This window comes from Neorhizobium sp. R1-B (genome assembly GCF_004368875.1).
GTDB lineage: Bacteria > Pseudomonadota > Alphaproteobacteria > Rhizobiales > Rhizobiaceae > Neorhizobium > Neorhizobium huautlense.
The window spans coordinates 1-56,100 of record NZ_SOEM01000006.1 but is presented as its reverse complement, the minus strand read 5'-3'; the positions used below and the strand labels follow the sequence as shown (position 1 = coordinate 56,100).

General features: G+C 60.3%; 55 protein-coding genes, 1 tRNA gene, 3 pseudogenes and 1 riboswitch (1 of these 60 only partly in view). Of the genes and pseudogenes, 30 read left to right on the top strand and 29 right to left on the bottom strand.

Annotation, left to right across the window (positions count from 1 at the left end; translation table 11 throughout):
- The 6 genes from EDE05_RS10825 to EDE05_RS10800 all read right to left on the bottom strand — a co-directional run.
- Nucleotides 1-903, bottom strand: partial view of a carbamate kinase gene (locus EDE05_RS10825; protein WP_134100974.1) — the 5' portion only. 6 nt of this gene lie to the left of the window's left edge; only the first 903 of its 909 coding nucleotides appear in the window; its start codon is at nt 901-903; the stop codon falls past the left edge of the window.
- 1 nt (nt 904) lies between these two features.
- Nucleotides 905-1,906, bottom strand: coding sequence for an ornithine carbamoyltransferase (argF, locus tag EDE05_RS10820; RefSeq protein WP_134100971.1), 1,002 nt, complete (start codon nt 1,904-1,906; stop codon nt 905-907).
- 13 nt (nt 1,907-1,919) lie between these two features.
- Nucleotides 1,920-3,134: an arginine deiminase gene (locus EDE05_RS10815; protein WP_134100968.1), complete on the bottom strand. Its 1,215-nt coding sequence runs from the start codon at nt 3,132-3,134 to the stop codon at nt 1,920-1,922.
- Nucleotides 3,135-3,147: 13 nt separating this feature from the next.
- Nucleotides 3,148-4,632 (bottom strand): arginine-ornithine antiporter, encoded by a 1,485-nt coding sequence (gene arcD / locus EDE05_RS10810; RefSeq protein WP_134100965.1) that lies wholly within the window; start codon nt 4,630-4,632, stop codon nt 3,148-3,150.
- A gap of 635 nt (nt 4,633-5,267) precedes the next feature.
- Nucleotides 5,268-5,879 (bottom strand): cyclodeaminase/cyclohydrolase family protein, encoded by a 612-nt coding sequence (locus EDE05_RS10805; protein ID WP_166675444.1) that lies wholly within the window; start codon nt 5,877-5,879, stop codon nt 5,268-5,270.
- A gap of 253 nt (nt 5,880-6,132) precedes the next feature.
- Nucleotides 6,133-6,381, bottom strand: coding sequence for a DUF982 domain-containing protein (locus EDE05_RS10800; protein WP_105370845.1), 249 nt, complete (start codon nt 6,379-6,381; stop codon nt 6,133-6,135).
- Between the two features lie 192 nt (nt 6,382-6,573).
- Between EDE05_RS10800 and EDE05_RS10795 the strand changes: the two genes are divergently transcribed.
- On the top strand, nt 6,574-6,813 hold the full coding sequence (locus tag EDE05_RS10795) for a hypothetical protein (RefSeq protein WP_105370844.1): 240 nt from the start codon (nt 6,574-6,576) through the stop codon (nt 6,811-6,813).
- Between the two features lie 223 nt (nt 6,814-7,036).
- Here the strand turns inward: EDE05_RS10795 and EDE05_RS10790 are convergent, their stop codons facing one another.
- Nucleotides 7,037-7,915, bottom strand: coding sequence for an NAD(P)-binding domain-containing protein (locus tag EDE05_RS10790; RefSeq protein WP_134100958.1), 879 nt, complete (start codon nt 7,913-7,915; stop codon nt 7,037-7,039).
- A 141-nt stretch (nt 7,916-8,056) separates the two neighbouring features.
- Between EDE05_RS10790 and EDE05_RS10785 the strand changes: the two genes are divergently transcribed.
- Complete coding sequence (locus EDE05_RS10785; RefSeq protein WP_134100954.1) at nt 8,057-8,959, top strand: LysR substrate-binding domain-containing protein; 903 nt, start codon at nt 8,057-8,059, stop codon at nt 8,957-8,959.
- Nucleotides 8,960-9,255: 296 nt separating this feature from the next.
- Here the strand turns inward: EDE05_RS10785 and EDE05_RS10780 are convergent, their stop codons facing one another.
- A complete protein-coding gene (locus tag EDE05_RS10780) occupies nt 9,256-9,987 on the bottom strand; it encodes a prolyl oligopeptidase family serine peptidase (RefSeq protein ID WP_105370842.1) in 732 nt (243 codons plus the stop codon).
- A gap of 438 nt (nt 9,988-10,425) precedes the next feature.
- On the bottom strand, nt 10,426-11,241 hold the full coding sequence (locus EDE05_RS10775) for an SDR family NAD(P)-dependent oxidoreductase (protein ID WP_134100951.1): 816 nt from the start codon (nt 11,239-11,241) through the stop codon (nt 10,426-10,428).
- Between the two features lie 101 nt (nt 11,242-11,342).
- Between EDE05_RS10775 and EDE05_RS10770 the strand changes: the two genes are divergently transcribed.
- Nucleotides 11,343-12,236 carry a LysR family transcriptional regulator gene (locus tag EDE05_RS10770; protein WP_134100948.1) on the top strand — a complete coding sequence of 298 codons (894 nt, stop codon included), beginning with the start codon at nt 11,343-11,345 and terminating at the stop codon, nt 12,234-12,236.
- Nucleotides 12,237-12,395: 159 nt separating this feature from the next.
- On the opposite strand, the gene EDE05_RS10765 is transcribed toward EDE05_RS10770, so the two are convergent.
- Complete coding sequence (locus tag EDE05_RS10765) at nt 12,396-12,752, bottom strand: helix-turn-helix domain-containing protein (RefSeq protein WP_134100946.1); 357 nt, start codon at nt 12,750-12,752, stop codon at nt 12,396-12,398.
- Nucleotides 12,753-12,871: 119 nt separating this feature from the next.
- Between EDE05_RS10765 and EDE05_RS10760 the strand changes: the two genes are divergently transcribed.
- Nucleotides 12,872-13,309, top strand: coding sequence for a nuclear transport factor 2 family protein (locus EDE05_RS10760; RefSeq protein WP_134100943.1), 438 nt, complete (start codon nt 12,872-12,874; stop codon nt 13,307-13,309).
- A 361-nt stretch (nt 13,310-13,670) separates the two neighbouring features.
- Here the strand turns inward: EDE05_RS10760 and EDE05_RS10750 are convergent, their stop codons facing one another.
- Nucleotides 13,671-14,396, bottom strand: coding sequence for a GntR family transcriptional regulator (locus EDE05_RS10750; protein WP_134100940.1), 726 nt, complete (start codon nt 14,394-14,396; stop codon nt 13,671-13,673).
- A 266-nt stretch (nt 14,397-14,662) separates the two neighbouring features.
- Between EDE05_RS10750 and EDE05_RS10745 the strand changes: the two genes are divergently transcribed.
- From EDE05_RS10745 to EDE05_RS10700, 10 genes are all read left to right on the top strand, one after another.
- On the top strand, nt 14,663-15,895 hold the full coding sequence (locus EDE05_RS10745) for a branched-chain amino acid ABC transporter substrate-binding protein (RefSeq protein ID WP_134100937.1): 1,233 nt from the start codon (nt 14,663-14,665) through the stop codon (nt 15,893-15,895).
- A gap of 71 nt (nt 15,896-15,966) precedes the next feature.
- Nucleotides 15,967-16,908, top strand: coding sequence for a branched-chain amino acid ABC transporter permease (locus tag EDE05_RS10740; protein ID WP_105370836.1), 942 nt, complete (start codon nt 15,967-15,969; stop codon nt 16,906-16,908).
- Nucleotides 16,909-16,913: 5 nt separating this feature from the next.
- On the top strand, nt 16,914-18,197 hold the full coding sequence (locus EDE05_RS10735) for a branched-chain amino acid ABC transporter permease (protein ID WP_134100933.1): 1,284 nt from the start codon (nt 16,914-16,916) through the stop codon (nt 18,195-18,197).
- Complete coding sequence (locus tag EDE05_RS10730; protein WP_134100930.1) at nt 18,194-18,961, top strand: ABC transporter ATP-binding protein; 768 nt, start codon at nt 18,194-18,196, stop codon at nt 18,959-18,961. Before EDE05_RS10735 ends, EDE05_RS10730 begins: the two co-directional genes overlap by 4 nt.
- Complete coding sequence (locus EDE05_RS10725) at nt 18,958-19,668, top strand: ABC transporter ATP-binding protein (RefSeq protein ID WP_105370833.1); 711 nt, start codon at nt 18,958-18,960, stop codon at nt 19,666-19,668. The genes EDE05_RS10730 and EDE05_RS10725 overlap by 4 nt, the downstream gene beginning before the upstream one ends.
- Before the next feature lie 36 nt (nt 19,669-19,704).
- Entirely contained in the window at nt 19,705-20,493 is a 789-nt protein-coding gene (locus tag EDE05_RS10720; protein WP_112800789.1) for an SDR family oxidoreductase, read from the top strand.
- Between the two features lie 20 nt (nt 20,494-20,513).
- Complete coding sequence (locus EDE05_RS10715; RefSeq protein ID WP_105370831.1) at nt 20,514-21,449, top strand: 3-keto-5-aminohexanoate cleavage protein; 936 nt, start codon at nt 20,514-20,516, stop codon at nt 21,447-21,449.
- A gap of 30 nt (nt 21,450-21,479) precedes the next feature.
- On the top strand, nt 21,480-21,788 hold the full coding sequence (locus EDE05_RS10710; RefSeq protein WP_134100927.1) for a hypothetical protein: 309 nt from the start codon (nt 21,480-21,482) through the stop codon (nt 21,786-21,788).
- Nucleotides 21,789-21,832: 44 nt separating this feature from the next.
- Nucleotides 21,833-22,774, top strand: a complete 942-nt coding sequence (locus EDE05_RS10705; RefSeq protein WP_208325206.1) for a 3-hydroxyacyl-CoA dehydrogenase NAD-binding domain-containing protein — start codon at nt 21,833-21,835, stop codon at nt 22,772-22,774.
- Complete coding sequence (locus tag EDE05_RS10700; RefSeq protein WP_245519889.1) at nt 22,771-23,601, top strand: cation:proton antiporter; 831 nt, start codon at nt 22,771-22,773, stop codon at nt 23,599-23,601. The genes EDE05_RS10705 and EDE05_RS10700 overlap by 4 nt, the downstream gene beginning before the upstream one ends.
- Nucleotides 23,602-23,904: 303 nt before the next feature.
- Here the strand turns inward: EDE05_RS10700 and EDE05_RS10695 are convergent, their stop codons facing one another.
- The 3 genes from EDE05_RS10695 to arr all read right to left on the bottom strand — a co-directional run bounded on the left by EDE05_RS10695 (nt 23,905) and on the right by arr (nt 25,571).
- Nucleotides 23,905-24,108: a dehydrogenase gene (locus EDE05_RS10695; RefSeq protein ID WP_105370829.1), complete on the bottom strand. Its 204-nt coding sequence runs from the start codon at nt 24,106-24,108 to the stop codon at nt 23,905-23,907.
- Nucleotides 24,081-24,431 (bottom strand): hypothetical protein, encoded by a 351-nt coding sequence (locus EDE05_RS10690; protein WP_134100919.1) that lies wholly within the window; start codon nt 24,429-24,431, stop codon nt 24,081-24,083. The genes EDE05_RS10695 and EDE05_RS10690 overlap by 28 nt, the downstream gene beginning before the upstream one ends.
- Before the next feature lie 717 nt (nt 24,432-25,148).
- Nucleotides 25,149-25,571 (bottom strand): NAD(+)--rifampin ADP-ribosyltransferase, encoded by a 423-nt coding sequence (arr, locus tag EDE05_RS10685; protein WP_134100916.1) that lies wholly within the window; start codon nt 25,569-25,571, stop codon nt 25,149-25,151.
- A gap of 235 nt (nt 25,572-25,806) precedes the next feature.
- On the opposite strand from arr, the gene EDE05_RS10680 reads away from it, so the two are divergent.
- From EDE05_RS10680 to EDE05_RS10670, 3 genes are all read left to right on the top strand, one after another.
- Nucleotides 25,807-26,712: a site-specific integrase gene (locus tag EDE05_RS10680; protein ID WP_134100913.1), complete on the top strand. Its 906-nt coding sequence runs from the start codon at nt 25,807-25,809 to the stop codon at nt 26,710-26,712.
- Between the two features lie 3 nt (nt 26,713-26,715).
- Nucleotides 26,716-27,909, top strand: coding sequence for an IS91 family transposase (locus EDE05_RS10675; protein WP_134100910.1), 1,194 nt, complete (start codon nt 26,716-26,718; stop codon nt 27,907-27,909).
- Between the two features lie 558 nt (nt 27,910-28,467).
- Nucleotides 28,468-28,968, top strand: a complete 501-nt coding sequence (locus EDE05_RS10670) for an SRPBCC family protein (RefSeq protein ID WP_134100905.1) — start codon at nt 28,468-28,470, stop codon at nt 28,966-28,968.
- A gap of 238 nt (nt 28,969-29,206) precedes the next feature.
- Here the strand turns inward: EDE05_RS10670 and EDE05_RS10665 are convergent.
- A pseudogene (locus EDE05_RS10665) lies at nt 29,207-29,820 on the bottom strand (class I SAM-dependent methyltransferase).
- Between the two features lie 363 nt (nt 29,821-30,183).
- Here EDE05_RS10665 and EDE05_RS10660 point away from each other — a divergent pair.
- From EDE05_RS10660 to prpB, 6 genes are all read left to right on the top strand, one after another.
- The gene (locus EDE05_RS10660) at nt 30,184-30,855 is read left to right on the top strand and encodes a response regulator (RefSeq protein ID WP_134100901.1); all 672 of its coding nucleotides are present in this window, start codon (nt 30,184-30,186) and stop codon (nt 30,853-30,855) included.
- On the top strand, nt 30,852-32,273 hold the full coding sequence (locus tag EDE05_RS10655; protein ID WP_132411548.1) for a sensor histidine kinase: 1,422 nt from the start codon (nt 30,852-30,854) through the stop codon (nt 32,271-32,273). Before EDE05_RS10660 ends, EDE05_RS10655 begins: the two co-directional genes overlap by 4 nt.
- A gap of 61 nt (nt 32,274-32,334) precedes the next feature.
- Complete coding sequence (locus EDE05_RS10650) at nt 32,335-33,330, top strand: tripartite tricarboxylate transporter substrate-binding protein (protein WP_134100897.1); 996 nt, start codon at nt 32,335-32,337, stop codon at nt 33,328-33,330.
- 11 nt (nt 33,331-33,341) lie between these two features.
- Complete coding sequence (locus tag EDE05_RS10645; RefSeq protein ID WP_134100894.1) at nt 33,342-33,779, top strand: tripartite tricarboxylate transporter TctB family protein; 438 nt, start codon at nt 33,342-33,344, stop codon at nt 33,777-33,779.
- A complete protein-coding gene (locus EDE05_RS10640; RefSeq protein WP_134100891.1) occupies nt 33,779-35,308 on the top strand; it encodes a tripartite tricarboxylate transporter permease in 1,530 nt (509 codons plus the stop codon). Before EDE05_RS10645 ends, EDE05_RS10640 begins: the two co-directional genes overlap by 1 nt.
- Nucleotides 35,309-35,313: 5 nt before the next feature.
- Nucleotides 35,314-36,237 carry a methylisocitrate lyase gene (gene prpB / locus EDE05_RS10635; protein ID WP_105370817.1) on the top strand — a complete coding sequence of 308 codons (924 nt, stop codon included), beginning with the start codon at nt 35,314-35,316 and terminating at the stop codon, nt 36,235-36,237.
- Between the two features lie 375 nt (nt 36,238-36,612).
- Here the strand turns inward: prpB and EDE05_RS10630 are convergent, their stop codons facing one another.
- Complete coding sequence (locus tag EDE05_RS10630; RefSeq protein ID WP_105370816.1) at nt 36,613-37,845, bottom strand: multidrug effflux MFS transporter; 1,233 nt, start codon at nt 37,843-37,845, stop codon at nt 36,613-36,615.
- Between the two features lie 141 nt (nt 37,846-37,986).
- Nucleotides 37,987-38,102, bottom strand: a riboswitch (TPP riboswitch).
- 327 nt (nt 38,103-38,429) lie between these two features.
- Nucleotides 38,430-39,101, bottom strand: a complete 672-nt coding sequence (locus tag EDE05_RS10625) for a TetR/AcrR family transcriptional regulator (protein WP_134101216.1) — start codon at nt 39,099-39,101, stop codon at nt 38,430-38,432.
- Nucleotides 39,102-39,320: 219 nt separating this feature from the next.
- Here EDE05_RS10625 and EDE05_RS10620 point away from each other — a divergent pair, with 219 nt between their 5' ends.
- From EDE05_RS10620 to EDE05_RS10610, 3 genes are all read left to right on the top strand, one after another.
- Entirely contained in the window at nt 39,321-40,214 is an 894-nt protein-coding gene (locus EDE05_RS10620) for an NAD(P)/FAD-dependent oxidoreductase (protein ID WP_166675451.1), read from the top strand.
- Nucleotides 40,215-40,235: 21 nt separating this feature from the next.
- Nucleotides 40,236-40,709, top strand: a complete 474-nt coding sequence (locus EDE05_RS10615) for an isoprenylcysteine carboxylmethyltransferase family protein (protein WP_134100884.1) — start codon at nt 40,236-40,238, stop codon at nt 40,707-40,709.
- Nucleotides 40,710-40,866: 157 nt separating this feature from the next.
- Nucleotides 40,867-41,499 (top strand): tyrosine-type recombinase/integrase, encoded by a 633-nt coding sequence (locus EDE05_RS10610; protein WP_134100880.1) that lies wholly within the window; start codon nt 40,867-40,869, stop codon nt 41,497-41,499.
- A gap of 471 nt (nt 41,500-41,970) precedes the next feature.
- Here EDE05_RS10610 and EDE05_RS10605 read toward each other — a convergent pair.
- A pseudogene (locus tag EDE05_RS10605) lies at nt 41,971-42,307 on the bottom strand (transposase); the annotation flags it as partial.
- Nucleotides 42,308-42,453: 146 nt separating this feature from the next.
- On the opposite strand from EDE05_RS10605, the pseudogene EDE05_RS27045 reads away from it, so the two are divergent.
- Nucleotides 42,454-42,549: pseudogene (locus EDE05_RS27045) on the top strand (AAA family ATPase); the annotation flags it as partial.
- Between the two features lie 292 nt (nt 42,550-42,841).
- On the opposite strand, the gene EDE05_RS10595 reads toward EDE05_RS27045, so the two are convergent.
- From EDE05_RS10595 to EDE05_RS10550, 10 genes are all read right to left on the bottom strand, one after another.
- On the bottom strand, nt 42,842-44,035 hold the full coding sequence (locus EDE05_RS10595) for a tyrosine-type recombinase/integrase (RefSeq protein WP_134100876.1): 1,194 nt from the start codon (nt 44,033-44,035) through the stop codon (nt 42,842-42,844).
- A gap of 12 nt (nt 44,036-44,047) precedes the next feature.
- Nucleotides 44,048-44,425, bottom strand: coding sequence for a type II toxin-antitoxin system VapC family toxin (locus EDE05_RS10590; protein ID WP_112800754.1), 378 nt, complete (start codon nt 44,423-44,425; stop codon nt 44,048-44,050).
- Nucleotides 44,422-44,715, bottom strand: coding sequence for a type II toxin-antitoxin system prevent-host-death family antitoxin (locus tag EDE05_RS10585; RefSeq protein WP_134100873.1), 294 nt, complete (start codon nt 44,713-44,715; stop codon nt 44,422-44,424). The genes EDE05_RS10590 and EDE05_RS10585 overlap by 4 nt, the downstream gene beginning before the upstream one ends.
- Nucleotides 44,716-44,898: 183 nt before the next feature.
- Nucleotides 44,899-46,164 carry a peptidase T gene (gene pepT / locus EDE05_RS10580; RefSeq protein WP_134100869.1) on the bottom strand — a complete coding sequence of 422 codons (1,266 nt, stop codon included), beginning with the start codon at nt 46,162-46,164 and terminating at the stop codon, nt 44,899-44,901.
- 126 nt (nt 46,165-46,290) lie between these two features.
- Entirely contained in the window at nt 46,291-47,526 is a 1,236-nt protein-coding gene (locus tag EDE05_RS10575) for a CapA family protein (RefSeq protein ID WP_134101213.1), read from the bottom strand.
- A gap of 167 nt (nt 47,527-47,693) precedes the next feature.
- Nucleotides 47,694-49,370: an ABC transporter ATP-binding protein gene (locus EDE05_RS10570; RefSeq protein ID WP_134100866.1), complete on the bottom strand. Its 1,677-nt coding sequence runs from the start codon at nt 49,368-49,370 to the stop codon at nt 47,694-47,696.
- The gene (locus EDE05_RS10565; protein WP_134100862.1) at nt 49,367-50,242 is read right to left on the bottom strand and encodes an ABC transporter permease; all 876 of its coding nucleotides are present in this window, start codon (nt 50,240-50,242) and stop codon (nt 49,367-49,369) included. The genes EDE05_RS10570 and EDE05_RS10565 overlap by 4 nt, the downstream gene beginning before the upstream one ends.
- A gap of 5 nt (nt 50,243-50,247) precedes the next feature.
- Nucleotides 50,248-51,231 carry an ABC transporter permease gene (locus EDE05_RS10560; protein ID WP_134100859.1) on the bottom strand — a complete coding sequence of 328 codons (984 nt, stop codon included), beginning with the start codon at nt 51,229-51,231 and terminating at the stop codon, nt 50,248-50,250.
- A gap of 5 nt (nt 51,232-51,236) precedes the next feature.
- Nucleotides 51,237-52,850 (bottom strand): ABC transporter substrate-binding protein, encoded by a 1,614-nt coding sequence (locus EDE05_RS10555; protein WP_134100856.1) that lies wholly within the window; start codon nt 52,848-52,850, stop codon nt 51,237-51,239.
- Between the two features lie 211 nt (nt 52,851-53,061).
- The gene (locus EDE05_RS10550; RefSeq protein ID WP_134100853.1) at nt 53,062-53,538 is read right to left on the bottom strand and encodes a hypothetical protein; all 477 of its coding nucleotides are present in this window, start codon (nt 53,536-53,538) and stop codon (nt 53,062-53,064) included.
- Nucleotides 53,539-53,675: 137 nt separating this feature from the next.
- Here EDE05_RS10550 and EDE05_RS10545 point away from each other — a divergent pair, with 137 nt between their 5' ends.
- Nucleotides 53,676-53,894 (top strand): helix-turn-helix transcriptional regulator, encoded by a 219-nt coding sequence (locus EDE05_RS10545; protein ID WP_134101210.1) that lies wholly within the window; start codon nt 53,676-53,678, stop codon nt 53,892-53,894.
- Nucleotides 53,895-54,305: 411 nt separating this feature from the next.
- Nucleotides 54,306-55,235, top strand: coding sequence for a hypothetical protein (locus EDE05_RS10540; protein WP_134100851.1), 930 nt, complete (start codon nt 54,306-54,308; stop codon nt 55,233-55,235).
- Here EDE05_RS10540 and EDE05_RS10535 read toward each other — a convergent pair.
- Nucleotides 55,210-55,542 (bottom strand): hypothetical protein, encoded by a 333-nt coding sequence (locus EDE05_RS10535; protein ID WP_134101207.1) that lies wholly within the window; start codon nt 55,540-55,542, stop codon nt 55,210-55,212. The two genes, EDE05_RS10540 and EDE05_RS10535, sit on opposite strands and share 26 nt — an antisense overlap.
- A 357-nt stretch (nt 55,543-55,899) precedes the next feature.
- Between EDE05_RS10535 and EDE05_RS10525 the strand changes: the two genes are divergently transcribed.
- A tRNA-OTHER gene (locus EDE05_RS10525) sits at nt 55,900-55,989 on the top strand.
- Nucleotides 55,990-56,100: the final 111 nt, after the last annotated feature.

Below are 56,100 nucleotides of genomic sequence, written 5' to 3'. Positions count from 1 at the left end.
CTCCACGGAAAAGATCGTTCCCTTCGCACCCGCCACGATCGCCGCGGCGTCTTCGAGGCGGCCGATCGCGGCCCGTCGGGCACCGTCTCTCGAAAAACGGGCCGCCGCGGCAATCTTCGGCCGCATCGATCCTGCCGGGAACTGACTTTCATCCACCGCGGACAAATCAATCTTGGAGAGCGGACGTGCAGCCGGCTTGCCGAAATCCGCATAAACGGCGTCCACGTCCGTCAGCAGAAGGAGCATGTCGGCGCCGAGTTGTTCGGCAAGAAGGGCACTTGCCGCGTCCTTGTCGATGACGGCTTCGGCGCCCTGAAGGCTGCCGTCGCGTCCTTCGACGACAGGGATTCCGCCGCCACCGGTGCAGATCACCGTCACGCCTTGCCGGACAAGGAGCGAGATGACGTCCGCCTCCAGGATGGCCTGCGGTGCCGGTGAAGCGACAACGCGCCGCCACTTCTCGCCATCGGGGGCGACCTTCCAGCCCCGCTCGGCGGCCAGTTTCCGAGCAGTCTCGGCGGCATAGACCGGACCGATGAATTTCGTGGGCCGCTGGAAGGCGGGGTCGTCCGCATTCACCTTGACGAGCGTTAGCAGCGTGCCGAAACGATGGTCTTTCAAGATGCCGGCAAGCTCCTGTTCGATCATATAGCCGATCATGCCCTCGGTCTCGGCGCCGAGGACGTCGAGTGGAAGGCCGGCCCCATCGGGGCCGGCTGTTTCAAGGGCAAGAAGCCCGACCTGCGGGCCGTTCCCATGTGTGATGACCAGCGAATGACCCGCCTTGATCAATTCCGCGAGGGCGACCGCGGCACGTTTGACATTGGCGCGCTGGTTTTCCGCAGTCAGCACTTCGCCGCGGCGCAGGAGAGCATTGCCCCCGAGGGCAGCAACGATCAGCATCTCAGCCTCCGATCGTGGCGACGAGCAGCGCCTTGATGGAATGCATGCGGTTTTCGGCCTGGTCGAAGACGATGGAGGCTTTCGATTCAAAGACCTCGTCCGTGACCTCCATGCAGTCTATGCCGTATTTCTCGGCGATTTGCCTGCCGACCTCCGTGCTGGCGTCGTGGAATGCCGGAAGGCAATGCATGAACTTGCTGTAAGGATTTTCCGTGGCTTTCATCACCTCCCGCGTCACTCGGAAGGGCAGGAGGAGGTCGATGCGTTCCTTCCAGGCGCTCTCGTCTTCTCCCATGGAAAGCCAGACGTCGGCATAGACGAAGTCGGCGCCCTTCACTCCGGTTGCGATGTCCGATGTGAGTTGGAATTTGCCGCCGGTCCTGGCGGCTTCGGCATTGACATGCTCGATGAACTCCCGGTCCGGCCAAAGCTTTTTCGGCGAGACGAGCCGGAAATCGAGCCCCACCTTCGCCGCACCGACGGCGAGCGACAGGGCGACATTGTCCTGGCCGTCCCCGACGAAAGCGAGCGCCGTGTCGGACAGGTGCTTGTGAGTGAATTCGCGCATCGTCATGAAGTCCGCAAGGACCTGGGTCGGATGCGATATGTCGGTGAGGCCGTTATAGACTGGGACGCCGGAATACCGTGCCAGTTCCTCGACCGCCGCCTGCTTAAAACCGCGAAACTCGATCGCGTCATACATCCGGCCAAGTACGCGCGCGGTGTCCTTGACGGATTCCTTGTGACCAATATGGCTGCCCGAAGGGCCGAGATAGGTGACATGGGCACCTTGATCATAGGCCGCCACCTCGAAGCCGCTGCGGGTGCGGGTGGAGTCCTTTTCGAAGATCAGCGCGATATTCTTGCGCGTGAGGCGAGGGATCTCGTTGCCGGCCAGCTTTGCGGCCTTTAGCTCTGCCGCCATGCGCAGTAGGAAACGAATTTCGTCGGGCGAGAGATCGTCAAGTGACAGGACGCTCCTGCCGTGAAGATTGGTGGGCATGAGTGTGTCTTTCCTAAGCGGCTTCGCGAACGAGAGGGCATGTCATGCAATGCCCGCCGCCGCGGCCGCGGCTGAGTTCGGCACCTTCGACGGTGATCACTTCGACGCCCTGGCGGCGCAGAAGCGTGTTGGTATAGACGTTGCGGTCATAGGCGATGACGGTACCGGGCTCGACGGCAACGACGTTGTTGCCGTCATCCCACTGTTCGCGCTCCGCCTCGTAGCGGTCGCCGCCGGTCTGGACGATACGCAGGGCCTTGAGCCCCATTGCCTTGGCGACGACCTCGGTGAACGGTTCATTCTCCTCCCGGATATCGATGGTGTCTTCTGCATTACCCGGGCGTAGCGAAAAGCTGCGCAGGCGGTTGACGACCGGCGGATACATGGTCACCAGATCCCGGTCGCAGAAGGTGAAGACCGTATCGAGATGCATGAAGCTGCGGTCTCGCGGCATGAGGGCGGCAACGACACCTGTGGCCAGTCCGGAGGCAAACAGCCGCCTCGCAAGCGCACTCACGGCTTGCGGCGTGGTTCTCTCGCCCATGCCGATCAGCACGACGCCGTTGCCGACTGGCATGACGTCGCCGCCTTCAAGGCTCGGCGCCTCTTCGCCGTCCGATGAGAAGATGGAGAAATCGCCGCCCTTGAAGCGCGGGTGGAAGCGATAGATGGCCTCAACATTGGCCGCCTCCGGGCGCCGCGCTTGCCAGTACATCGAATTGACCGACACGCTGCCGTAGATCCAGCAGGAGCTGTCGCGGGTAAAAAGCTGGTTGGGCAACGGTGGCAGGACGAAATCCTCCGGCGCCAGCGTCCGTCCGCTCAGGCCGCGCGGCTCGAACGGCAATTCCGCCCGGGCGATGCCGCCGACGAGATAGGTGGAGAGTTGTTCCGACGGCATTTCATTGAGCCAGGCCTGCAGGTCGACGACCATGTCCTCGCCTATACCAGGCGGCGCGACCCGCCGGCCGAGCAGCCATTGCCTGGCATCGGCGTTGTCCATCGTCTCGGCAAGCAGGTCGCCGAGGGAGTGAACCACGACGCCCCGCTCTCTCAGCGTATCGACGAAAGCGTCGTGTTCCTGCCGCGCTCGCTTGACCCACAGGACATCGTCGAACAGCAGCGACCTGCAATTGTCCGGCGTGAGCCGGCGCAGGCTGAGATCGGGCCGGTGGACCATCACCTCGCGGAGTCGGCCCACTTCCGAATGAACGCCTAAAGTCATCATCGTCTCATCTCCTTCAGAAGGGGCTGACCGCACCGGTCCACATTTCGTAAGCGGCAAGCAGCCCGACCGCGACGAGAGCGATGGCAAGAAAGGCTTCCAGGAGGCTGAAGACCCGCTGGCCGTTCTGGCGGCGGGCGGCGGCATAGAAGATCAGGCCGGGCGCATAGAGCACGGCGCACATGAAGAGGTAGGCTGGGCCTGCGGCATACACGAGCCAGAGGCCATAAACGGTGGCGACGAGGCCGGCGACCATCGGACCAATGCGGCTTTCCCCGGGCTTGTAGGCTTCGCCGGTCATTGCGAGCTTTGCCGCATAGGCCCCCGAGAAGATGTAGGGCACGAGGATCGCAGCCGAAGCGATCGAGAACAGCGCCTGATAGGTGCTCTGGGCGAACAGGGTGACCAACAGGAAGGCCTGGACCAGAAGGTTGGTGATCAGCAGTGACATCGAAGGAACGCCGCGATTGCTTTCCCTTGCGAAGAAGGAGGGCATCGTTCCGTCCTTGGCCGCCGCGAGCGGGATCTCCGCCGCGAGCAGCGTCCAGCTGAGGAATGCGCCTACCACCGACACGACCAGCGCAATATTGATCAGGATAGCACCCCAGGGGCCGACGAGCGCTTCAAGGACGCCCGCCATCGACGGGTTCTTGAGGGCCGCAAGTTCCGGCTGGTTGAGGACGCCGAGCGACAGCAGCGATACGAGCGCATAGAGGGCCAGGCAGGTGAGGAAGCCGGTGATCGTCGCAACCGCAATATCCTTGCGCCGTTCGGCGCGAGCCGAGAAGACGCTGGCGCCCTCGATGCCGATGAAGACCCACAGCGTGACGAGCATGGTGCTCTTCACCTGCGCGGTGATCGAGCCGAGGCTTGCATTGCCGAGGCCTGTGAAATCCGCCGAGAACACGTCGATCTTAAAGGCGACAACCGCCACCCCGATGAACAGGACGATCGGCGCGATCTTGGCGATGGTGACGACGAAATTGATGATGGCGGCCTCGCGGATACCGGCCATGATCAGCGCGTGCACGATCCACAGCATGATCGAGGCGCCGATGATGGCCGGCCAGGTATTTCCTTCACCGAAGGATGGAAAAAAGTAGGAGAGCGCACTGAAGACCACGACCGCATAGGAAACATTGCCTATCCATGCACTCAGCCAGTAGCCCCAGGCGCTGTTAAAGCCGACGAACGGACCGAAGCCGGCCTTTGCATAGGCGTAGGGACCTGCATCCAGTTCGGGCTTGCGGAGTGCAAGCGACTGATAAACGAAGACGAGGGCCAGCATGCCCATGGCGGTGATGGCCCAGCCGATCATGACCGCCAGCGGACCCGCCCCCGCTGCCATATTCTGCGGAAGGCTGAAGACCCCCGAGCCGATCATCGAGCCGATGACCAGGGCGGTCAGCGATCCGGCCCGGAGCTTGCGTGTCGTCGTGTTCGTCTTCTTGACGGCACCGGGACCGATCGGTCCCGCAACGTTGATGTCAGTGGAAGCCATGGCTTCATCTCCCTGAGTTTGAAACTGAGGGGAGGAAACCACTTCGCCGAGGTCTCTCCATTGATCGCCGTCAAGTTGCAAGCTTGCAATCGGCAGATTTGCGTATTTAGTGAGCTCTAAGGTTCACTTGTGTTCGCGGATAAACTCTCCATCTCCACAGCCGCTGAAACAATCGCGGGCGCCGATTGTTACACTTGTCTCCGGTCGACAGACCATGACAACAAAGAGGAAGCGGAAAATGCTCGTCAAAATGCTCGCAGCTACTGTTCTTTCCCTGGGCTTAGCCACGGCAGCAGTCGCTCAATCAGGCGGCTCAGGCTCTGGCACCGATTCAGGTTCTGGATCGTCCGGATCCGGAACCAACAGAGGAGCTGCCGTGGGCTCTGGAGCCGGTGGCACCGGAACATCACTCGACGCCAACAACCCTACGACAGGCAGCGTGGGTGGGAATGCGAACAATACCGGATCCACCAACGCTCCTTGCAAGACCACACCGACACAGCAAGGCTCGGCAGGTACAGCGGCGTCGAACTCCGGCAGCGCGGCAACCCCACAGCCAGCATGCTGAGTGATTTTGGGCTGGGACGCGCTTACGTCCCAGCCTCCCCCTGAATGAATTCGGAAAAGAAGCAATTTCAATAACGAAAATCCAGGTCCGCGGCCACCTTCTCAAGCTGCTCCAGGGCTGCCCCTCGGCGCCGGTAAAGGTCGGCACGCTCGCCAAATGTGCGGCGACGCATTGCAACTTGGTGACGCAGGTTGATCTCCGCGGCCATCATCGCTCCGCAGAAAGCCGCGCTCAGGACGCTCGCGCCTGAATGGAGGTCGCTTGCCACTTTGCGATCTATAGAGCCTGCCACATCCCGGAAAAGCTCAAGCCCCTTCACGATAAGATGCGCCGCGGCAAGCGGTTCTTCGGTCGCCTGCGCCTGAGCTTCGTGCAGACCGCTATCATCGGCGGCTTCATGATCGGATGGCTCCTCGGAAAGCACGTCCAAATATCGCCGAAAGTGGCGCCGATCACGATCTGCGGATACCGTAAGCTGTTCTGAAAGTTCGTCCAATCGCCGCCGGGCGTCGGAAAAGCGGTTCCCACCGTCGTCCGACACCGCAATTGCCATCTTCCCCATCGCGAGACCAAGGAGCGCGGCCAGGATCGACGCAGTGCTTCCTGGTATATCAGGGGCTCGCCGACCAATGGATGCGACGATGTCTTTGAATCGCTCGTCTACAAGGGCAGATGTCAATTTCAATACTCTTTGAACCAACCGCAAACGGATCGAACTAACCAATGCTGTCGAAGTTCCGCCAACCTCACTTCCAGATGACGCACGCGTCTCATTGTTCGGGGCTTCGACAGGGAAGGCTTGTTGGGCCGCTGGGGTCAGGTGTCGGTTGCAAGGCAGGGTTCATGCTATCCGGTCGGCGATAATGTTGAAAGGCAGCAATACGCCACCCAGCCCGGCCAAACCTGCGCTTATGTAGAGGAAGGGCTAAGCGCTAATCAATCACCACCAGCCCCGCTTCCTCTGCGGCCGCGACGAATGCGTCTCTTGCGTCCTCCGGCTCTGCTTTTCCATCGAGCACCAGCATGAAAGTGCGGAGAGCCTGATGAAAATGCTCCCCGTCGTCGACGGGCCAGTCTTCAAGGAGGCAATTTGCGGCGTCTCGGGTGCAGAAGATCAGATCGTGGTCTCCTGCACCATGAAGCTCGACAGAAACGGGAATGGCCCAGTCGACATCAAACATGCAGCCTCTACCTCCAGAGGAAAAGAGACGCGAGGGCAGGAGATTTGGGATCTCTGAAGGGGGGGACGGGAGACCGCCCTCGCGACCTCACTCTAATGCACTGGATGGCGAATCGTTCCACGAGGGGATCGAAGCGTCGGGGGAGGAACCCCCACCGCCGATGATAGTTATCTTCCGAAAGGAGACCGAGATATGGCTATGCATTATACGGACATTCGCGGTACGCTTGTAAGCTTCCTTGCCGAAATCGGCTTGGTAGGGCCGAACGTCGAAGCCACCGCTACGGACCCGGTCCCGCCGCTTTCGACCGAACAGGAACTACTGGTCGAATGCTGGCAATCGGGCCAGATCGAACCTGCGGTTTGGTGGCAGCACCTTGACGATGATCCGGTGCTCGCGGCAAATTTCCAGAAGCCGCAGGTAACACATTAGGGCGCCCGGCCATCGAGCGCTCGCGCTGGGTGCTGCTCGGCCCAAGGATAGTGAATTAACTCACGTGCCCCGTAAGTCCGGCGTTCCCGCGGTGGTCGATCGAAAAGTTCGTGCCGGATCTTCATATCGACGTCTGCGTCCCTATCCGGCGTCATTTCTGCACGCGGGGCTTACGGATCGCATCGTGACTTGCCGCGGCTTGCGGCGCCATCCGATTCTGGGTTCAGGTACCTGCGCCGCTTCTGCGCCGGATCAGCTCAAACACGCCCGAAATGTCTTCGTCTCCATGTCCTGCACTGTCGCGTTTTCGAAACAGGTCCAGCAGGGGGGCAAGCAGACTGGTGGCGACACCCTGCTCACGGGTGGCTGTGAGTATATTTTCCAGCGAGGTGGCCTGCATGGCGAGGTTCGACACCACATTAAGGCCGTGCCCGCCGCTATCGATCTTCTCTGCGTATCCTGGGAGTTCACCCATCATTGCGGTCATCCAGGGGCCAAGCAACTTGAGAAACTCCCTCGCGTGAATGCCCTCGGAATCGACAAGGGCAGTAGCGTGAAAGAAGCCGGCGAACAGACCATACATGCCGCTGAGAAGAGCGAGGTCGTGTAGCGACGCCAGTCCAGCATCGGCACCGAGATAGGCAGCGGCGCCGAGCGCCTTAAGCGTACCGATATGTGCGTCGAAAGTCGGCTTCGAGCCGCTGTAGAGGATCAGGGCATGTTCGCCTCCGATCATCGGAGGCGTCGCCATGATGCCGCCGTCGAGATAGGAGGCTGTAAGGCTTGCGAGCCGCTCGGCGGTGGCGCGCGCTTGGGCGGGCGTGCCATTGGTCAAATTGACCACCGCACGCCCGGCGAGCGCCGAGGCCGCACCATCGAGCACAGAGCTCGCGGCGGCATAGTCCAATACGCAAATCACAGTGAGATCGCTTGAAGCAATGGCGTCTGCTGCGCTGGTGACTTCACGCGCTCCTTGAGCAACTAGGAAGCCAGCCTTGCCAGCTGTCCGATTCCAAAGGGTGACCGAATGCCCTTGTTGGAGAAGGCGAGCGGCCAGCGCCTGCCCCATCGCCCCTAGGCCGAGAACCGAAATATTGGTCATGGATCTATTCTTCCCTCGATGTCCCAACACGACGCCCCCTTTGGGGGAGCGGGTTGCTGAAAAGATGCAATATTGGACGAAAGCGGGGTAGTCGGCTATTCGTAGATCCATCGTCTTCGAAACAGAACGATGGATGGATTAGTGCTCAATCTCAACGACCTTCTCATTTTCGTTCGAGTGGTGGATCACGGCGGTTTTGCTGCAGCTGGTCGCGCGCTGCGCCTTCCCAAATCCACGCTGAGCAAGCGGCTCGCTGAATTGGAGCGGGAGATCGGGGTCCGTCTGATTCAACGAACCTCGAGGAGCTTCGCCGTGACGGAGATCGGCCGAGATTTGTATCGACATGCCGCCGCCATGCTGATCGAGGCCGAGGCCGCGGAGCATGTCATTAAGGGCCGCCTGGCCGAACCAAGCGGAACTGTCCGGATCACAGCATCCTTGCCCATTGCCCAATTCCGTTTGTCGGCGCTGCTTCCACCCCTCGCCGCGCGCTATCCGAAAATGCGCATCACGCTCGACGTTTCCGACAGATTCGTGGACATCGTGCAGGAGGGTTTTGACATCGCGATCCGCAACCACTTCGCCCCTCTGTCCGATGCCGATCTCGTACAACGTCGGATATATGACGACCCAGTCTGGCTGGTCGCCTCGCCCGACTATATCCGGGAGAAAGGTGCGTTTTCTCGCCCCGGGGAGGCGAGAGAATTCGATGGGTTGATGGCATCGCCCTCGGAATCGGTATGGACGCTTCGCAATGACCAAGGCTCGGTCACCAAAGTCACGCCTTTCCCTCGCTACGCGGCTAACGAGACAATCTCGCTACTTGAAGCAGCCAAGGCTGGTCTTGGAGTAGCTTGCCTTGCGAGCAGTTTCTGTGCACCACTCATTGAATCTGGCGCACTTGTTCGCATTTTTCCCGAATGGACAGCAGGTGGTGTGGCGACAACGCTGCTCGTTCCGCACCGCCGCGGGCAACTGCCTTCAGTTCGGATAGTCGCTGACTATTTGATCGCAAAACTCTCTCGCCGAGCTCATGACGCCTAGTCCGCGATCCCGGATTCGGGAGGGTGCTCGTGGTGGCCGTTCGAACCGCGTTCTGCAGGGAGACGGGCGAAGAAACAGGCACCATGCTGGACCCCGTTTGGACGACCGAACACAAAGTCTCCCTTTCCGGCAGGCCCTTCAAAGACAAATATGCAGAAAATCCTAGAGACCCTGCACGAGTTGAGGTCGTGGAGAAACTAAATAACGCATTGGCCGCTATCGATTGAGATGGGATGTCTGCTTGTGGCGCAAGCATACGCCCTTGCATTCCCCGCACGAATAAAGGCTTGAAGGCCTTACTGGGGCGTGGCCTGAAGGCGCTGTTTCAGAAGCCAATCCCAAAGCTCGGAATCATTCAAGGCGGCCCATTCGACGCTTGAGTGGTCCACGCCCTCCAGAACGCTCAAGCGAGCATTGCGCTTCAGACCGACGAGCCGCTCGTACAGCACGATCGAATCCGACAAAGGGATGACTTCATCGTTCGTGCCGTGGAACACCCAAAATGCCGTCTTCTCATTTGTCCTGCTCAGATAGTGGCGATTACCGCCACCAGCGATCGGAACGACAGCGGCGAACTTTTCCGGAAACTGTTCTGCCATTGCCCAGGTGCCGAAACCGCCGCGGCTGAATCCCATGACATAGACCCGCGTGCGATCGACCCGATATTTTGACATAACCTCGTTGAGCGCCACCTCCACTTTCTCGATCGGAAAAAGCAGTTCTTCACTGGGGTTCTGTGGCGAAAACACCAGGAAGGGGAATGTCTTTCCGCCCTCGATCAATTTCGGAAGGCCACTCGATTTGACTTTCTCGATATCGGTCCCGCCCTGGTCGCCGCCGTGTAGCCACACAACCAGCGGATAGGAGTTGCTGGATGACGCATAGTCGTCCGGCGTGTACATCAGATAGTTGAGATCAGTCTCCAGGCTGGCGTTCGATCTGGCTTTTATCTGCTCGGCCTGCGCCAGGCCCGCACCGCACATTCCGACTACAGCCGCGAAAGCCACTGCCATAATGTTCCGCCGCATCCGATGACCTCCTTACGATTTTGGACCTGCAATCCCATCAGATGGATCCGAAGGACCAGAACTCAAGTCTTCCCGTCCGGGATGTAGTCCGGCTCGGGAAAATGTTAGCGCGCCAAAACCGTTGCATTCTCGAAATGCAGCGCGCGACGTGGAGACTGTCACATTGATATGGAAACGAGGCGGCGAGGCTTGAACGGCGCTGCTTCCCTAATCGGCAGGTTTAGGTGAGGGCCTGTTCAAGCTTATTCACTACTGCACGATCAAGGGGTCCGTCCGCGGTCGGCCCTCAATGGCCGTCAGAAAGGTCGCCGTCGCGCCTCCTTGAAGCAGACATCGCAAGGCAGCGCCAATGTCGCTAGGGCGCCAGAAGCTGGAATATTCTTCGTACAGCCGCCGGAGCCGAGCAAACCCATCCTCGCCGGCGCCGCGTTTGGGCTGTCAGCCGCGATCGGCGGACTGAGCGAGCTCCTCTCGCAACTTGTCCACCTTCTCACTGGCCCACTGCTGGGCATCCTCGCCAAAGATGAGGCGCGCCGGTGCCTTGTCTTGTGAAGCGAGCTCCACAATTCGTGCGGCAAGCAGCTTCGGGTCGTTCGGCTGGTTGCCGTTTGCCCCGTCCACGAACGATCGATACCGGGCGACTGCCTCGGCATAGTCTGGAATGAGGATGCTGCCGAAGCTCGCGGACTTGCCGTCCATGAAGTCGGTTCGCAGCATCCCCGGCTCGACCAGGAGCGAGCGGACACCAAACGGGGCAAGCTCCTGCGCAAAGCCCTCCATCCAGCCCTCGACCGCGAATTTCGACGCGGAGTATACCGACCCTCCAGCGTTGGAGACCAGTCCGCTAACCGATGAGATTGTGACGATGAGGCCTGAGCGACGCTTGCGCATGTGGGGGACGACCGCGCGCGCGACGTTCATCGTGCCGAACAGGTTTACCTCGAACTGACGCCGCACAGCGGCTTCCGTGAAGGTCTCGAAGAAACCCAGTTCGGCATATCCGGCATTGTTGACCAGCACGTCGATTTTACCAAACCGCTTTACAGTTTCCGCAGCGACCGACTTCGCTGCCTCGGCGTCGGTGATATCGAGCGCGACGGGGTGCAGGCGATCCTGGTAAACCTCAAAGCCATCGCGCACTGCATCAGCGGACCGCGCCGTTGCCACCACCGTTTCGCCCGCATCGAGTGCCGCACGCATGATCTCGCGTCCCAGTCCCCGGCTTGCGCCCGTCACCAACCAAACCCTAGCCATAGCCGTTCCTCTCTTCCTTGAGCGTCATCAGCTATGTAGGGTTGGTAATATATCGTGATAACTCGCTAATAAGTAATGGACCCCAGTAGCAGGGATTATCAATGCGGCCGGATCAGCTCAGCGACCTTGCAGTCTTCGCGGCTATTGCCTCGGAGCGCAGCTTCACGCGCGCCGCAAGGCGGCTCGGCGTCACGCAGTCAGCGTTGAGCCAGACCATGAAGCGGCTGGAGGGCCAACTGGGTTTTCGCCTCCTCTCTCGCACGACACGCAGCGTCGCCCCGACTGCTGCCGGTGAGCGCCTGCTCGCAACCCTGTCGCCGGCACTGGCCGGGTTGGACGACGAGATCGAGGCGCTGTCCCAGGCACGGGGAGCGGCGATCGGCACCATCCGGATAACGACGGGCAAACATGCCGCCGACACGGTGCTGTGGCCGATGCTCCCGTCCTTCATGCGCCACCACCCCGGCATCGAAGTTGAGGTACGCGTGGAGAGCGGGATGACAGACATCGTTGCTGGCCGCTACGACGCGGGTATCCGACTCGGCGAGCGTTTGGAGAAGGACATGATCGCGCTGGCGATCGGGCCACCCCTTCGCGTCGCGGTGGTGGCTGCTCCCGGCTACCTGAGCGACCATCCGGCGCCTATCGAGCCTTCCGACCTTACGGCGCATCGTTGCATAGCCTACGGCGACGCTCATGGCGAGCTGTCTCCCTGGCTATTCGAGCGCGATGGTCGCGCGGTGACGGTCGTGCCGGGTCGGGGGCCGGTGTTTAACGACGGCGACCTGCTTGTCGCCGCCGCCGTTGAGGGTTTCGGTGTCCTCTACATTCTGGAGGATCTGGTCGCGACGCCAATTGTCGACGGTCGTCTCATCCGCCTTCTGGAGCCGTGGTGCGAGCCCTTTCCAGGTTACCATCTCTATTACCCCGACCGGCGGGGCACAGCGGCCTTTGAACTGTTCAAGGAGACGCTTCGAGGATGGAAAGAAAAATAGACGGTGGCTGGCCGTTGGGAGTAGTTCCTCAGAATTCGACCGCCGTCGGTAGGACCAGTTGTTGCCAATCCGGCTCGTACTCGAAGGTCTGACGTCGCTGCGCAGACAGCAGTTCTCGCCAGAGCGTCGCGAAAGCTTCCTAGCCTCCCCATCCGCGCTTCACACGGATGCTGCCTTCGACGACTGCTGCAGCGTGTCCGCTACCTCAGCTCGGTTCCGATTTCCCCATTCGCAGAGCGGAACCAGCGCCTCAACGAGCGTTTCCCCGAACGGCGTCAGCGCGTAATCGACCACCGGAGGCACCTGGTGGTGATCGTGGCGTACCAGAACGGTCATTGCGACCAACTCCCGTAATTGCTGGATCAGCACTTTTTCGCTGATGCCTCCGACCCGCCTTCTGATCTCGGAAAATCGAGTAGGGCCATCCTGGAGATGGTAAAGGATCAAAGGCTTCCACTTGCCGCCGATAACCGCCAGCGAAACGTCAAGGCCACATTGGGTGCTCGGTCCGTCCATCAAAAACCTCGCGCTTACCTTTTGGTATGTTCTACCCATCGAGCAAGTGGGTGTCTACATGTCTTCCGTCGCCCGCCGCCAGAGGTCGGGATAGCCGGAAACATTACGAGGAGCTGTCAATGAGAGACGATATCCAAATGATCAAAGAGCTATACGCTGCAGCAGAGGGAGACGGACTGGATGTCGGCAAGTTCGTCTCCTTCTTCTCCGGGGATGCCTATGTGCGGGATATCCCGACCAACATGGAGTTCCGCGGCAAGGATATCGCCATGGTCGCCGGCGGCATGGCTCAGGCCTTTCCAGATATTCACCGAGAGCTCTTCAACATCTACGCGATGGAAAATGTGATCGTGGTCGAGCTTGCCATTCGCGGCACGCACAAAGGAGCATTGGTGACGCCAAATGGCCCAATCGCTCCCACCGAGAGAACCATCGATGTTCCTTGCTGCGATGTCTTTCACCTGCGGGATGGAAAGGTCGTCTCCTTTCACTGCTACAACGCAGCCTCCATCCTGCAGCGCCAGTTGGGTCTTGCGGGTAGCGACACGGCAGCTTGATAGGCGGAGAGACTGATTTGTTGACACTCCCTGCCGATTCAATTTCTTCGGCAAGGCCAGTCCCGGGGCGCCGCGTTTCTCAAGTCATGAACTCTTGACGATTGTCTCGCGCCTGTATCTGCGATGCGAAAGACAAATTGACGGGCCTGCCGCCCCATATCTGAAGCGCCTTTGGGTGCCGGAACGAGCCGGAAAGCGCGCTTTCCCAACGAGTCAACTGGAACTGCTTCGCCTTCTTGATGCAATTCGGGAATCAGCTAGCGCTCAGATCATAGTGGCCACGCATTTTTCAATCCGGGAGCCTGTTCCTGGTGCCCGATTGCTGAAACCTACCCGCGCAGGCCTTGCGCGGGTCAGGGACTCAATGTCCTGCCTCCGCGGACGCACGTTGATAGAAGCGTCGGATCGACAGGTGGGACGACCGGATGTCGAGGTTGATCGCGTGGCGTGCTGCCGCTCGGTCCCGCTGGGAAATCGCCTCGATAGCGTTGCTGTGGATTTGAACGCCGTTATTGAAGATCCGATAGAAGAGCCCCTCATCCTTGCGCGCAGACGCTACGATCGGGCCGGTGCGAAGCCAGAGGGTTGAGATGATGTCGAGCAGTTGCGGATAGCCGCCGGCACGATAGAGCTCGAAATGGAACGCCTGGTTGCCAGCGAGTGCAGCGTCGAAGTCGCGGACCTCAAGGGCCTCCTGGATGCTGTCGTTATGGCGCCTCAGCGCATCGGTCAAAGCCGGGTTCTTCGGCGCGCTTGCCGCCCGCTCGGCCGCATAACCTTCCAGCTGCATGCGCACGCGAATGTAGTTCTCGTGATCGGAGGCAAGATAGGGCGCAACCCGAAGCGTCCGCGGCCCGGATTGCTCGATGGCCCGTTCCGCAATCAGCCGTGCCACCGCCTCACGCACCGGCATTGGGCTTGTTCCGAATACTTCCGCGAGGGCGCGAATGGAAACCTGCTCGCCTGGAAGAAATTCTCCCTTGAGCAGACCAAGCCGAAGGCTCTGGTAGACCCGATCCTGCACTGTCGACACATCGACCGGCACCAGCGTTCGCTGGCTTCTTATTGTCGGATCGAAAGTGTTCACGTCCTCTGGCCTCGCTAGGTCGTTGAATCAGTGTTGGGGTGCTCGGACGCCCGCGCGACCTCCAAGCCATCAGTCGTTCTACGTTCAATCGGCGGAGTTCACAACAAAAAGCAATATTGCCGCGGCTGTGAGATGTGTGATCACATATCTCAAGGCTTTACACATCGGGACGTGTGTGATTACATGCCTGCAGTGCCTCAGGAGGACCCTTGGCGATCGACGCTGAACGGTGCGGCACACGGACAGACATTCGGGAGGAGAAGAATATGAGAAGTCTCGTCATGAGCGCGATTTCGGCTGCAGCCGCATTCAGCGCTACTGCACTTCACGCCGAGCCATTGAAGATTGGCATTGTCGAGAGCCTTTCTGGCGCCCAGACGTCGACGGGTCGCCTTTACGCCAATGCCGTCAAATATGGTGTCGATCGCATCAACGATACGGGCGGTTTCAACGGCGAGCCCGTCACCGTCACGGAATACGACAACGCCGGCGGTTCGCCCGAAGCGGCCGACAAATTTCGCCAGGCCGTAGCGGACGGCGTCGACATCATCTTCCAAGGCGCTTCCTCGGCCATTGCCGGTCAGCTCACCGAGGACGTGCGCAAGCACAACATCCGCAATCCCGGCAAGGAAGTGATCTTCATCAACCTGGGCGGCGAGGCCATGGAACTGACGGGCAACAAGTGCCAGTTCTACCACTTCCGCTACACCACGACCGCTCCGATGCGGGTGAACGCGCTTGTCAGCGCGATGAAGGAGTCGGGGGACCTCGGCGACAAGGTTTATTCGATCAACCAGAATTATTCCTGGGGCCAGGACATGCAGGCAGCCGTCGAGGCAGCGGCAGCAGAGGGCGGCTACACGGTGGTCGACGAGGTTCTCCACGACGTCAACAAGATCCAGGACTTCGCGCCCTTCGTCGCGCGGATCAGGTCTGCGGCTCCGGACACCGTCTTCACTGGGAATTGGTCAAACGACCTCCTGCTGCTGATGAAGGCGGCAGGCGATGCGGGGCTCGATGTCACATTCGCCACGGCTTTCCTCGATCAACCCGGCAATATCGCCAACGCCGGCAAGACGGCGATCGGCCACTATATCGCCAACAACTATGACAACGCCGCGACGGACGGTAAATTCGCCGAAAGCTACAAGGCGGCGACGGGCCATTATCCGATCTTCGTTGAAGGCCACACCGCCTTCGCGCTTGGTGCCCTGCGACAGGCGCTGGGGACCGTCGATTTCGGCGGCGGCGACATTGATGCGACGAAGATCGCGCTGGCGCTGGAAAACACCACCTACGAGAGCCCGATCGGCCCGATCTCGGTCCGCAAGGAGGATCACCAGACGATCCGCCCCGTAGTTGTCTCCAAGGTCGTGGAAAATCCCAAGTATCCTGCCGATGGCACGAACATGGGCTTCGAAACGGTGAAGGTCATTGCCGGCGACAAGGCAATCAACTCGGTGCAGGACAGCTGCAAGATGGAACGCCCGGCCGAATAGGCCCCCGTCATCGAACGCTGGTCCGTACCAGACACGGACCAGCATCCTGACCGTCAGCTCCCGGAACACTCATGGAATTCGCGATCATCTCCACGTTGAACGGCGTGACCTATGGACTGTTGTTGTTCATGGTTTCCGCCGGTCTGACGCTCATCTTCGGCATGATGGGCGTGCTAAACTTTGCCCATGCGTCGTTCTACATGCTGGGCGCTTATGTCGCCTATGCGGTGTCCTCCGTCTTCGGCTTCTGGGCCGCCATCATCGTCGCGCCGATCTTCGTTGGCGTGACGGGCATGGCGGTTGAACGTTTTCTCTTGCCGCGCGTGCATGCCCATGGCCACGCGCATGAACTCTTGCTGACCTTCGGCCTGGCACTGATCATCGAGGAGCTCATCAAGCTCTGCTTCGGCGACTTCCCCGTGAACTACCAGATGCCCGCCGAAATGCGCTTTTCAGCCTTCCAGATATTCGGCGCAGACTATCCCTTCTACCGGCTCTTCATCGGCGGCGTGGCGATCGTGATGTTCACGGCGCTCTGGTTGCTTCTGACCCGCACCCGTACGGGGATCATCGTGCGGGCGGCGGAGCGGCTTCCGGCCATGGCCGAGGCACTAGGGCACAACATCCCGATGGTCTTCATGTTCGTGTTCGCGACGGGTGCCGCACTGGCCGGGCTTGCCGGAGCGGTGGCCGGAGCCTTCTACCCGACCAATCCCAACATGGGGCTGGAGCTCGGCGTTATTGTCTTCGTCGTCGTGGTCGTCGGCGGCCTCGGGTCACTGAAGGGATCGCTCGTTGCGTCACTTCTGATCGGGCTTTTCTCCTCGTTTGCCGTCGGCCTCGACTGGTCGCTGGCGACCCTCTTCTCGCTGGTAGGCCTGGGCGAGTGGGCGCGCTCCTTTGGTGGACTGATGACACTGGAGCTCTCCTCGGTCAGTGCGACGATCCCGTTTGCTCTGATGCTGATCGTCCTGTTGGTCCGCCCGGCAGGTCTCATGGGCGAGCGCAACTAGAGAGGATGCCGATGCGTAAACTTTTTCTTCCCATCGCCCTGCTGGTCCTGCTGATCGTCATCCCTCCGTTCATGGGGATTGCCTGGCAGAACGCGCTGGTCAACGTGCTGATCGCAAGCCTCTTTGCCTTGGCGTTCAATCTGCTCATCGGCCAGGCGGGGCTGCTTTCCTTCGGCCATGCCGCCTATTTCGGACTGGGCGCCTTCGCAGCACTTCATCTGATGATTGCGATCGATGACGGCTTTCCCTTCCCGACGCCGCTCGTTCCGCTTGCGGGCGCTGCGATCGGCCTCATTATCGGGCTCATCGCCGGCTACTTCGCCACAATGCGTTCGGGCGTCTACTTCGCCCTGGTCACGCTCGCGATCGCCGAGCTCTTCCATTCGCTGGCGCCGCGGCTGGAGGACCTTTTCGGCGGCGAAGCGGGTGTGTCCTCTATGCGGATGCCCTGGAGCGGGATCATTTTCGGCTCCACGCTGGAAGTCTATTACCTGACCTTGGCGTGGGTGGTGCTTTGCGGTCTCGCTCTCTGGTCCTACACCCACACCCCCTTCGGGCGTCTGACGCTTGCCCTGCGTGACAACGAACAGCGTGTAAGGTTCCTCGGTTACAACGCCCATTCATCAAAGGTGATCATATTCGCGATCTCGGCGATGTTCACGGGTGTGGCGGGCGCGCTCTTGGCAATCTCGAACGAGACGGCGAACTATTCCCTGTTTGCTAGCGATGTTTCGGCGCAGGTGGTCCTGCAGACCTTCGTCGGCGGGTCGACAATATTCTTCGGCCCCGTCATCGGCGCTGCAGCCTTCACCCTGTTCTCGTTTCTGCTTTCGGACGTCACGCGATCCTGGGTCTTTTACCAGGGGCTGATCTTCGTGCTGGTGATGCTCTATGCACCTGCGGGAATTGGCGGCGTCTTGCAACACCACATTCGCCATCGTCGCCAGCTGGACTGGTCGCGGCTCGCAGGTCCCTATCTCGTCGCGATCCTTGGTGGCGTGCTGGTGGCCGCCGGCGTGGTCTTCATGACCGAAACCGTCTCGATTCTCTTCGGCGAGGAATATGCAATGGCGAGGCAGGCTACAGCCGGCGGCTTGCCGTCCTATCCGCTCTTCGGCATCGAATGGCGGCCGGTGAGCCCTCTCACCTGGCTCCTCCCGCTGATCCTCCTGGTCTGCGGTGTCGCCGTGATGGTTCGTGCCAGACGGCGTATCGATGCGCTCTGGGGAAGGATGGACGAGAGTAGGCAAGTCACGGCAGACGTCGCTGTACTGGGAGGTGCAACATGATCGCCCCGATTAACGACCAGCCGGCACTAAGGCTGTCGCGCGTTACCAAGTCGTTCGGCCCGATCGAGGTCATCAAGGGGCTGGAACTCGACGTCAGACGGGGCGATCGGCATGCGGTGATCGGACCCAATGGTGCCGGCAAATCCACACTCTTCAACCTGATTTCGGGCATGTTCGCGCCGTCGTCCGGCGAAATCATGCTCAACGGCCAAAGCATCGGCGGTCTGGCGCCGCATCGCATCAACAGGGGAGGGCTGGCACGCTCGTTCCAGATCACCAACATCTTCCATCGTCTGAGCGTGTTCGAGAACCTGCGCATCGGCGTCCTTGCCCGCCATGGCGTACGGTACGGCTTGTTTCGCCGGATTGCGCGGATGCGGCAGGTGAACGAGGAAGCGGCTGAGGCGCTGGCCCGGGTGGGGCTTGAGGCTCGCGCCCACGACCTTGCAGGCGATCTGACCTATTCGGAGCAGCGGGCGCTCGAGATCGGCATGACGCTGACCACCGGCGCGGACGTCATCCTTTTGGACGAACCGACCGCCGGCATGTCGCGCGAGGAGACAGCTCAGGCGGTGGAACTGATCCGCTCCGTCACAGAAGGCAAGACCCTGCTGATGGTCGAGCACGACATGAGCGTAGTTTTCAGCCTTTGCGATCGGGTTTCGGTACTCGTCTACGGCAACATCCTTGCAACCGATACGCCGGCGCGCATCAGCGCCAACCGAGAGGTGCAGGAAGCCTATCTGGGTCAGGAGGCGTCATGAGTCTACTCCAGGTAAAGGGACTGCACGCCCATTACGGCAAAAGCCACATCCTGCACGGCATCGATCTGGAGGTGCCGGAATCGTCAGTCGTATCCCTATTGGGTCGAAACGGTTCCGGCCGCTCGACCCTGTTGAAGGCGATGATGGGTCTGGTGCCGCCGAGCGGCGGGACGGTAACGCTGGATGGGGTTCAACTGGCCGGGCAGCGACCCTTCGACATCTGCCGCCAGGGGATCGGCTACGTGCCCGAGGAGCGGCTGGTTTTTCCCAACCTCACGGTCGAGGAAAACCTCACCATGGGTGTGCAAAAAGGAGCGCCCGGCGCACATCGTTGGTCGGTCGATGAAATGTACGACTATTTCCCGCGCCTGAAGGAACGGCGCGCGATCCGGGCCGGCTATCTGTCGGGCGGTGAACAGCAGATGCTGACGATTTGCCGCTCCCTGCTGGGCAACCCCCGCGTACTGCTGATCGATGAGCCGACCGAAGGTCTGGCACCCAAGATCGTTGAGGTAGTGATGGAGGTGATCCTCGATATCGGACGCCGCGGTGTGGCGGTGGTGCTGGTCGAGCAAAAACTGACAATCGCGCTCAAGGTCGCACGGCAGGTGATGGTCATGGGCCACGGCGAGCTCGTCTTCAAGGGCACGCCCGAAGAGCTGGACGCTCATCCTGACGTAAGGCGCAACTGGCTCGAAGTGGCCTGAGGCAGCATCGCCCGCATGCAAGTAAGTGGACAGCAAATGAACATGATCAAGCGGATGAGCCCGCGCCCCGGTCTTCGGGTTCTGGTGACTGCCGGTGCTTCCGGCATCGGCGCCGCGATCGCCCGCGGCTTCCTGGAAGCCGAGGCGAAGGTGCTGATTTGTGACGTCGACGAAGAGGCTCTTCGATGTTTTGCGCAAGATCATCCGGAGGTCGCCGTCCTAAAAGCCGACATCTCTGACGAGGCCCAGGTCGACGCGCTTCTGGTCGCGACCGCGGCGAAGCTCGGCGATTTGGATGTGCTGATCAACAACGCCGGCATTGCTGGACCGACCGGCGCGATCGACGAGCTATCCGTCAACGACATCCGCCGCACCCTCGATATCGACCTGATGGGCCAATTCCTGGTGGTGCGGCGGGCTGCACCGCTGCTGCGCGCCAGCGACGCCGGGTCGATCATCAACATTTCATCCGTGGCGGGGCGGTTGGGTTATGCACTTCGTACCCCCTATTCGGCTGCGAAATGGGGCATTGTCGGGCTGACCCAGAGCCTGGCGAAGGAGATGGGTCCGGACGGCATCCGGGTGAACGCCATTTTGCCGGGCATCGTGCGGGGTGCTCGCATCGAAAGCGTCATTCGCGAGCGCGCCGCAGCCTCCGGTCTCAGCTACGAGGAGATGGAGGCGCAGTATCTCTCCAACATCTCGCTGCGCCGCATGGTGGAGCCGGAGGATGTCGCCGCCATGGCGCTCTTTCTAGCCTCGCCCGGTGGCGCCAATATCTCCGGGCAAGCCATCAGCGTCTGCGGCAACGTCGAAAACATCTGAAAGCAAGGAAGCACAAGACTATGGCTCGATCATCCCGCAAGGTCATCATCACCTGTGCCATCACAGGCGGTATCCACACGCCGAGCATGTCTGCGCACTTGCCTGTCACCCCGGACCAGATCGCCGCAAATGCCATAGAAGCGGCCGAAGCCGGTGCGGCAATCCTGCACTTGCATGCCCGTAACCCGGAAGATGGCCGGCCGACCCAAGATCCTCAAGCCTTCGCGCGCTTCCTGCCACGGATCAAGCAGGCGACAGACGCGGTGTTGAATCTGACCACCGGCGGAAGCCCCACCATGACCGTGGAAGAGCGCCTGCAGCCGGCACTGAGGTTTGCTCCCGAAGTCGCGTCTCTCAACATGGGATCGATGAACTTCGGTCTCTACCCCATGCTCGGCCGCTACGAAAACTTCCAGCACGACTGGGAGCCGGCATATCTGGAGAAGACCCGCGACACCGTGTTCAGGAACACGTTCAAGGATATCGAGCACATACTGGAGAATTGCGGCGGTAACGGCACGCGCTTCGAGTTCGAATGCTATGACACCAGCCACCTCTACAATCTAGCGCATTTCCGCGACCGGGGGTTGGTCAGGGGTCCGCTGTTCATCCAGACGGTGTTCGGCATTCTTGGGGGCATCGGCACCCATCCGGATGATGTTTCGCACATGAAGCGCACGGCCGACCGGCTGTTTGGAGATGACTATGTCTGGTCCGTCCTGGGGGCCGGGCGCCATCAGCTTCCCGTCACGACGATGGCGGCTGCCATGGGCGGCAATGTTCGCGTCGGGCTGGAGGATTCCCTTTGGGATGGCCCGGGGAAACTCGCAACCTCCAATGCTGTCCAGGTGCGCCGCATCCGGCAGGTCCTCGAGGGACTGGGGCTGGAGATCGCCACTCCGGCTGATGCCCGCGAGATGCTCGCCTTGAAGGGGGGCGACAGTGTGCAGTTCTAGCGGCAGCAGAAGGGAGACGACCTATGTGGAATGACCTGGACGGTCGCGCGGCGATCGTCGATCCTCCGGCGCTGCCCTGCGCTGGCACTTGCCCGCGCCGGAGCGTTCGCCCTCGCCAACCGTCAACGATCTGGCAGGGCAGGACGGGGTGCCGGAGCGGCGGCACCGTCGGTGGTAGGGGAGATCCGGACGGCAGGCGGACAAGCGGTGATTTCTCGGTCGCTCGGTATTCTAAGGGGTTTCGACAAGGCGGCTTGCTTCATCTGCACGGTCGATTTTGCCCGTCGCTGCAACGGAGAGAGCAGCGAGATTTCCTTCTGTCTTGGGAAATCTGCCTGACCGACCGACCGGCTTGAATTGACGGCCAGAGCAGGAGCATTGCCTTGAACACCGAAGACATCACAACGGTGACCGTGGTGGGGACTGGACTCATCGGCGCCAGCTGGACGTGCCTTTTTTTGGCTCACGGGCTGGATGTCGTCGCGACCGACATTCGCGAAGGAGCTCAAAACGAGCTGGAGCTCGCAATAGAGCGATGCTGGTCTTCTCTTCCCGACACCTTGCTTGAAAAGAAAATGCGTGGCTCCCTGACGTTTGCCGCAGATCTCTCCGAGGCATGCCGAGGAACAGACTTTGTGCAGGAAAACGCGATCGAAAGAGTGGAAGAGAAGGTCGAGCTGATGAGCCGGATCGATGCTGCAACCTCTCCGGGGGTAGTAATCGCGTCCAGTTCATCCGCAATTTCTGTCAGCGACATGCAGAGTGCCTGCGCCCATCCAGAACGGGTGGTGCTTGGTCACCCCTTCAACCCGCCGCATCTGGTTCCGCTGGTCGAAGTCGTCGGCGGGGCAATGACGGAGGAAACTGCACTCGAGAAGGCCGAGCGATTTTACAAACGCCTGGGCAAGACGACGATTCGGCTGAAGAAGGAAATCTACGGGCACGTCGCTAACCGGCTGCAGGCAGCCATCTTCCGCGAGGCAATCCACCTGCTCGACAGTGGGGTCGCCTCGGCCGAGGACATCGACCGGGCCGTCATCGAGGGACCCGGTCTGCGGTGGGCCTTGATGGGGCCGTTGCTCACCTACCGTCTCGCGGGCGGCGACCGAGGTATGCAGGGGTTCTGGGACATGTTCACACCGATGCAGGACAAGCTCTGGCGCGAACTCGGGACGCCAATGCTAGATGAGGCTCTGCAAAAGCGAGTGACGACGGCCGTGGAACTTGGATACGAGAACGTCCCGGTGGAGGCCTCGGTTCGGGAACGTGACGCAAGGCTGCGCCGGATACTGGCGATGCGGCAACAGAAAGGTCATCTGCGTTGATTGGCCCTCAGCCGGCGTTCGTTGGTGCCAGCTTAGCACCGACCGATCCGGTTCTTGCCGCCGACGTTCAGGTCGGGCCCCCCAAGAGCGGGCAGGAAGATGAGGTTCGATTTGGCCTTACATCTGAGGCGGGATTGAACGATGGGTTAGCTTTTCCCTTCGTGAATCTCGCCATTGCAATCAGCCTCTCAGCTGCCGATGGCGAGCCTTGGTTGGGAACCTGGATCGCACATAATGTTTTGTGGGAAGTCGGTGCCGGCGTGTTGGGCGGCTGGCTGATCGGCTGCATCTTCGGCTGGCTCACCTTTCTGATTCCGGCTGATACGAAGCTAGCTCAGACGGGCGACGGCTTAATTGCCATCGCTGCCACATTCGTGTCCTACGGCCACACAGAAATGATTGAGTGTTACGGCTTCTTGGCAGTGTTCATCACCGCGCTTACGATCCGTCATTCTCATAGGGAGCACGATTTTCATCGTGAGATGCACGACGTAACCGAGCAGATCGAGCGCCTCGCGATGATGATTTTGCTCGTGCTCTTTGGTGGAGCACTGGTCAATGGCTTGCTTGCGCCACTTCGATTCATGGATGTTATGGTCTCAGTCATCGTCCTTCTAGTTATTCGGCCGGTAGCAGGATGGATCGGCTTACTTGGGTTGGAGGCGGCACGGAGAGAGAAGCTGACGCTCTCCTTCTTCGGCATTCGCGGCGTTGGCTCGTTCTGCTACCTCGCCTATGGCCTTAACAATATGCCATCGAAGGCGGGGAACGCCTTTGGGCCATCGTTGGCTTGGTGGTGCTCCTATCAGTCCTCCTCCACGGACTGACCGTAACCCCGATCATGCGGCAGCTCGACCGCAGCCAAGGCCGAGACCCCGATGCCGAGGGCATACCTCCGTCAGGACTGCAGCTGCCCGGCTAATCAGGGACGACTTTAGAGACATAAGTCGACAATACTTCGCAGATCCCAAGAGGCTCTTCTTGCAACCAAGGGGATTGACAATTATTGCGCTGCAGCCGCCAATGTGCGCGCGGAAAACCACTGCCCTCAGGTGCCATCGCATCAACCGAGGGATCTGGTTTTCCCGATAGGGGTGCGAATGCCCCTTCTATTCGACGCTTGGCACCGATTAACGCTCGTATGTCGGTCGCCAGCCTCGGGTAAACCCCGCGCTGCTCGATGCTTCCGTCAAAGCCAGTTGCTGGCGCAGGTGCCGGCAATCCTCAAGCAACGTCTCGATCGCTGCCCTTGCGTCACCGTCGTGCCAAGCCAGCACCACCTCGACGTCCGTTTCAGGTTGTTCGCTCAGTAGTTCAGCCGGACTGGATTGCATGACGCGAAATCCTCCTCCTTGCCGACACCTACGATTTTCATGACAAACCGGTACTTTCGCCGAGGCTTCCAGCTCGCCGGCACCGCGGCGGTCATTCCTCCCAGCGCCATCTGCTGCATGTGGACGTCCATGTATTCCGCATACCAAGCCTCGCAGTCCTCCGCGACTTCGGCATAGGTCGCGCTTCTCCCACATTTCGGGTTGTCGCAAGTCACGATGTCTTCCGGTGACGGATTTCCGCCGTCGTACTTCAATCCACCGCCACAGGCAGCGCAGATCGGTGCGCCGAGGTGCCGGGTTCCATCATCGATTTCCATGGGCATGATTGCTCCTCTCGTCTTCGACCGGCTAAGGATCCAGAGCCAATTGCGGCGCGCCTTCAGCGGGCGGCGCCGGCTTTTTTTTGCTCGCGCGCGGTTTCGCAACTTGCCGCCGAGGCGCAGCGACCGGTTCGCTTAGCTCCAGTACGGGAGGCCTCTCGACCGGTTTGATCGCCGCGAGCGGAGCACTGACCGGTTCTGCTTCCACAGGCCCAGAGGCGGGTGCAAACCGGATCATTTTAGGGCCCTATCAAGTTTGGACATGATTTCTCCATCGCCCCGAAGCGCGTTATATATCTGTTGACAATATGTGGATGACCGCCTTCATCGCGGCCCATATGTTCTCATTATGTTCTTGTTGGCCAAGGAGTCAATGAGGATTCTCCTTCAGCCTTGTTGAGGCCGTCCAAGCGCGCGCATCGCGGTTAAGCAACCACTAACGTGGATGTGCAATCCGATTAGTTGCAAATCACCGTTGATTCCAGAAGCACATGCGCCTCTTCCTTTTGCCACTATTCGCGATCTTGCTACAACCTGGGCTTTGCTTTCGAGGATCCGAGGCTGTCTTGCGCCCGCATGTCGGCCGTTGAACCGGTTGCGCGTTTTCCTCTGAACTGCATTTCTGCTTACCGGACCTGTCTGTACAGCGCGGGCGAAAAGACCTAATCTTTCTTTAAGCAGCAAAGCTCGGAATCAGCAGGCAATGCGTGTTGCCTCGCGTCAGTTGATGATCCCGCCCCGTTGGTCCGGGCGCAGCGAGGTTAGTCGCTCTCTCCACATTTGTAGTGCCTCAGGCGTCAATCGCGTCCACTGGGTGATTTCGCCGATAACCTTGAGTGGTGCGCTGCTACGATACGACCGCGTGGGGTTGCCGGGAAATTTCTTGTCAGTCACGTTCGGGTCGTCCTCGAATGTTCCAGCCGGCTCTACGATGTACACACGCGGGACCGCGCCGCCTCCCTTGAGTTCAGCCGCGATTTCAGCGGCGAGCCCGGCGCCGTCCACCATGGCAGTGAAGTAGATATGGTTCATCACCACTTCGGGACGATAGTTCGAGGGGTATCCCGCGGTGAGGACGTCGCCCATGCTCAAATCCGCGATTGTGCCATGAAAGAAGGGCCCGTCGTCCGGCGCTGTGGTCATCGTGACTGTCCTTATTTTACGATCTGCTTGTAGTCGGTTCGCTAAGCGGCGCCACCATCCGCAATGTGGTTATAAAGCGCCGTGAAGAATTCCGCTTCTGTCGCTCAGCGCGCCCAAGCACGAACCCGCTTCGCGGGAGGGAGTGCGCGGCGAGTTTCGCATGATTATCTGAAGGTCTAGGCGGGCTGTTGGTGTTGCCTGACCATGACGTTCCCTTCAACGAGAGGAACGTTCAATGGCCAGCTTTCAACACGATGCCCCGACCACACCGCTCCGCCAGCGCATGCAGGAAGACATGCTGATGCGAGGGTTGGGATCCCACACTCGGCAGGACTACATCCGTCACGTCCGGCGCTTCGCTACGTTTCTTGGGCGTGCCCCCGACACCGCGACGGTCGAGGACATACGACGTTTCCAGTTGCATCAGCATGAGAACGGCGTAGGTCCTGCGACGATCAACAGCACGGTTTCGGCGCTACGCTTTCTGTTCACGGTGACGCTGAAGCGGCGGGATCTGGCGCGCGCCCTGGTGATAACGCGCAATCCGCGCAAGCTACCGGATGTGCTCAGTATTGAGGAAGCTGCCCGGTTACTGGAGGCGGCACCTGGCATCAAATACAAGGCCGCCCTCGGTGTGGCCTATGGTGCGGGCTTGCGCGTCTCCGAGGTCGCCCATCTCAAGGTCGATGACATCGACTCCAAACGCATGCTGATCCGGGTTGAACAAGGCAAGGGACGCAAGGATCGCAATGCCATGCTTTCTCCGCAGCTCCTCGAACTGCTGCGGCTTTGGTGGCGCGAAGGAAAGCGGCGCGGCGTGATGCTGCCTCACGGCTGGCTGTTTCCGGGGCGTAGCCGCACCGATCCGATCTCGTCGCGGCAACTTCATCGCGCGGTTCAGGAAGCTGCCGATGTTGCCGGCATCCACAAGCGCGTCAGTCCGCATACCTTGAGGCACAGCTTTGCCACCCATCTTCTGGAGGATGGCACCGATATCCGTGTCATCCAGGTTCTGCTCGGTCATAGCAAGCTGGAGACGACGGCTCTCTATGCCAAGGTCTCCACCCGAACCATTCACGCGGTCGCCGGACCTCTTGATCGTTTGATGGCGCTGATGGAAGGCAAAACGCCCGACGGCTGAACCATGCGTACCTCGATCGAGGTCGCCGATATCTTTCGTGCTGCCGGGCCGAACTATCGGAACGCCCATACGGGGCATCTCAGCTTGAGCCAGCTCAAGGTTATGTCGGCTGTCGAGCACTGCCGCACAGCGGCACTGGGCGGACATGTCGAGGCCTGTGAGGACTGTGGCCAGTGGCGCATCGCCTACAATTCCTGCCGCAACCGGCACTGCCCGAAGTGCCAGGGCGCCGCTGCACGCACATGGCTTGCCGAACGGGAGGCTGATCTCCTGCCTGTCGGATACTTTCACGTCGTCTTCACATTGCCAGCCGAAGTCGCCGCCATTGCCTTCTACAACAAGGTGCTGGTTTACGATCTGCTCTTTAAGGCCGCATCCGAGACAATGCTGACCATCGCGGCCGATCGCAAGTATCTCGGCGCGCGTATTGGCATCACCGCCGTGCTCCACACATGGGGATCGGCGATGACGCACCATCCGCATGTCCACATGATCGTTCCGGGCGGCGGGATCACGCCAGACGGCAGCCGATGGATATCATCGCGACCGGCTTTCCTGCTTCCCGTACGCGTACTCGGCAAACTGTTTCGACGGCTGTTCCTTGCCCGGCTGGTCGCTCTGCACGATGCCGGGCGGCTCGGCTTCTTCGGTGCACTTGCGCATCTCGCTGATCGGCAGGCATTTGGACGATACCTTTTGCCAGTCCGCAGGAAGCGCTGGATCGTTTATGCCAAGCCGCCCTTTGCGGGGCCGGAAGCCGTGCTTGCCTATCTGTCGCGCTACACGCACCGGGTCGCCATCTCGAACAGTCGCCTGATCGCGTTCGACGAAACGGACGTCACCTTCCACTACAAGGATTATCGCCGTGACGGCTGCGATCGGCAGCAGGTCATGACGCTCGCGGTCGACGAGTTCATCCGTCGCTTCCTGCTCCATGTCTTGCCGCGCGGCTTCCACCGCATCCGGCATTACGGCCTGCTCGCCGGCGGTTCTCGAAAGATGAGCATCGCTCGTGCCCGCGAACTCCTCAACGCTGCCCCGCCGCCCCCTGACGAGGCGGACGACGAACCGACCGACATCCGGCCGCCATGCCCATGCTGTGGTGGACGCATGGTCGTCATCGAAGTGCTCAAGCGCTGGCGGCAACCGCGTGGACCACCAGACCAGGCAAAAACGAACTGGGAGAGTGCGTCATGACCCGGCATGGCCGATCCATTCATATGGTCTACTCGAAGCAGAGCAGGCCAACGGGGAGGTCTGTGCCAGTGCCTATGGCGAGGGCATTCAGCGCGGCAAACGCGCTCTCTTTCACTCCGAAAATCCGGAGAAGTATATCTGCAAGCCCCACCCTCGAAGCGCCGGGACTGGCAACTGTCGCTGCGATTGGACGCCCGCTGGAAGCGACAATCCAGAAAACCCCATAGCTCAGAGAATATATGCCGACCGCGGGTTCCTGCATGAGAGGCTTTCGTACGCCTGACGGCACCCGAAACCCTTCACCATATGTGTCGTAGGGCCTGCCGCGGCATTTTCTCGAAAACAGACGTCAATCAAGATAGGTTTCGACGGCATCCGGACGCCCGCAAGCAGACATGACGTCGACGTGGAAATCCTGATTGGCAGTCATAGAACCCTGAAGAACGTCGCCTTGCAATGCCGATTTTTTCGCATCGGCGCGTCGGATTCCGTCTCCGCCGAACGTCATCATCACGAGCGGCCAGAAAAAGGCTCGTCCGCCGATCGAGGAGAAACCAGATGGAGCAAATGAATAATATAGATGGTGCCCGAAACCGCACGTCGGTCGAGCGTAGAGGAGACCGCGAACTCGTTGTGACACGGATAATCAATGCGCCGCCGAGCACGGTGTTCAGGGCGTGGAGCCAGCCCGCGCGCTTCCAACGCTGGTGGGTGCCCAAGTCGGCACCCGGTGTCTCGCTCGTGTCGTGCGACATGGACGTCCGTACCGGCGGCAAATATCGGCTGGAATTCGGCGCCGGCGGCTCGCGAACGATGGCCTTTTACGGCAGGTATCTCGAGGTCGTGCCAAATGAGCGCATTGTCTGGACCAATGATGAAGGGGATGAGGGCGCAGTCACGACCGTGACTTTCGAAGATCAGGGCGGGACGACGCTGCTGACCTTCCGCGAAATCTACCCGTCAACGGAAGCGCTCGAGGATGCACTGCAGGGCAGTGCGGCCGCATTGCCGGAACAATTGGACCAGCTTGAAAAATTGCTTTTCAGCTCTGAAAGGTAGCGCGGGTCGGGAAACCTGCCTCTATACACCGACCTCCCTCAGCGACCTCTTCTAACGACTGTTCCTGCCGGCGATGCCTGCTCAAGGTGGGCTTCATCACCCGCAGGGGCCTGAGGCCGTCTCCAAATCGCCTTAACTGCCATAGAGGCGATCTTGGCCGTCGCCCCGAAGCAGACATTTGGGCGACCACCAAAAATTTTCAGTCGCGCCACGACCGCCATTCCCGCCGATCTGTGTACTACGCTCGGCTCGCCTGAACGCTCAGCCACCAATCGTCCGGCCTTCCCATGCACCGCCGTATATCGCTGACGATCCAGCCGGCGTCCCTGATCGCGGACCGCAGGGAAGGCTCTCGCCAGTAGGTCTCGACATAGTGCCGCACCGCTGCATCGCGGCCGTGTGTGGATACATCCTCGCCGTCGCCCTCTCTCACCGATGCGTGCAGCCGGCCGCCGCTCCTGGTTGCCTCGGCAAGCCGTCCAAGCACCGTGCCGAAATCCTCGCGCGCGACGTGAATCAGGCAAGCGCAGGCCCAGATCCCGTCATACGGCGCGCCGGGACGCTGCGGGTCGGCCAGATCGTCGATCAGCGGGTCCAACAGATCGGCCTCGTAGCCGCTCGCGCGAAGCAATTCGACGAAACCCTTCGAAATGTCGGTGCGCCGGACGCTAATCCCCCGCTTCTCAAGCGCCAGTGCATCTCGCCCGCCCCCGCTTCCGATCTCGAGCCACCCAGCGCGGTCACGAACACATCAATCTCAGTCGCCACCCATTCGGGCATCGCCGCCGCCTCGGCAGCATACTCGGCTGCGACCGCATCATAGGACCGCACGGTATCCCTGTCTGTGCTCATCGTGGCCCTCCTCCTTCAAGACAACCGGCCCGATAGGCGAGAGGCCCATCAGTCGGTTGCGACTTCCGCACTTCGTCAGTTCATGCCATCGCGGGCGAATTGCTCCCAAGATTATTTGCAACGCGATCCAGAAGCACCACCGACCGAATTCCATGCTGCCGGGCGGCAATGCGCCCTCATCTCAATCATAAAAGTCGTCCCGGCGCGCACCTGAAAGCAGACATCGCTCGCTGCGACTTGGCGTCCCCCGGTGCGCCAATTGCGGTCATGCCACCTTACTCTCCTCGTGGTGTTCCGGTTTCCATTTTTCAGCAAACGTGTTTTCAGGCTACAGATGATTAGTGATAAACCGGGACCAGACGCTTGAAACTTCTTTTGGTCGAAGACGACGCAGAGCTCGCGCAGTGGCTGATCAAGGCCCTGAAGCAACGATATGCCTTCATGATCGAATGGGCTGATGACGGCGCACTGGCGGATCAACGATTACGGCAAGAGGAATTCGACGCGGTCATCCTGGACCTCGGGCTGCCGAAGATGGACGGACGCGCAGTCCTTTCGGCCATGCGCAGCCGCGGAGACACGACACCTGCACTCGTCCTGACTGCTCGCGACACTTTACCTGAAAGGATTGGGACGCTGCATGAAGGTGCGGACGACTTCCTGGCCAAGCCGTTCGCGATTGAGGAGTTGGAGGCAAGGCTAGTGGCGCTGGTGCGTCGGGTCCATGGGCGAAATGCAGGAACGTTCTCCTGTGGTGAGCTGACCTACTATTCCGCCGAGCAGCGCTTTACGTTGAACGGCGAGCCGCTGGACCTTTCGCCTCGCGAGCACTCGCTCCTGCGCATCCTCGTACAGCACGCGGGAGAGCCGATGTCGAAGCAGAAGATCGTCGACAGGATGTTCTCCTACGACGCCGACATCCACCTCGAGGCAATCGAGGTCATCGCTCACCGTCTTAGGAAAAAGCTCTCTCACTCCGTCCAAATCAGGACGCTTCGTGGCCTTGGCTACGTGCTTGAAGCGGGCGCGACATGAGCGCCACGAGCACCTCTAACCCCGGACGTCCTCTAGCGGTCACCCTTGGGGTGTGGATTGTTCCGGCAATCGTCCTTGCGATGGCGTCGACGCTCTGGTTCAGCGCGACGACCGTCCAGGAGATGGCCGACAGCGCCTACGACCGGTCTCTCGCCGGAGCCGTTAGGGCGATCGACGCCAACATCTCCACGGAAAGCGGTGGGGTCGGGGTTGAGCTTCCCTATAACCTCTTCGAGTTCTTCCAGCTCACGGCACAGGGCAAGGTCTACTTCAACGTCTCCACGAGCGATGGGCTGGTGCAGATCGGGGACGTGCTTTTACCGGAGACGCCGAACCTTGAACCGGGTCAGCTCCGTTTCCATGACGGCGACTACTTTGGCGAAGTCATCCGGGTTGGAGCGCTCTCTCGTCCGCTCGATCCTGCTAGACCTGAGGGGACTCAGATCACGATCCAGGTCGCCGAGACGAAGCTGTCGCGCACCACCTTCCAGAACGAGTTGATGATGCGCGCCATCCTGCGCGACGTCCTCGTTGTTGCGGTCCTTGGTACGTTAATAGGCGTCGGCGTCTACATGGCGCTGAAGCCACTGAACAGGCTGCGGGAAGCCATCGACGCTCGGGAGCCTGACGAGTTGAAACCTCTTGAGGTCGCTGATCTGCCCAAGGAGGTTCGGCCGGCAGTCGAGGCGATGAACCGTTTGATGGCCAGAAACGTAGAGCAAGCCCAACAACAGCGGCGATTTCTTGATGACGCTTCACATCAACTCAGGACGCCGATGACGATCCTACGCACCCAGATCGACTACGCGCTGCACCAGTCGAACCCCGATGAGGTCCGTACTGCGCTGCAGTCGTCCAAACTCGTGCTGGATCGCTCAATCCGCACGACAAACCAGCTTCTTGCGCTTGCCAAGGCGCGGACGTCACAAGGCACGGAGACATACCCCCAAGCTTCTATCGACGTCGCCGAGTCGGTCGCAGAAGTCGTCCGCATGCTGTGGCCGCGTATACGTAGTCGCCAAATGGACTGCATCGTCGAGTCTTCCGGTCAGAGGCTGATCGTCCGCGCCAACGAGGGCTTCCTTCAGGAGGCGATGATGAACATCCTGGACAACTCGATCAAATACGCCCCTGAAACCAGCCTCGTGACGGTGACGCTTTGGCGAGAAGACGCCGCGGCTGTCGTGGAGGTAATGGACGAAGGTCCGGGAATGGAAGAGGAGGAACTTGCCTACGCCGGTATGCGCTTTCGCAGCGGTCAAAAGGCTACGAGCGGGAGCGGTCTCGGGCTGGCGATCGCGCTAACCGTCGCCCGCGCCAGCGGCGGGTCGATGCAGGTGAGGAACAGGTCGGACCGCAGAGGCCTTGTCGTCTCGCTCCGCCTGCCTTTGGCAACTGAAAGCCAGTTGAAAGCTTGAGGCGGATATATGGCGAGCTTCGCAGATAGGAGGTCTGCGTTCGTCATCTGGAGGATCATCTATGACAATTGCATCTCGCGCCGCGCTCGCCGCCGCCATTTCTATCACAGCCGTTTCCGTTGCTCCGACTTTCGCGCAAGCAGAGCCGAAGAACCCAGAATGCATCGCACCAGCGCAGCCGGGCGGAGGTTTCGACATCACCTGCAAGCTCGCCCAGGCGACGCTTCAGCAGTCGGGCGCGATCAAGTCCCCGATGCGCGTCTCGTACATGCCGGGCGGCATTGGCGCGGTTGCCTACAACGCGATCGTCGGACAGCGCCGTGACGAACCAAATGTCGTCGTGGCATTCTCCGCCGGATCGCTCCTGAACCTCGCCCAGGGCAAGTTCGGGGCATATTCTGAAAAAGACGTTCGCTGGGTCGCCAGCGTCGGCACCGACTACGGCGCTGTCGTCGTCCAGGACAGCAGCGAATACAAGTCGCTGACGGACCTGATGGCTGCCATCAAAAAAGACCCGAAGTCTGTCATCATCGGAGCCGGTGGCACGATAGGCAGCCAGGACTGGATGAAGGCCGCGATGGCTGCGCGTGCCGCAGGCATCGACTACAAAGCCATGCGCTTTGTGGCGTTCGAGGGCGGCGGGGATTGCGCAACCGCACTTCAGGGCGGACACGTCCATGTCTGCATGAACGACGTGGGTGACAGCCAGGCAGCAATCGATGGTGGCGCGCCGCTGAGGCTTCTTGCGATCTTCTCGGAGCAGAGGCTCCCAGGCAAGCTGTCCCAGGTGCCGACGGCCACCGAACAGGGATTTGACATCAAGTGGCCCATCGTCCGCGGGTTCTATGTCGGACCTGAAGTCAGCGACGCGGACTATAAGTGGTGGGCTGATGCTTTCGCCAAGACGATGCAGTCTCCCGACTACGCCGCGGAACTTCAGAAGCGCAACCTCTTCCCGCTTCCCATGACGGGCGAGGAGACGAAGGCGTTCGTGGAAAAACAGGTGGCGTCATACAAGAAGCTCGCCGCTGACTTCGGTCTCGCCACGACCAAATAAGGCCTCGCATCATGAAAACCGACCGCCTCCTGGGAGCGACCGCAATCGCGGTCGCAGCAATGATGCTCGTGTTCGGATACGCGCTTCAAGCACCCTTCGCCTACGAACCTGTTGGGCCCCGAGCGTTTCCGCTCATAGCTGCAGGCATGATCGCGCTGTGCGGCGTCATCTTGGTGCTGAGGCCCGGAGAACCGTCCTGCGAACCAGCGGGGCCTATCGGAGCGCTCGCAGCTTTATGTGGCTGTCTCGTTGGCTATGCGCTGCTCTTCCAGCCGCTCGGCTTCGTAATCGCGACGACAATCTTCATGGTCCCGATCGCGATGATCTTCGGCGCTAAGTGGTGGCAGGGTGCGGTAACGGGTGTCGTGCTCGCGGTCTCTTCCTACCTGCTCTTCGACCGAGTTCTGGAGGTCGTTCTTCCGGTGGGTCCATTCGGAGGGATCGTCTGATGGATTCGTTCAACTACCTGTTACACGGATTCGGAGTCGCTCTTGCTCCGACAAACCTGCTCCTGGCTGCGCTTGGAGCCGTCGTCGGGACGATGGTCGGTGTCTTACCGGGTCTTGGGCCCATCAACGCCGTTGCCATGCTGGTTCCAGTCGTGTTCGCGCTGGGACTGCCGCCGGAAGGCTCGCTGATCCTGATGGCGGCCATCTATATCGGCTCCGAATACGGCGGTCGCATCAGCGCCATCCTGCTGAACGTGCCGGGCGAAGCGTCTGCAGTGATGACCGCTCTGGAAGGCTATCCGCTCGCACGCCAAGGGAAAGCAGGGATTGCCCTGTCCCTGTCCGCCTGGACCTCGTTCGTCGGGTCGGCCATTGCGACCTTGGGGATTGTCCTTGCGGCCCCGGTTTTGGCGAAATGGGCCTTGGCATTCGGACCCGTGGAGTATGTCGCGCTCATGGTCTTCGCCTTCGCGTGTCTTACGGGCCTTCTCACGGACCAGCCCGTGAAGGCGATGCTCGCGATCGGGCTCGGGCTCGCGATCTCCACGATCGGCATCGATGCGAACTCGGGTGTCTACCGCTACACGTTTGGCTCGCCGAACCTGGTGGACGGCGTTCAGTTCGCCACTGTCGTGATCGGCCTCTTCGCGATCAGCGAGTTGCTGATCATGCTGGACGCCAAGCATGGTGGAGCAGCCGTCCGCATCGAGCAGTTCGGGCGCTCGCTATTCAACCGTCAGGAGATGCGCTTCACGAACATGGCGACGCTGCGTGGCTCGCTCATCGGGTTCTTCGTCGGCATTCTTCCGGGCGCGGGTGGGACCGTGGCTTCTGCGCTCGCCTACACCACCGAGAAACGTGTTGTCGAAAAGAGCGATCCGGAAGGGAGCCGTTTCGGAGAGGGAGATGTGCGCGGGCTCGCTTCGGTCGAGGCGGCAAACAACAGCGCTTCCAACTCCAACTTCATCCCGATGCTGACGCTGGGCATTCCAAGCTCCGGGACCACGGCGATCATGCTGGGCGTCCTGACGCTCTACAACCTGACACCCGGTCCCGCGCTCTTCCGCTCGCAGCCTGATCTGGTCTGGGGTCTCATCGCCTCGCTGTTCATTGGCAACTTCATCCTTTTGGCGATCAATATCCCGCTTGTCGGCGTGTTCGCCAGGATGCTGTCCGTCCCGGCCTGGGTCCTGGTGCCGTTCATTGTCGTCGTGAGCGCGATCGGGGTCTACTCGGGCAAATCGACGACATTCGATCTCGTCCTCATGGTCGGCCTTGGTGTCGGCGGTTACCTCCTGCGCCGTCTCGGCGTGCCCATGGCACCGCTCATCCTCGGCCTCGTGCTCGGTAAGATACTGGAGCAGAGCCTGAGGCGAGCGCTATCGCTCTCTGCCGGAGATGTGGCCATCCTATGGTCGAGCCCGATCTCGATTACGCTGTGGATCATGGCTGCCGCCGTCCTCATTATCCCCCTCCTTCTTCCGCGCTTCGCGAAGTGGAGGCACAAGACAGCACTGCAGGTGGATTGACCGCAATGAATTATCTTCTTCCTAACCCAAATGACGAAAATCCGGCGGGTGACAGGCTTCGCCTTCTCTTGCGCAAGCCGGAGATCGTCAGGATGCCGGGGGCGCATAACGGCCTTGCAGCGCTCCAGGCCAAGGCCGCGGGCTTCGAGGCGCTGTACCTGTCCGGGGCAGCGATGAGCGCTTCGATGGGGCTGCCCGATCTCGGAATCCTGACGCTCGAAGACGTCTTGTTCTTCACCCGGCAGATCGTTGGGGCCTCGGGTCTTCCATTGCTGGTCGATGGAGACACGGGCTTTGGCGAAGTCTTGAATGTCATGAACACGGTACGGCGTCTTGAAGAAGTCGGTGCTGCCGCGATCCAGATTGAGGATCAGGTGCTGCCGAAGAAGTGCGGTCACCTGAACGACAAGAAGCTCGCGACCCCCGAAGACATGGCAGCCAAGGTTGCCGCCGCAGCGAGGGCTCGTCGTTCTCTTGTCATCGTGGCACGTACGGACGCTGTCGCAGACGAAGGGATAGAACGGGCAATCGACCGCGCCCGTCTGTACGTCAAGGCTGGCGCGGATGCCATCTTCCCGGAGGCTCTGATCACCGAAGCCATGTTCGCCGAGTTCGCAGCCGCCATGGGAGGCGTCCCTCTCCTGGCTAACATGACGGAGTTCGGTCGCTCTCCTCCCATGACGGCCGGCGCGCTCCAGGACCTCGGCTACAAGATGGTGATCTGGCCGGTATCGTCACTTCGGGTCGCCAACAGGGCGCAGCAGGACCTCTACGGGGAGCTTGCCCAGCATGGCGCCACGACAGATTTGGTGGCCAGGATGCAGACACGGGCCGAACTATACGACCTGATTGACCTCGCGAGCTATGAATCGCTCGACGCCAGTATTGTCGCAAGCGCTGTACCCCAGGCGGAATCGCGACAGGAGTAGAAGCCCATGGGTGGCATTAAGACCAGTGACTGCGAGATGATCCCTGACCTGATACGTCGAGTTCTTCCTCCTTTAACACGAGGAACTGGTCACGGATGGCTGCCGCTCTGGTCGCCTGCGGTACCACCGACCGATCGCCAATGCCGCCGGGCGGCAACGCGCCTTCACCTCGGCGGTAGATGCCGTCTCGCGCGCTTCCTGGAAGCGGACATCGCTCACGGCGTCGTCACGTCGCGTGTGCCGAGATCGGTGCGGCCGCCCGGTAGCATCCAGCACGCCTTGTCTAGTGGATCGGCGCTGGACGAGAAATAATGCGCCGTCTTTCGTCGCGAACGACCGCACTGGCTGCAAGAATGCGTTGTGAACTAGACATCTTCATCCTCGTTCGGATTGGCTGGCAGCATGGGATGACTTCACCGCTGTTATCGTGGAATCGTGTTTATCGGTAAGTGCGGCGAATGTCGCAGCCAGCAGCCCAATCGTCGTCGAAAGAAGAATGATGCAGAAGAGCCCATAGGTCGCGTCGTTTTCTGTCAGCATCGCCCCCGTGATCGATGAAAGGGCCGCACCGCCGCCAACCGTCATGGCACCGGCCAATCCGGCGGCGCTTCCGGCGAGATCCGGACGCACCGAGAGCATCCCGGCATTGGCACTCGGCATGGTCAGGCCGTTGCCGATGCCGATCAGGATGCAGGGGCCGAATAGCGCAATGGCATTCCTGAAGCCTGCCAGAAACAGGGCCAAGCCGATTATAGGGCACGCGCACGCTACGACGCGCCCCATAATCATCATGGTGGTCAACGGCACGCGCCCGGCATATCGCCCCGACAGGAAGCTGCCGAAGATATAGCCCAGGGTTGTGACGCCCATGAAGATACCGAGCGTTCCGGCCTGTAGGTCATATGCCGATGTTGCCGCCAATGGAGCGCCGGCAAGGAAGGCATAGAACGCTCCAACCGAGAACGACATGCACAATCCGTAGGCCCAGAAGCGCGGCGCGCGGAACAAGGCCGGATAGGTTCGGAACTGCTGAGCAATCGTGTCCGAGCGCGCTTTGTTGGTTTCGCTCAGACCGAACCAGCACAAGAGGAACATCACTGCCCCGGCGAGGGCGAGACACCAGAAAATCGCCCGCCAGCCAAGGGCCTGATCTAAAGCCCCGCCGAATGCCGGGGCGAACATCGGCGCGATCGCCCAGATCATTGCCGTATAGCCGATCCTGCTCGCCGTCCGCTCCTTTCCGACGGTATCCCTGATGACCGCCATAGCGACCGGGTAGCAGGAGGTAATTGTAGCCTGAAGCATACGGAAGGCGAGGAATATCCAAATATCAGGCGATAGGGCACAGCCGATTGATCCAAGCGTGAAAGCAGCAAGGTTCGCCAGAATGATCGGTCGCCGTCCGAACCGATCCGACAGCGGACCCATGACCATTTCCACCGCAACGGCGACCACCGCATAGCCTGCCAACGACAAGCTAGCGAAAGCATAGCTTATATGAAAATCCCCGGCGATATTCGCCAGCGAAGGCAGGAACACGTTCAGCGGTATGACCGAAAGAGCGCACAATAGGATGATTGTCGAGAACCTTGGAGGGGAGCGCATCATGTCTCAGCCCTCTCCAAGCCGCTCCGCCGCGGAGAAATCGAGGGTGAGGGCAAGATCTTGATCGTGCTGCCTCTAGGGGTATTCGTTCCGAGCTTTGGTTTCGTCAGTGTCATTACGGCCTCGTCTAAGAGGCCGGCTGAGGATAGGTGTCGGACCCGTCCCTTCGCCGGCATGATCCGGATCAGGTTCAAAGGGTCACTGCGCTGCGTTGGCCAGCAGTATCTCAGCCCTTTGGCAGGGCACCCCTCGGTGTAGACGATGATAGAGCGAAAATCGCAAGCAAGCACGCTTTTTGAGGGGTACGGACAGTTACCACCTAAAACCTCACCTGGAAATTCACCCACCCCCTGGCAAGCATTCTCGCAGTGTCAACCCCGACTTTGTCTCACAAGCTGGATTTTAAACGCGTTTCTTCGGCAGCCGATGACCTCAAGGGGCTCAAGCCCACCGTTAACTGCGATAAGCAACATGTCCGCTTTTCCTACTGGCAATGCGCCAAGCTGACAGTCTGAATAGCGCCTTTATTTCCGCCGTTCAGACCACCGTTGCAGCTTCCCGAAAGCTGACGGTCTGCCAAGCCGGCACTAAGGCCTCGAATGGGTCGCAGCGGTTACTCCGCCGATCGCATTGCCGCCGTGCGCGGCCATGAACATGGCGACGGCCGATCGGCAGTAGGATTCGATCTCCTTGTCGTCCTCTGCTCGCCCCTGATCGAAGCGTGCAATAATCAGGAGATCGGACCCTTTGAAAAGCGCAGCGAACAAGCGGGCGGACCGGAGAGGATCGGGCACGTTTAGAACCGCCTTGTCGTGCAATTGACGCAACAGAACCTCGATTTGGGCGATGATATGGGCGGGGCCGGCGTCGTAATGCAGCTTACCCAACGACTTTTGATTCGTCGTGTCGGCCATGACCATGGCTTCGACATTGCGGACGTCCGGGCGCAACAGCGTGCGAAGCAGGGACGATCCCACCGCCATGAGCTGATCTTCGGCCGAACCGTCGACGCCTTCAAAAAGGACCTGCGGGATTAACTGATGGCACCGGGCCGCAAACGCCGCGCCAAACAGGGCCTCTTTGCTCTCGAAGTGCCTGTAGATGCTGAGTTTGGATATCTTCGCCCGCTGAGCGACCTTGTCCAATGTCGTCGCTTGAAAACCCAATTCCGCAAAAAGTTCGCTCGCGGCGTCGACTATGGTTTGACCAAGCGCCTCGTTAGCGGGCCGGCCGCGCCGGCCTCGACTATTTTCGGTCATTTCAATTCCAGTCCTTGACAGTATCTTTATTCTCGAATTACGATACCACTTAGTTTCAGAAATATGCAAGCCAATGAATGAATCGAAAAACACGAGGGCGCCATGCAACGACGAACACTGCTAAAGCTGGCCGCGCTGTCCACCATCGGCCTTCCGCACGCCCAAGCCATCGCGGGTTCGAACCCAACATCCTCTACCCACAATACGGAGCCCACTACCATGGATGACGTCATCATCATCGGCGGCAGCTTTGCCGGTCTCGCCGCCGCCCTGCAGCTCGGCCGTGCCCGCCGTAAGGTCACCGTTCTTGATACCGGCCTGCCGCGTAATCGCTTCGCGGGCCGCTCGCACGGTATGCTCGGCCACGATCACAAGCCACCGCTGGACATCCTGGCCGAGGCGCGGCAACAGCTGGCGCGTTATCCCGCGATCCGGCTGGTCAATGCCCGTGCCGACAGCATTTCCGGCACCATCGACAACTTCTCCGTCCTCACTGGCGATGGCGAAAGCCTTGGGGCGCGCCGCCTGATCCTGAGCTATGGCGTCGTTGACCAGATGCCTGATGTTCCGGGCTATGCCGAGAGCTGGGGCACATCCATCATTCCATGCCCCTATTGCGACGGCTTCGAAGTCGCCGGCCAGCATTGGGGCCTCGTCTGGTCCGGTCCGCAGTCAATGAACCAGGTCAGGCTATTTCGCGATTGGACTGACAGGCTGACGGTCTTCGCCGATGGTCACGAGATTTCATCCGATATCCGGGCCGATTTGGCGGGCCGCAACGTACCTGTCGTCGATGGCCGGATCACCGGCGTCGCCCGTCACGGGAGCCACAACGCCACGATCAAGCTCGATACCGGGCCAAACGTTGCGGTCGACATCCTGTTCGCGCATCCGCGCAACAAGCCGTCCGCGAGCCTGCATGAATCACTGGGTCTCGCCACGGCCGACACACCCCTCGGCGTCGTGCTCAAGGTCGACGAGCGCCGCGAAACCAGCATGCCGGGCATCTACGCTGCCGGCGACCTCACCAACCCCGTCTTGCCCTCGGTCACCACGGCAACATGGCAAGGCGCGATGGCGGGTATCTTCGCCCAACAATCGATGCTGGTTTGAGAGCACAGATTGGAGATGAACATGGCCGTCGAACCGGACAGCGCGGGTGTCCGCTTCCCTCCGCCCTTCGTCTATCTGGGAGCGCTGCTGTTGGGGCTGGCGGTGGAGCGGTTCGTCCCCCTGCGCTCGTTCGGCATCGACTGGCGGTTGCTGGTCGCGACGGGCGCGCCGCTGTTCGTTGCCGGCGCGGCGATCATGCTTGCGGCGGCGGGGCTGTTCCGGCGGCTGGGCACCAACATTCCGCCGTCGCAGCCAACGACCCTCATCGCCACGAACGGTCCTTATCGGTGGACCCGCAATCCCATGTATCTCGGCATGGCGCTTGTCTACGCCGGCCTTGCGATCGGTTTCGACGGGCCGATCGCCTTCGCCTTGCTCCCGTTGGTGCTGATCGCGATCCAGACGCAGGTGATCGCCCGCGAGGAGCGCTATCTCGAAGAGAAGTTCGGCGACGACTACCGCCGCTACAAGGCCGAGGTTCGCCGCTGGCTCTGACTATTCCGCCGCTGCCGCCTTCGGGGCCTTCTGATAAACCAGCACCGGGTTGCTTAAGCGGTAACCAAGAGCGGACAGACCGCCACCGGCCCCCCACCCCGGAAGCCTAGAGCCTGCTCGTTGTTCCAATGGCCAATGGTGGCCTAGGAGAACCACAATGGGTATAGCACAATATGATCCTACCGCGCTGGGCCGACCGGCCTGGAACGCAGGCAAGCAAGTTGGCGTCAAGAAGCCCCAGAAACAACGCCAAATCTGGCCGGTACGCTTTTTCCTCGACCGAGAAGGAAGGATGAGAGATCGGGCGCTTTTCGATCTCGCCATCGACAGCAAGCTCCGTGGCTGCGATCTGGTAAAACTGAAAATCGGGACTCTCGTCACGGGCCACGAAATTCGAAATCGCGCGATGGTCGTTCAGCAAAAGACCGGACGACCCGTGCAGTTCGAAATTACGACCGAGGTCAGAGCTAGTCTGCTTGCCTGGCTTCAACGAAGGGGAGGAACAGTCGATGACTATGCCTTTCCCAGTCGCGCCGACCACGCTGATCATCTCAGCACCCGGCAGTACGCCCGGCTGGTCGATGAGTGGGTGACGGCGATCGGGCTTCGTCGGGAGGATTACGGTACGCATTCCCTGCGGCGAACGAAGGCTGCGATGATTTACAAGGCAACCTGCAACCTTCGGGCGATCCAGATATTGCTTGGCCATACTAAAATCGAGAACACAGTAAGGTATCTCGGCGTCGACATTGAGGATGCACTGGAACTGGCCGAGCGAACCGAGATCTGAAGGGGGGACGGCCCTGCAGGTTGCGGGGCCGCGCCGTTTTGCACGGAGAGCCTCTTCCAGGATTCGATCGGCTTTGCGCCTTCAAGGCGGTCGTAAAGGGCGTCTGACGCGCTTCCTGAAAGCGGTCGTCGCTCACGGCGTCGTCACGCCGCGTGTGAGCCAGATGCGCACATTGCAAAGCGGAATTCTACGTCTTTTCGATCAGAAGCAGCACAAATTAGGCGTCGAAAAAGTGTGAGTGGGCATCAGTCTGTTCGGGCGAAAACGCCCGGAGTGACGCCTACATGCCGCGTCATCGCGACAGGGCAAGTGACGAGCGAGAGTTTAAGGTAACCTCTCCAATAGGGGCGACGCGGTGCCATCGATCAGCTCGCTTCTTTTGTTCGGGTTTTGCCCGGCCCTTGGTGGGCCTGGAAGGCGTAGCTTTTTTGCCTGCGTTAGCTCGCGAAACACCTGACGGAAGGCGGTGCGGTTGTCGCGACGGAAATCAGCGATCGTCTTGAAGTCAGGCTTCAGATGCCGAAGCAGCCAGATCACCTCGATGTTGCCATGTGTTTCCGCTTCCAGTCGGCGGCTCGAACGCACACGGTTGAGATAGCCGTAGATGTAGAGCTTCAGCAGATCGGCCGGATCGTAGCCGGGGCGGCCGGTCGCTTTCGGTGTCACGCGACTGAACCCACCGCCTGTAAATCCAGCCCATCAACGAAGGCGTCGATGAGCGTGCAGGATTCTCGGCACCGACATAATCATCCACCGCCTCTGGAAGAAGCAGCATCTGAGAGCAGTCTGTTGCTGATAAATGGGCCATAGCAAAACCTACCATGTCGCTACCATGAAGAATCACGGATGCCTTCCATAGAAAGAAGCGACATTGCCAATAAACAGAATAGTGCTCCACGCGCAGGACGTCCAGGAACCGTTCGTTTCTACGAAAAACACTTCAGCTTTGAAGCGTCCAAAACCCTCATCGCATCACCGGCGTTCGCACCGCCGCAAAAGCCGCGCGGGCGGCCGCCGAAAAATCCTCAGTTCTCCCTGGCGTCCACGTAGGCATAAGTGGGGAATTTTACTTCGGTTTCTGGGGAAAACTCACGCGGCATTGACAGGGATGGCGTCTCACGTTGGCGCACGTCTTGTTGTCCAAGGGATGCAGCGTCAAGGGGTTTCCGGACGGGCTGGCTTTGGCAGCGCCACATCCTTGTCACGCGCCTTCTCGCGTCACCTCGGATACGCTCCGAATGAGATCGGAAAACATCATCCGCCACTGCGGAAATAATCAAGCTGCATCAGTTTCATCCCTTTGCCAGTGATCGACCGGGCAGTAATTGACCGATCCCGGTCTTCACAGCATACGCGCAGCGCGCCCGCTTCGGCGTGTCGCGTTGTTGTAATAGCTTGAGGCCTGTTGGACCGAACGATGGCGCGACTGTTCCATCGCTTCGGGTAGGGGAATACCGCGGTTAGCCGCCTCGGTCAGGTACCCCGACCGCAGCCCGTGTGCCGAAAACTCCCCAGACTCCAGCCCTGCCAGCGCCGCCCGCTGCTTCACGATCTGGTTGATCGCACTCGGCTCCAGCGCCCGCTTCGAAACATTACCCCAACGATCGATCTTCCGAAAAATGCTCCCCGTTTCGATCTTACCCGCCACAAGCCAGGCATTCAGCGCATCCACCGGCCGTCCTGTCAGATAGACGATCTCATCGTGCTCGGAGCCGGACGTCTTGGTGCGGCCCAGATGAATGGCGAGAGAGGGGAGGGGAGGGCTAGCTTCAACGACGATCGGCGGCTCGACGATCAGCTGATCTCTGCGCAGACCGGCAATCTCGCTGCGACGGCGCCCGCCAGACGCGAACGCCACCATCAAAATTGCCCGGTCGCGGATATCACGAAGGCTGTCGGTGCTGCAGGTTGCGAGCAGCTTGGCCAGAACGTCGCCGGTTACCGCCTGGGCGCTCTTGCGTTTTCGGGGGCGTGGCGTTGCCCGCACTGCCAACCGGATCGCCGATTTGAGGGCAGGGGAGGCGAAGGCGCCGTCAACACCGCGCCATCTGGTCAGCGTCGACCAGCTGGCAAGCCGCCGGCGCACCGTATCGGGCGCATGCGGGCCGGACGACCGAAGGAAGCGCTGGTCGCGCAAGCTTTGCTCGACATCGGATGGCATGCCGTGGTGAGGGTCGATGGCGCGCTGCTCGGGCTGCCACAGGTGCTGCGCCACGAATTTCAGGAGAAGGGCCTCGGGTGCCGGCCAGGGCAGAGATTTGCCGGTGGCGGCCAGCGACCAGGCCTGCAGATAGGCAAGATCAGAGGTCAGCGCCCGCAGCGTATTGGCGCCCATGCCCTCGTTGACCAGATGGCGGAGCGTCTCGACATCCTGATCGGTCAACAGCTCGCCCAGTTCGTCGCGGCGGTCGATCGGCAGGACGGCGGCGATCGTGTCCAGCGTCGCGATGCGTTTGTCGATGGAACGTGACGGCGAACTGCTTATATCGCCAGGCCCTGGACGTGCTGCCACGACGATATCTACGGGTTCCGTCATCGCCGCTGCCCTTTACCAGACCCGCTCATGCAAGATCGCATCGAACGCCATGTCGGTGGAGACGAATGCGCAATGCTCCAGCCGTGCCTGGGCGGCGAGAATGCGGTCCCAAGGATCTCGGTGATCCCAGTCAAAAGCCGCCGCGAGCTCGGCATGCAGATCGCTGACGGCCAACGTTTGCAGGCCACTTTCCGTGACGGCTGCCCGCAGCTCTTGCGGCTTAAGATCAAGTTTGTTCAGGCGCATCTTGTTGTCCAACTCGTAGAACGTGACCGCACTAACGAGGATGGCGTTTGCCTTGTCCTCGATCAGGGATCGTGCCTTTGCCGACAGGCGATCGCTGCCGATCGTCCACCAGTAGACAGCATGGCTGTCGAGCAAAACTTTCATTGGGTGCTGTCGCCGCTCTCGGATTTGCCCTGCCAGACGCCGGTATCGTCGTTCCAGTCGCCAGCGTCGATCGCTGCCTGCTCTTCATCGACTGTATCGAACAGGTCATCGGGCAGTCGACGGTGGCGCAGCAGGCCGAACGGCCGCTTGCCTCCACCGGCTGCGGGGCCGATCCGTGCATAGACTTCGTTGCCGCGCATGATGACGATTTCCTCACCCTGGTTGGCGCGCTCGAGGACTTCTGCGAAATTTTTGCGGGCTTCGCTGATCTTGTAGCTGGTCTGGGGCATGATGCCCTCCGGTTTTGGTTCCTGAGCCGCACCATATCACCGCAAGTATTAACGTACAAGTAGGTTGTACATATCACCTCCGATAAGCATTTATCGAATCCTTCAACAGGCATCATGTCCTTGCGAGGCAGCCGATCGGCATACGCTGTGCCTTCGTCAATGTCTGTAGAAACTACGATCAATCTAGGGCAGCGCGCCATCTAGTGCAGTTTCCTCGGCAGCCTCGTGCGTTGCCGCCAACAGGCAAATCTTCAACGCAAGGTCAAACGACGTTTCAAACACGGTCACCGGCAGAAACTCATAGCGTGAATGGAAGTTGTAGGCGCCGGTAAAGAAGTTTGGCGTGGGTATGCCTCTTGCAGAGAGAACCGCGCCATCGGTGCCGCCCCGCATCGGGATTAGTTTTTCCTGGATACCGAGTTCCGCCATGGCCTTGCGAAGAATAGCCACCGCACGACCGTCATGATCCAGACCACTTGAGATATTCTGGTAGGTGTCGGTGATCTGGTAGCGGACATCACCTTTGGTATAGCGGGATCGTACTTGTTCCGCGGCCTCGGCAATCCGGCGCTTACGCTGATTGAAGCCATCGGTGTCGAAATCACGGATCAACGCCGTCAGCGTCGCCTCGCTATCGTTTGCGATAAGGTCCTTGAACCAGAAAAACCCCTCGCGCTTCTCGGTGTGCTCCGGCGTCTGCGATCGCTCGAAGCTGGAAACGAAATCAACCGCCATCAGCAACGGGTTGACGAGGGTTCCTTTCGCGGACATCGGGTGCGCACTGACGCCGGAAAAGACGATCTCGCAGGACGCGGCATTGAATGTTTCCAGGACCACTTCGCCAAGTTCGCAACAGTCGATCGTGTAGGCGAAGTCGCAAGGAAAGCGGGAGAGATCCATTGCTTTTGCGCCCCGTAGGCCAATTTCCTCGTCCGGCACGAAGGCGACAAAGACATCGCCATGGCCAACTACTGGATCAAGTCGGGCAAGCAGCGTCATGATGATCGCGATGGCGGCCTTGTTGTCCGCACCGAGCACGCTGGTACCGTCGCCGACAATGATATCTTCTCCCAACCAATCGGAAATTTCCGGATGCTCGCCAACCCGCAGCCAGATATCCTCCTGATGGTTGAGGCAGAGGTCGCTGCCGTCGAAGCGGAGGATTTGTGGCCGGACAACGGATGAAAGGCCGACATCGACCGTGTCGAGATGCGCGATGAAGCCAATCCGCGGTGCATAGGGCCGGTTGCCGCGTTTGACACCCGTCACGATCGCATGCTCGTCGGTAAGGACCTCGTCGAGACCGATCGACCGCATTTCTCCAGCGAGCAGTTCGGCAAGAGCGGCCTGTCCCGGAGAGGACGGCAGCAATTGCGAGCGGCCGTCACTTTGGCTCTCGATCGCCGCATACCGGAAAAACCGGCTGATGAGTTCTTCCCGAACGTCCATGATGATCCTCCCGAAGAAGTCTTGCGAAGGCCGCCTTGACGGAGATGGGCGCCTGATGGCGGTTGTCATCATCGTGGCGGCGGGGGTGTGACGCCGATCAGCTCTGACGCGGCACGGCCCCTGCGGCTAAACCCTGATGACGCCGACATCGCCGGATGTCTCGACTTCGACCCCCAGCTTGGCCGATTGCTCGCTAAACCGGCGCAATATCCGTTCCGCGCTTTTACCCGCCGCCAGATGCGGTGCAAGCCGCCGTTCCAGCACGCGATCAGCCATGGCCTCCTCACCGCCGATGATGACGGGATGAAGCCTGATCTCGATCAGTTCGTTATCTTTGCCGAACGAGCAGAGGCCGATGACGCTTTCCCAGACTTCACGTGCCGTCCAGGTCGATTTCTCAGAGCGGACGTGGAAGATGAAATTCCCCAGACTGTAGAAGATCGGCCGACCGCGATAGATCTCGATTGGCTGGAGAACGGGGGCGCCATGGCTCACGAACATATGCGCACCAGCATCGATACACCGCTTGGCGACCCCGCTCACCCAGTCGGGAACCTGGTACCAGTCCGACGCCCAATGGTGATGGTGGAGATAAGCGATAACCAGTGATCCTTCCGCCGCGGCGTCGGCGATTGACGCCAGGTTTCGTTTTAGATCTGCATCATCGATCTTGACGCTCCGTCCAAACCCTTTGGATCGCTTGAAGATTGCACGCGAGATGCCGATTTCGGTTTCCGGGGCGAGATGCGGCGGGTCGTCCGGCTGGCTGTCATTGGCAAGATCGATTGCCGTATAACCGACCTTGTTGCGGATCGCCTGTAATTGATCGAACGCGGTCTGGTCGACCTCGATCACCTGGGAAAGCCCGAGCCGATTGACCCCTGGGCGACCGGGGCGATTGCCCTCGGTATTGGCGGCATACATGAAATCAGGACCGGGACCCCCGTCCATCGCGACGATCGCCACCTGACGGTCGCCGATCGTCGCGGTGCTGGCGCGCGAAACCTCGGTGTGGTCGCGGCCAAGGCCGGCATGCAGAAATTCTCGCTTCTCCACCTCCTCAAGTGTGGAGAGCACGCCGGACGGCCCAAGATCGAAGGCATGGTTGTTCGAAAGCGACAGCGCGCCGAACCCCACGGCTTTGAGGGTATCGAGAACCGCCGGATCGCTGCAGCCAAAGAATGATCCCTTCAGCGGCCAGCCGCCGTGGCGCCCGAAAATGGTGCTCTCGAAATTGGTGAAGGAGAGATCGGCCTCGCGCAGGAGGGATTGAACCTCGAGGAAGCCCGGGGCGGGATTGTCGCGGATGTCATGTTTGATCAGCGATTGGCCGGTGACGGCCAATGTGAACCGGTGGTTCAAACTGGCGTTCAACCGGTCGTTTAATCTATCGGTCAATCTATTGAGAAACCTGTCATTCCAATTGTCATTCATGGGGACGTCACCTTTTGTGGCGTTATCCGCCACGCGTTGGGAAAATTACCTGGTGTATTGATTGGGGGCGGCCGGGAGCTAACACCTGCCGTTTGTCAACATGTAAACCGCTGGGGCCGGGCGTTGATGAGAGTGCGCGTATAAGGATTGTCGGAGCCACCAAAGATGAACTCCGACCCCCCGAAATCCTCCACCCGGCCATCCTTGAAGATGTAGACAGAGCTGCACATCTGCTGGACGATGGCGAGATCATGGGAGATGAAGATCATCGTCATCCCCTGCTCGGCGATACTGTCTTTCAGAAGCGCGACGATCTCTGCCTGAACCGAAACATCGAGCGCCGAGGTCGGCTCGTCGGCGACGATGATCTCCGGGCGCGCAAGCAGGGCCCGGGCGATACAGACGCGCTGCTTCTGGCCCCCGGAGAGCTGGTGCGGATAACGGGTGGAGAGGCTTCGGGCAAGTCCCAACCGATCCATCATTGCCGCCGCATTCGCCGGCTCTTTCGCACGTCCGGCCTTGGCGCCGAAGCGAATGCACTCGTCGAGCGTCTGAGCAACCGTCATCCGCGGGTTCAAGGAGACCGAAGGATCCTGGAAGATCATCTGAACGCGCCCAAGCAGACCGTTGCGACGTCCGCTCTTGGAGATATCGAATACTCGATCCCCGATCTCGATCCTGCCCGCCGACGCGGTGTCCAGGCCTGCAAGGATACGGCCGAAGGTCGTCTTTCCGCTGCCGCTCTCGCCGACAATCCCGGTGATCGAGCCGCGCGGCAGCCGGATGTCGACGTCCCGCAATCCCATCCCCGGCTTGCTTCGGCCAAAGCTCCAGACAAAACCTTGCGACCCGAATTGTTTCGAGACGCCTTGGGCGACGACGAGCGTGGGTGAGTTGCCGTCGCCGCTCGCCGAAGAACCGCGCTGGCGAGCGCCTTGGGCGGCGTTCGTGGTGGCGGGGGCGATGTGAAGTTTCGGAACGGCGGCGATCAGCTTTCGGGTATAGTCGTGGGCGGGAGCCTCAAGAATGGTTTCCGTGCGGTCGGCTTCCACCACCTGTCCCTTCCGCATCACGACAACCCGGTCGGTGATCTCGGAGATCACCCCCATGTCGTGGGTGACGAGCAGGATAGAAACACCTGTTTCGTCGACGAGGGTCCTTAAAAGTTTGAGGATCTGCTTCTGGACGGTTGCGTCGAGCGCCGAGGTCGGCTCGTCGGCGACGACGATGTTTGGCGCGCCGGCAAGAGCGATCGCGATGACGATACGTTGCCTCTGCCCCCCGGAAAACTGGTGGGGATAGTTGCGATATCGCCGCTCCGGGTCAGGTATCCCGACGCGGGCCAGCAGGTCGAGGGCGCGAGCGCGCGCCGCGCGCCTTGAAAGTGTGGCATCGACGGCAAGGCAGGTTTCCTCCACCTGCGCGCCGACGCTCATCAGCGGGTCGAGCGACGCAGTGTGGTCCTGGAAGATGGCCGATATCCGCCGTCCCCGAAGCGCCTCGCGCTCGCCCTCCGTCATGGTGTCGATCGCCTTGCCGTCGAACTCGATCGTCCCCGACGTCTGCTCAAACTCCGGCGAAAGAAGGCCGAGGACCGCATTGCCGAGCGTCGACTTTCCGGCTCCCGACTCGCCGATAATGCCAAGAATCTCGCCGCGGCCGAGCTCAAGACCGACGTCGGACAGGATGGAGGTTGGTCCGTCTTGCGAACTGTATCGAAGGCTAAGATTTTGCACCCGCAGCAGGGGCGCCGTCACGGCTTGTTCCGTCATAGCGATTTGCTCCTTGGGTCGAGGCTGCGTCGAACGTCTTCGCCGACGAAATTGATGCTGACGATCAGGCCGAAGAGGGCGAGGCCCGGAAACAGGCTGATCCAGTATTGGCCGGTCAGAAGATACTGGAACCCGTTGGCGACGGCGGATCCGAGCGAGGGTCTGTCGATCGGCACGCCCAGACCCAGGAAGGAGAGGGTGGCCTCCAGCGCGACCGCGTGGCCGACCTCGATCGGGATCAAGGTAACGGCCGGCGCGATACTGTTTGGAAGTAGATGCCGAAAGATGATCCGGGATGTCGGGAGCCGCATCAGGCGCGCCGCATCCATATAGGGCTTGTCTGCCTCGCTCAGCGCGACACTGCGGGCAATCCGTGCATAAGTCGCCCATTGTGCGATGATCAATGCCAGGATGATCCGGTCAACCCCTGGTCCAAGCGTGACGATGGCGATGAGCGCGATCAGGATCGTCGGCAAGCTGAGTTGCAGGTCGACCAGCCGCATGATCGCGACGTCAACCCACTTGCCGAACCAGGCGGCACTGACGCCGGCCGTCAAGCCGATGAGCGCGGCGGCCGCGCTGCTGATGATCGAGACGACCAGGCTGATGCGCAGGCCGTAAAGGATGGTGCTGGCGATATCCCGCCCAAGCCCGTCCGTGCCGAACAGGTAGAGATAACCGCCACTGCCGGCCGTTCCAGGCGGAGAGGACGCCTCCCATCCGTAGATCTGCAGTGGATCATAGGGATTTTGGGGCGCAATCATCGGTGCTGCAACGGCAAGCAGGATGTAGGTTGTGAGAAGTAGCTTCGACACGGTCATGACCGGTCCGTGCGGGCGTTTCTTCAGCGCGCTTAGAATTCTGGCTTTCATGACGATCACCTTTGTGAAGACAGGCGCACGCGCGGATCGAGCACGGCATGGAAAAGGTCGACAAGCGCGTTCAGCGCAACGAAGGCGACTGCGATGAAGGTCAAGGTCGCCATCACCACCGGACGGTCGAGAAGCTGGATGGAATCGATCAACAGCTTGCCGACGCCCGGCCAGGAGAAGATCGATTCCACCACCACGGCAAAGGCCAGCATCCCCCCGAACTGCAGGCCGATGATCGTGACGATCGGCACGCTGATATTGGGAAGGGTATGCCGCAACAGGATCCTTCGCGGCGAAAGCCCTTTGGCGCGGCAAAACCTCGTATGGTCCAGATTCTCGACCTCGATCGTCCCCGACCGCGAAAGACGGGCAATGAGTGCGATATTGGGTATCGCCAGTGCCGACGTTGGAAGGACGAGGTGCCACAGCCCGTTCGCGGTAAGGAAACTCCAATCCTGACCGAGGAAGCTGGCGGTCGACCCTCTGCCGCCCGAGGGGAACCAACCTGTCAGGATGGCCCCGACGAGGATCAGCATCATCGCCAGCCAGAAGGATGGAATGCTGAGCGCCGACACGCTTGCCCTGAGGACCGTCCGATCGAGCAGCGTTCCGCGCCGTCGGCCGGCAATAAGGCCAAGTCCCGTTCCGAACGGGGCTGCGATGAGCATGGCAACGCAGGCAAGCTCCAATGTCGCCGGCAGCTTGGCTATCACCAGTTCGAAGGCCGGCAAGTGATAGATGTAGGAGGTGCCGAAGTTTCCGCTGACGACATTGTCGAGGAAGACGAGATATTGCCGCCAGATCGGCTGATCCAGCCCGAGTGCGACCGTCGCCCGACGGATGTCTTCGGGCGTGGCGGTCTCGATGTTGACGATGTTGAAGACCGGGTTTCCGACGCTGTGGATGCCGATAAACCCGATCAGCGACATGGCGATGAGAAGTAGGAAGGCCTGCAAAAATCGTCCGGTTGCGACTGAAATCATGCCCATGACGCTTACTCCCCGGCTGGCAGCGTCTGCATCGCCGTCGTCCAGCCGCGGGGATGCATGACATAGGAGCCGATCCGCGGGCCGAAGCCGACGATGTGGTGAAAATGGTAGAGCGGTATGATCGGCTGGTCGGCCATCGCCAGTTCCGTGGCTTCGGCCAGCGCCTGGTTTCGTTCTGGCCCCTCCTTGATGCCCTCTGCCTTTGCGAGCATCGCGTCGAAGGCAGCGTTTTGGTACTTCCCGAAGTTCAGGGCGCCGGTTCCGCGCTCCGGATCGGGTGAGGCGACAAGCGCATGTAGGATCACATCGACGGCCTCGCCGGACGTGCCGCCGTACCAGACCGCATATTCGCCAGCCGCCCGTTTGCTGTTGAAGACCGAAAAGGGAGCGGCTGACGGCTGGGCGTTGACGCCGATGCGGGCCCAGCTTTGCGCGATCGCCTGGAGGCTCTCGGCGTCCCCTGGATAGCGTCCGGCAGGCCCTGCCAGCACGAGGTTGAAGCCGTCCGGGAATCCGGCCCTTGCGAGCATGGATCTTGCCTCGTCATAGTTTGGCGAGGCGGTGGTGAGTTTTGCCGATGTGCCTGGCAAACCATTCGGGAACACCTGGGCCGCGGCCGTGCCATAGCCTGCAAGGATCTTGTCGACGAGCACGCCGCGATCAGTCGCCATCGCAAGCGCACGCCGAACCAGCGGGTCCTTGAAGGGATTGGCGATCGGTTCGCCCGATTTGTCCGTTACCCCCGGAAGCGTGTCTCGCGAGACATCGAACTGCACGAAATTGATCCGGGCTGCACCGATATTGGCGATCCGGGGGCCGCGCTCCTTCAACGAGGCGACGTCGCGGGCTGGAATGGCGTCCGCCACATCGACCTCGCCGGTGTTGAGTGCTGCCACCCGGGCCGCCGGGTTCTCTACTACCCGGAACGAAATTGTTGGCCAGGCCGGCTTCTCACCCCAGTACCTGTCGTTGCGGGCAAGTCTCAGCCTCTCGCCGGAACTCCAGCTCTCGAACTGGTAGGGTCCGGTACCGATGGAAGAACGGCCGGTGTTCAGGTCTTCGGTCGTCTGATATCCCTCGGACGGCCGGTTCATCACAAAGATCGATGAGAAGAACAGCGGCAGGTTGGGAACCGGAGCATTGGTCTCGATCACCACCGTCATGGGATCAGGTGCCGAGATCGCCTTGATCCCGCTCACATAGGAGCGAAAGCCGCCGCTTGGTGGCTTCAGGACGTCGCGGATGCGCTCGATCGTGTAGACGACGTCGTCTGCCGTGAACTCCGAACCATCATGAAAGCGGACATTCTCGCGGAGCTTGAACTCAAACCGTGTGTCGGAGAGAGACCGCCAGGAGGTGGCAAGACCTGGCTTCAACTCAAGCTTCTCGTCCTGATAAACGAGCCTTTCGTAGATGTGGGAGAGCAGCGAGGTGTTCTCGTTCAAATTTGCGTAATGCGGATCGAGCGTCATCAGCTTGTAGGATGTAGCGATCCGAAGCTCTGGCTGGTCTTCTGCCTGTTCCTGTGCTTGTGCCGATGTGGAGGGAGCAATTCCCAGGAAGAGTGAGATGAGGAGCGGGCAAAGCATGCCTGTGCGAAATAGATTTCCCAGTTTCATGTCAGTTCCTTGCTTCTTGGTTTTCGGTGGATTCGAAACGCCGCGCGGAGGGGCGCGACGTGTGGTTATGGGTGGAGTGGCAGCGGGACGGGCAAAGGGTGGGCAGCGGACCGAAAGCCCGCTCAGGTGCTCGTCAGCTGCCTTGGATTGCCGATCGCAGTTCCCGCATCGGCGGGGGACGGTCTCCACCAGCCAAAGAGGCGTGGATCCTCTAGAGGTCGGAGATGACGGCGCGGATTTGCGGCCAAGGCTCTTGCTGGTTTGTGGGAGAGGGTTGCCCCCTGGTGCCCGCGGCGTGAAGCTTGGCGGTTACAACGGCAATGGATTGTGCCGGCGCCTGCCACACGGCGGCTGCGGCTTCCTCCGCGGTTTTTGAGGCGCAGTCCTCGGCCTCGAGGGCTTCGCCGTAGTCGCGTTCCCTGCTTGACGCATCGCTCTGCAGTAGGCTGTTCGTTGAAAAGAGCGTGCGTTCTAGCTGCTGCTGACGCTGGTTTGATTCGGTCGAATGACCCCAGGTGGTCCACCAGACACGCCAGGCATCCATCGCCGGGTCGTCTTTGCAGGCGTCGAAGGGTGGATTTTGGGCGGCGGAAGACGATGGACATGTGGGTAAGGACGCCACAAGCAGCGAATGGAACGCTCCCCCGGTGACCGGAGACAAAGTTCTGCTATTGTCGGAATCAGCCATGATCCGAGCTCCCTATAGCTTGGTTGTGGTCAGATCGAGCAGGTGTTCCAGCACCTGTTCGATCGTCAGGCCGTATTTTTCCTACAAAATGTAAGAAGTCAATCAGAAAGTTTGCCTTGAATAACGATCTACTTAAGATGGAGCAGTGCCGAGGGGCGCGAGCTATGCTGGGTTGGAGCCAAGCCGATCTGGCTAAAGCGGCCAATGTATCTCGTCAGACCATAGCGGACTTCGAGCGAGGAGCTCATGTCCCCATCGCCAACAACCTAACAAGCATCGTTGCGGCATTTGAAAAGGCAGGAATCGAGTTCATCCCCGAGAATGGCGGCGGCGTGGGAATTCGTTTCAAGAAGTAATGTAGCCGGTCACAGCGTGGTAAATCATTTTCCGACCTGCTGCAGAGTCAGAGTTCGTTTGCGTTAAGACTGCACACCAATCAGCTGGAGCACGAGGTGCTTGACGGAATTTCACGCAGGCAATTGCCCGAGTTGTCACAATGGCCGCCTCTTTCTGTTTCGGGAGAGCGATACCGGGGATGTCTACGGACATTGCGAGGAGTGCGAGCAGGGTTATCGAACGCCGGCAGAAATCGGGAGCAACAGCGGGTTTCTAACCCTACTCGATGAGGTCGATGCCGATTGGGCGACCGAGGATGAAATATCGCGAAGCGTCTGGGCGAACTATCGGATTTTCCAGGCATAGCTACAGGGGTTGCGGAGAGATAGCCAGAAAAGCTTAGCAAACACCGGGGATTAGGAGTAGGGGCGATGGAAAACAGATATGCGGAAATGCTTGAACTAGCTAGGCTGCATGTCCCCGAAGGCAGGCTCGGAAAAGACGACATTTACGGGCAATTTCCCACCAACCCTATTGCCGTGTATCTGCGCGGTATAAAACCGGAGCTGACGGCAGACGACATCTACAGCGGCTCGTATTGGAGATTGAAATACACCGCAGTGGCCGACCATTACGGCTATCCCGCCTGGGTCGCGGCGCTCCACAATTCGATTTTTTCGGGGCTACCAACTACGGAGGCCCTTGATTGGCATGTCCAGATTGCCGAAACGATCGCTGCTTTCGGCGAAAGCGTCGATTGGGGCAAGGCGCTTCACCGCACCCACATCGGCATCCTGTCTATTGCTCGCCAAGCCATACCATCGGTGCAAGGTGACACCACAGCGCACGGTGACGGTGCACAATGTGTGACCCGGGTGGCTGCCTTGCACGAAACGGCGCTTAGGGGCGAAACGCCGGACCAGAGGGAATGGGATGTCGCGGCGGAGGCCGCTCTGGTCCAAGCCAACCTCAACGATCCTCGCAGAGGAACAATCGGCAGAGCCGGTAATCAAGCAGCACAAGCTGCCCATTATTCTGCAAAATGGTCTCCCGGAGCAATGGAGGCCCTTGCGTATCTAGCCCCTGTATGGACCTCGGAAGCAGCGACTTATGCTGCCATGGCATCGGCTCTTCTGGCACGCCACGGTGTCGAATGGAGCCACACCCTACCTTTTTTGGAAGCCGAATGGCACCCAGGTGAATCTGTCCTGCCGTTTGTTGGGAGCTTATTGGCACGTGAAATAGCGCGCATCGAAGAATATAGCGCGGCGGAAAAGACATATGAGGCAGCGCTTATTACCAATTATCGGAAGCTTCGCGACCTAACCCTCAGCGCTATCCGCGACACAGCGGCCGGATAGGCTCATCGCGCGACGTCGTGCCACGACATGCACCTGGACGGATAAGCATCAGCCTCTCACTTTTGAGGATCAAGTCTGGAAACATCTGGCCTTGTTCTTTGACGCGCTGCGCCGCGCCCCCGTTCAATCCCCGGATCACCCTCTTCGTCTTCTCGAAGTCGAACACCTGCTGCGGATCTTTCGGCGCCATGTCGACGAAGGAGCTTCCGTCGAGCAGGCCGGGGTCCATGACGCCCTTCTCGGTCAGGTGCTCGATCACCGTGTCGAGGAATTCCATCGGGTCGGCGGCGACATTTGTGTCGGACAGGAAGCTGCTGAAGGCTTCCGCGACGGCGGCGCGGTCGAGGCATACTGGCGGATGAAAGGGCCGAAACCGGGGGAGTTTCGGTCACCTATTCGATATGGCCAGCTTGCCGATACCGGCGACGGCCGAGCTTATCCATGATCTCTATGAAGAGCTGAACCGAGAAATCCCCCAGATCCTGAACTCGCATCGGAGCACGGCAGCGCTAGATTTCCTCTTCTCGCGCCCGGTGTCATTAACAACGTATTCATCGAGAAATCCGGGATCCCAGAAACCTCAGCCCATCGACAAGAGGTCCTCAGCTGCAACTTTCATCGCTATGAGAACGCCCGCGCTGAGCAACGTGACACATCTTTACCCGGACAGGTGGCGGAGTGGTCGAAAAAACCGCACTCGAAATGCGGCATACTCGCAACGGTATCGTGGGTTCGAATCCCACCCTCTCCGCCATAAATATCAATGTCCATACCGGAGATGGGGTATTCGGCTTTCGCCTCATCTTCCACGGTGATGCAGGAGGTGCTGCGCTTCGAGCTGATGATAAAACGTGGTCTGTCCAAA

Coding starts and splice junctions, on each gene's coding strand:
- argF (WP_134100971.1), bottom strand. CDS start 1,906: ATGCCCACCAATCTTCACGGCAGGAGCGTCCTGTCACTTGACGATCTC.
- EDE05_RS10815 (WP_134100968.1), bottom strand. CDS start 3,134: ATGATGACTTTAGGCGTTCATTCGGAAGTGGGCCGACTCCGCGAGGTG.
- arcD (WP_134100965.1), bottom strand. CDS start 4,632: ATGGCTTCCACTGACATCAACGTTGCGGGACCGATCGGTCCCGGTGCC.
- EDE05_RS10800 (WP_105370845.1), bottom strand. CDS start 6,381: ATGTTTGATGTCGACTGGGCCATTCCCGTTTCTGTCGAGCTTCATGGT.
- EDE05_RS10795 (WP_105370844.1), top strand. CDS start 6,574: ATGGCTATGCATTATACGGACATTCGCGGTACGCTTGTAAGCTTCCTT.
- EDE05_RS10790 (WP_134100958.1), bottom strand. CDS start 7,915: ATGACCAATATTTCGGTTCTCGGCCTAGGGGCGATGGGGCAGGCGCTG.
- EDE05_RS10780 (WP_105370842.1), bottom strand. CDS start 9,987: ATGCGGCGGAACATTATGGCAGTGGCTTTCGCGGCTGTAGTCGGAATG.
- EDE05_RS10775 (WP_134100951.1), bottom strand. CDS start 11,241: ATGGCTAGGGTTTGGTTGGTGACGGGCGCAAGCCGGGGACTGGGACGC.
- EDE05_RS10770 (WP_134100948.1), top strand. CDS start 11,343: ATGCGGCCGGATCAGCTCAGCGACCTTGCAGTCTTCGCGGCTATTGCC.
- EDE05_RS10765 (WP_134100946.1), bottom strand. CDS start 12,752: ATGGACGGACCGAGCACCCAATGTGGCCTTGACGTTTCGCTGGCGGTT.
- EDE05_RS10760 (WP_134100943.1), top strand. CDS start 12,872: ATGAGAGACGATATCCAAATGATCAAAGAGCTATACGCTGCAGCAGAG.
- EDE05_RS10745 (WP_134100937.1), top strand. CDS start 14,663: ATGAGAAGTCTCGTCATGAGCGCGATTTCGGCTGCAGCCGCATTCAGC.
- EDE05_RS10740 (WP_105370836.1), top strand. CDS start 15,967: ATGGAATTCGCGATCATCTCCACGTTGAACGGCGTGACCTATGGACTG.
- EDE05_RS10735 (WP_134100933.1), top strand. CDS start 16,914: ATGCCGATGCGTAAACTTTTTCTTCCCATCGCCCTGCTGGTCCTGCTG.
- EDE05_RS10730 (WP_134100930.1), top strand. CDS start 18,194: ATGATCGCCCCGATTAACGACCAGCCGGCACTAAGGCTGTCGCGCGTT.
- EDE05_RS10725 (WP_105370833.1), top strand. CDS start 18,958: ATGAGTCTACTCCAGGTAAAGGGACTGCACGCCCATTACGGCAAAAGC.
- EDE05_RS10720 (WP_112800789.1), top strand. CDS start 19,705: ATGAACATGATCAAGCGGATGAGCCCGCGCCCCGGTCTTCGGGTTCTG.
- EDE05_RS10715 (WP_105370831.1), top strand. CDS start 20,514: ATGGCTCGATCATCCCGCAAGGTCATCATCACCTGTGCCATCACAGGC.
- EDE05_RS10710 (WP_134100927.1), top strand. CDS start 21,480: ATGACCTGGACGGTCGCGCGGCGATCGTCGATCCTCCGGCGCTGCCCT.
- EDE05_RS10695 (WP_105370829.1), bottom strand. CDS start 24,108: ATGCAATCCAGTCCGGCTGAACTACTGAGCGAACAACCTGAAACGGAC.
- EDE05_RS10690 (WP_134100919.1), bottom strand. CDS start 24,431: ATGCCCATGGAAATCGATGATGGAACCCGGCACCTCGGCGCACCGATC.
- arr (WP_134100916.1), bottom strand. CDS start 25,571: ATGACCACAGCGCCGGACGACGGGCCCTTCTTTCATGGCACAATCGCG.
- EDE05_RS10680 (WP_134100913.1), top strand. CDS start 25,807: ATGGCCAGCTTTCAACACGATGCCCCGACCACACCGCTCCGCCAGCGC.
- EDE05_RS10675 (WP_134100910.1), top strand. CDS start 26,716: ATGCGTACCTCGATCGAGGTCGCCGATATCTTTCGTGCTGCCGGGCCG.
- EDE05_RS10670 (WP_134100905.1), top strand. CDS start 28,468: ATGGAGCAAATGAATAATATAGATGGTGCCCGAAACCGCACGTCGGTC.
- EDE05_RS10655 (WP_132411548.1), top strand. CDS start 30,852: ATGAGCGCCACGAGCACCTCTAACCCCGGACGTCCTCTAGCGGTCACC.
- EDE05_RS10650 (WP_134100897.1), top strand. CDS start 32,335: ATGACAATTGCATCTCGCGCCGCGCTCGCCGCCGCCATTTCTATCACA.
- EDE05_RS10645 (WP_134100894.1), top strand. CDS start 33,342: ATGAAAACCGACCGCCTCCTGGGAGCGACCGCAATCGCGGTCGCAGCA.
- EDE05_RS10640 (WP_134100891.1), top strand. CDS start 33,779: ATGGATTCGTTCAACTACCTGTTACACGGATTCGGAGTCGCTCTTGCT.
- prpB (WP_105370817.1), top strand. CDS start 35,314: ATGAATTATCTTCTTCCTAACCCAAATGACGAAAATCCGGCGGGTGAC.
- EDE05_RS10630 (WP_105370816.1), bottom strand. CDS start 37,845: ATGATGCGCTCCCCTCCAAGGTTCTCGACAATCATCCTATTGTGCGCT.
- EDE05_RS10625 (WP_134101216.1), bottom strand. CDS start 39,101: ATGACCGAAAATAGTCGAGGCCGGCGCGGCCGGCCCGCTAACGAGGCG.
- EDE05_RS10620 (WP_166675451.1), top strand. CDS start 39,321: ATGGATGACGTCATCATCATCGGCGGCAGCTTTGCCGGTCTCGCCGCC.
- EDE05_RS10615 (WP_134100884.1), top strand. CDS start 40,236: ATGGCCGTCGAACCGGACAGCGCGGGTGTCCGCTTCCCTCCGCCCTTC.
- EDE05_RS10610 (WP_134100880.1), top strand. CDS start 40,867: ATGGGTATAGCACAATATGATCCTACCGCGCTGGGCCGACCGGCCTGG.
- EDE05_RS10595 (WP_134100876.1), bottom strand. CDS start 44,035: ATGACGGAACCCGTAGATATCGTCGTGGCAGCACGTCCAGGGCCTGGC.
- EDE05_RS10590 (WP_112800754.1), bottom strand. CDS start 44,425: ATGAAAGTTTTGCTCGACAGCCATGCTGTCTACTGGTGGACGATCGGC.
- EDE05_RS10585 (WP_134100873.1), bottom strand. CDS start 44,715: ATGCCCCAGACCAGCTACAAGATCAGCGAAGCCCGCAAAAATTTCGCA.
- pepT (WP_134100869.1), bottom strand. CDS start 46,164: ATGGACGTTCGGGAAGAACTCATCAGCCGGTTTTTCCGGTATGCGGCG.
- EDE05_RS10570 (WP_134100866.1), bottom strand. CDS start 49,370: ATGACGGAACAAGCCGTGACGGCGCCCCTGCTGCGGGTGCAAAATCTT.
- EDE05_RS10565 (WP_134100862.1), bottom strand. CDS start 50,242: ATGAAAGCCAGAATTCTAAGCGCGCTGAAGAAACGCCCGCACGGACCG.
- EDE05_RS10560 (WP_134100859.1), bottom strand. CDS start 51,231: ATGGGCATGATTTCAGTCGCAACCGGACGATTTTTGCAGGCCTTCCTA.
- EDE05_RS10555 (WP_134100856.1), bottom strand. CDS start 52,850: ATGAAACTGGGAAATCTATTTCGCACAGGCATGCTTTGCCCGCTCCTC.
- EDE05_RS10550 (WP_134100853.1), bottom strand. CDS start 53,538: ATGGCTGATTCCGACAATAGCAGAACTTTGTCTCCGGTCACCGGGGGA.
- EDE05_RS10545 (WP_134101210.1), top strand. CDS start 53,676: ATGGAGCAGTGCCGAGGGGCGCGAGCTATGCTGGGTTGGAGCCAAGCC.
- EDE05_RS10540 (WP_134100851.1), top strand. CDS start 54,306: ATGGAAAACAGATATGCGGAAATGCTTGAACTAGCTAGGCTGCATGTC.